This is a genomic window from Nitratireductor sp. CH_MIT9313-5, assembly GCF_037029545.1.
GTDB lineage: Bacteria > Pseudomonadota > Alphaproteobacteria > Rhizobiales > Rhizobiaceae > Chelativorans.
The window spans coordinates 7,390-64,520 of record NZ_JAYMER010000016.1 but is presented as its reverse complement, the minus strand read 5'-3'; the positions used below and the strand labels follow the sequence as shown (position 1 = coordinate 64,520).

52 protein-coding genes and 6 pseudogenes (1 of these 58 running past the window's edge) are annotated in these 57,131 nt (G+C 62.8%); 15 read left to right on the top strand and 43 right to left on the bottom strand.

Annotated elements, in window-relative coordinates; translation table 11 throughout:
• Positions 1-81 carry the end of an FCD domain-containing protein gene (locus tag WA367_RS12895; RefSeq protein WP_336057180.1) on the top strand. The gene continues 228 nt to the left of window position 1, outside the view, so only the last 81 of its 309 coding nucleotides appear in the window; its start codon lies beyond the left edge, outside the window; its stop codon occupies positions 79-81.
• Here WA367_RS12895 and WA367_RS12890 read toward each other — a convergent pair.
• A pseudogene (locus tag WA367_RS12890) lies at positions 48-650 on the bottom strand (IS630 family transposase); the annotation flags it as partial. The gene WA367_RS12895 and the pseudogene WA367_RS12890 sit on opposite strands and share 34 nt — an antisense overlap.
• Positions 651-723: 73 nt before the next feature.
• Here WA367_RS12890 and WA367_RS12885 point away from each other — a divergent pair.
• On the top strand, positions 724-1,758 hold the full coding sequence (locus tag WA367_RS12885; RefSeq protein ID WP_336057179.1) for an IS110 family transposase: 1,035 nt from the start codon (positions 724-726) through the stop codon (positions 1,756-1,758).
• A gap of 192 nt (positions 1,759-1,950) precedes the next feature.
• On the opposite strand, the gene WA367_RS12880 is transcribed toward WA367_RS12885, so the two are convergent.
• Positions 1,951-2,370: a transposase gene (locus WA367_RS12880; RefSeq protein ID WP_336057178.1), complete on the bottom strand. Its 420-nt coding sequence runs from the start codon at positions 2,368-2,370 to the stop codon at positions 1,951-1,953.
• 136 nt (positions 2,371-2,506) lie between these two features.
• Here WA367_RS12880 and WA367_RS12875 point away from each other — a divergent pair.
• A pseudogene (locus tag WA367_RS12875) lies at positions 2,507-3,652 on the top strand (IS701 family transposase).
• 209 nt (positions 3,653-3,861) lie between these two features.
• Here the strand turns inward: WA367_RS12875 and WA367_RS12870 are convergent.
• The 7 genes and pseudogenes from WA367_RS12870 to WA367_RS12840 all read right to left on the bottom strand — a co-directional run.
• A complete protein-coding gene (locus WA367_RS12870) occupies positions 3,862-4,806 on the bottom strand; it encodes a formylglycine-generating enzyme family protein (RefSeq protein WP_336057177.1) in 945 nt (314 codons plus the stop codon).
• A 3-nt stretch (positions 4,807-4,809) separates the two neighbouring features.
• Entirely contained in the window at positions 4,810-6,351 is a 1,542-nt protein-coding gene (locus tag WA367_RS12865) for a sulfatase family protein (RefSeq protein ID WP_336057176.1), read from the bottom strand.
• A 62-nt stretch (positions 6,352-6,413) separates the two neighbouring features.
• Complete coding sequence (locus WA367_RS12860) at positions 6,414-7,370, bottom strand: aliphatic sulfonate ABC transporter substrate-binding protein (protein WP_442935587.1); 957 nt, start codon at positions 7,368-7,370, stop codon at positions 6,414-6,416.
• Positions 7,371-7,399: 29 nt separating this feature from the next.
• Positions 7,400-8,176 carry an ABC transporter ATP-binding protein gene (locus tag WA367_RS12855; protein WP_336057174.1) on the bottom strand — a complete coding sequence of 259 codons (777 nt, stop codon included), beginning with the start codon at positions 8,174-8,176 and terminating at the stop codon, positions 7,400-7,402.
• Positions 8,177-8,180: 4 nt separating this feature from the next.
• A complete protein-coding gene (locus WA367_RS12850; protein ID WP_336057385.1) occupies positions 8,181-8,933 on the bottom strand; it encodes an ABC transporter permease in 753 nt (250 codons plus the stop codon).
• Between the two features lie 61 nt (positions 8,934-8,994).
• Entirely contained in the window at positions 8,995-10,137 is a 1,143-nt protein-coding gene (locus tag WA367_RS12845; RefSeq protein ID WP_336057173.1) for an ROK family transcriptional regulator, read from the bottom strand.
• Between the two features lie 560 nt (positions 10,138-10,697).
• A pseudogene (locus WA367_RS12840) lies at positions 10,698-10,935 on the bottom strand (IS481 family transposase); the annotation flags it as partial.
• Positions 10,936-11,049: 114 nt separating this feature from the next.
• Here WA367_RS12840 and tnpC point away from each other — a divergent pair.
• The 3 genes from tnpC to WA367_RS18190 all read left to right on the top strand — a co-directional run bounded on the left by tnpC (position 11,050) and on the right by WA367_RS18190 (position 13,737).
• Entirely contained in the window at positions 11,050-12,621 is a 1,572-nt protein-coding gene (gene tnpC, locus WA367_RS12835) for an IS66 family transposase (RefSeq protein ID WP_442935580.1), read from the top strand.
• Between the two features lie 166 nt (positions 12,622-12,787).
• Positions 12,788-13,639, top strand: a complete 852-nt coding sequence (locus tag WA367_RS12830; RefSeq protein ID WP_442935579.1) for an IS5 family transposase — start codon at positions 12,788-12,790, stop codon at positions 13,637-13,639.
• A complete protein-coding gene (locus WA367_RS18190) occupies positions 13,561-13,737 on the top strand; it encodes a transposase (protein WP_442935586.1) in 177 nt (58 codons plus the stop codon). Before WA367_RS12830 ends, WA367_RS18190 begins: the two co-directional genes overlap by 79 nt.
• Before the next feature lie 36 nt (positions 13,738-13,773).
• On the opposite strand, the gene WA367_RS12820 is transcribed toward WA367_RS18190, so the two are convergent.
• From WA367_RS12820 to WA367_RS12815, 3 genes and pseudogenes are all read right to left on the bottom strand, one after another.
• Positions 13,774-14,277 carry a transposase gene (locus WA367_RS12820; RefSeq protein ID WP_336057172.1) on the bottom strand — a complete coding sequence of 168 codons (504 nt, stop codon included), beginning with the start codon at positions 14,275-14,277 and terminating at the stop codon, positions 13,774-13,776.
• Positions 14,278-14,281: 4 nt separating this feature from the next.
• Positions 14,282-14,806 (bottom strand): helix-turn-helix domain-containing protein, encoded by a 525-nt coding sequence (locus tag WA367_RS18185; RefSeq protein ID WP_442935578.1) that lies wholly within the window; start codon positions 14,804-14,806, stop codon positions 14,282-14,284.
• A 95-nt stretch (positions 14,807-14,901) separates the two neighbouring features.
• A pseudogene (locus WA367_RS12815) lies at positions 14,902-15,273 on the bottom strand (IS5 family transposase); the annotation flags it as partial.
• 45 nt (positions 15,274-15,318) lie between these two features.
• On the opposite strand from WA367_RS12815, the pseudogene WA367_RS18180 reads away from it, so the two are divergent.
• Positions 15,319-15,783 (top strand): annotated as a pseudogene (locus WA367_RS18180) (IS66 family transposase); the annotation flags it as partial.
• A gap of 132 nt (positions 15,784-15,915) precedes the next feature.
• On the opposite strand, the gene WA367_RS12800 reads toward WA367_RS18180, so the two are convergent.
• The 24 genes and pseudogenes from WA367_RS12800 to WA367_RS18175 all read right to left on the bottom strand — a co-directional run.
• On the bottom strand, positions 15,916-17,103 hold the full coding sequence (locus tag WA367_RS12800) for an acyl-CoA dehydrogenase (RefSeq protein ID WP_336057171.1): 1,188 nt from the start codon (positions 17,101-17,103) through the stop codon (positions 15,916-15,918).
• Between the two features lie 11 nt (positions 17,104-17,114).
• Complete coding sequence (pcaF, locus tag WA367_RS12795) at positions 17,115-18,317, bottom strand: 3-oxoadipyl-CoA thiolase (RefSeq protein ID WP_336057170.1); 1,203 nt, start codon at positions 18,315-18,317, stop codon at positions 17,115-17,117.
• Positions 18,314-20,377 carry a 3-hydroxyacyl-CoA dehydrogenase NAD-binding domain-containing protein gene (locus WA367_RS12790; protein WP_336057169.1) on the bottom strand — a complete coding sequence of 688 codons (2,064 nt, stop codon included), beginning with the start codon at positions 20,375-20,377 and terminating at the stop codon, positions 18,314-18,316. The genes pcaF and WA367_RS12790 overlap by 4 nt, the downstream gene beginning before the upstream one ends.
• Positions 20,374-20,859, bottom strand: a complete 486-nt coding sequence (locus WA367_RS12785) for a PaaI family thioesterase (protein WP_336057168.1) — start codon at positions 20,857-20,859, stop codon at positions 20,374-20,376. Before WA367_RS12785 ends, WA367_RS12790 begins: the two co-directional genes overlap by 4 nt.
• Positions 20,860-21,002: 143 nt before the next feature.
• On the bottom strand, positions 21,003-21,638 hold the full coding sequence (locus WA367_RS12780; RefSeq protein WP_336057167.1) for a TetR/AcrR family transcriptional regulator: 636 nt from the start codon (positions 21,636-21,638) through the stop codon (positions 21,003-21,005).
• A gap of 54 nt (positions 21,639-21,692) precedes the next feature.
• A complete protein-coding gene (locus tag WA367_RS12775) occupies positions 21,693-22,538 on the bottom strand; it encodes an SDR family NAD(P)-dependent oxidoreductase (RefSeq protein ID WP_336057166.1) in 846 nt (281 codons plus the stop codon).
• Positions 22,538-23,323, bottom strand: a complete 786-nt coding sequence (locus WA367_RS12770; RefSeq protein ID WP_336057165.1) for an enoyl-CoA hydratase-related protein — start codon at positions 23,321-23,323, stop codon at positions 22,538-22,540. Before WA367_RS12770 ends, WA367_RS12775 begins: the two co-directional genes overlap by 1 nt.
• Positions 23,324-23,351: 28 nt before the next feature.
• The gene (locus WA367_RS12765) at positions 23,352-25,034 is read right to left on the bottom strand and encodes a CoA-transferase (protein WP_336057164.1); all 1,683 of its coding nucleotides are present in this window, start codon (positions 25,032-25,034) and stop codon (positions 23,352-23,354) included.
• Positions 25,035-25,049: 15 nt separating this feature from the next.
• A complete protein-coding gene (locus WA367_RS12760; RefSeq protein ID WP_336057163.1) occupies positions 25,050-25,784 on the bottom strand; it encodes an SDR family NAD(P)-dependent oxidoreductase in 735 nt (244 codons plus the stop codon).
• Positions 25,785-25,812: 28 nt separating this feature from the next.
• Positions 25,813-26,571 (bottom strand): enoyl-CoA hydratase/isomerase family protein, encoded by a 759-nt coding sequence (locus WA367_RS12755; RefSeq protein ID WP_336057162.1) that lies wholly within the window; start codon positions 26,569-26,571, stop codon positions 25,813-25,815.
• Positions 26,568-28,190 carry an AMP-binding protein gene (locus WA367_RS12750; protein WP_336057161.1) on the bottom strand — a complete coding sequence of 541 codons (1,623 nt, stop codon included), beginning with the start codon at positions 28,188-28,190 and terminating at the stop codon, positions 26,568-26,570. Before WA367_RS12750 ends, WA367_RS12755 begins: the two co-directional genes overlap by 4 nt.
• Complete coding sequence (locus WA367_RS12745) at positions 28,187-28,969, bottom strand: SDR family NAD(P)-dependent oxidoreductase (RefSeq protein WP_336057160.1); 783 nt, start codon at positions 28,967-28,969, stop codon at positions 28,187-28,189. The genes WA367_RS12750 and WA367_RS12745 overlap by 4 nt, the downstream gene beginning before the upstream one ends.
• A 16-nt stretch (positions 28,970-28,985) precedes the next feature.
• Positions 28,986-30,176, bottom strand: coding sequence for an ABC transporter substrate-binding protein (locus WA367_RS12740; protein ID WP_336057159.1), 1,191 nt, complete (start codon positions 30,174-30,176; stop codon positions 28,986-28,988).
• Positions 30,177-30,233: 57 nt separating this feature from the next.
• Positions 30,234-30,935: an ABC transporter ATP-binding protein gene (locus WA367_RS12735; RefSeq protein WP_336057158.1), complete on the bottom strand. Its 702-nt coding sequence runs from the start codon at positions 30,933-30,935 to the stop codon at positions 30,234-30,236.
• Positions 30,932-31,633, bottom strand: coding sequence for an ABC transporter ATP-binding protein (locus tag WA367_RS12730; protein ID WP_336057157.1), 702 nt, complete (start codon positions 31,631-31,633; stop codon positions 30,932-30,934). Before WA367_RS12730 ends, WA367_RS12735 begins: the two co-directional genes overlap by 4 nt.
• Positions 31,630-32,640, bottom strand: coding sequence for a branched-chain amino acid ABC transporter permease (locus WA367_RS12725; protein WP_336057156.1), 1,011 nt, complete (start codon positions 32,638-32,640; stop codon positions 31,630-31,632). The genes WA367_RS12730 and WA367_RS12725 overlap by 4 nt, the downstream gene beginning before the upstream one ends.
• 3 nt (positions 32,641-32,643) lie before the next feature.
• Entirely contained in the window at positions 32,644-33,492 is an 849-nt protein-coding gene (locus WA367_RS12720) for a branched-chain amino acid ABC transporter permease (protein ID WP_336057155.1), read from the bottom strand.
• A 106-nt stretch (positions 33,493-33,598) separates the two neighbouring features.
• Positions 33,599-34,741, bottom strand: coding sequence for an acyl-CoA dehydrogenase family protein (locus WA367_RS12715; protein ID WP_336057154.1), 1,143 nt, complete (start codon positions 34,739-34,741; stop codon positions 33,599-33,601).
• A 303-nt stretch (positions 34,742-35,044) separates the two neighbouring features.
• On the bottom strand, positions 35,045-35,716 hold the full coding sequence (locus WA367_RS12710) for a nitroreductase (protein WP_336057153.1): 672 nt from the start codon (positions 35,714-35,716) through the stop codon (positions 35,045-35,047).
• 50 nt (positions 35,717-35,766) lie between these two features.
• The gene (dctP, locus tag WA367_RS12705; protein ID WP_336057152.1) at positions 35,767-36,825 is read right to left on the bottom strand and encodes a TRAP transporter substrate-binding protein DctP; all 1,059 of its coding nucleotides are present in this window, start codon (positions 36,823-36,825) and stop codon (positions 35,767-35,769) included.
• A gap of 93 nt (positions 36,826-36,918) precedes the next feature.
• Positions 36,919-38,217: a TRAP transporter large permease gene (locus WA367_RS12700; RefSeq protein ID WP_336057151.1), complete on the bottom strand. Its 1,299-nt coding sequence runs from the start codon at positions 38,215-38,217 to the stop codon at positions 36,919-36,921.
• Between the two features lie 2 nt (positions 38,218-38,219).
• Entirely contained in the window at positions 38,220-38,774 is a 555-nt protein-coding gene (locus WA367_RS12695; RefSeq protein WP_336057150.1) for a TRAP transporter small permease subunit, read from the bottom strand.
• Positions 38,775-38,881: 107 nt separating this feature from the next.
• Complete coding sequence (locus WA367_RS12690) at positions 38,882-39,715, bottom strand: hypothetical protein (protein WP_336057149.1); 834 nt, start codon at positions 39,713-39,715, stop codon at positions 38,882-38,884.
• A gap of 2 nt (positions 39,716-39,717) precedes the next feature.
• Positions 39,718-39,816 (bottom strand): annotated as a pseudogene (locus tag WA367_RS18175) (hypothetical protein); the annotation flags it as partial.
• Between the two features lie 311 nt (positions 39,817-40,127).
• Between WA367_RS18175 and WA367_RS12685 the strand changes: the two are divergent.
• Entirely contained in the window at positions 40,128-41,237 is a 1,110-nt protein-coding gene (locus tag WA367_RS12685; RefSeq protein WP_336057148.1) for an ISAs1 family transposase, read from the top strand.
• A gap of 179 nt (positions 41,238-41,416) precedes the next feature.
• On the opposite strand, the gene WA367_RS12680 is transcribed toward WA367_RS12685, so the two are convergent.
• From WA367_RS12680 to WA367_RS12665, 4 genes are all read right to left on the bottom strand, one after another.
• Positions 41,417-42,571: an acyl-CoA dehydrogenase family protein gene (locus tag WA367_RS12680; RefSeq protein WP_336057147.1), complete on the bottom strand. Its 1,155-nt coding sequence runs from the start codon at positions 42,569-42,571 to the stop codon at positions 41,417-41,419.
• 2 nt (positions 42,572-42,573) lie between these two features.
• Complete coding sequence (locus WA367_RS12675; protein WP_336057146.1) at positions 42,574-43,047, bottom strand: MaoC/PaaZ C-terminal domain-containing protein; 474 nt, start codon at positions 43,045-43,047, stop codon at positions 42,574-42,576.
• Between the two features lie 33 nt (positions 43,048-43,080).
• Positions 43,081-44,403 (bottom strand): CaiB/BaiF CoA transferase family protein, encoded by a 1,323-nt coding sequence (locus WA367_RS12670; RefSeq protein ID WP_336057145.1) that lies wholly within the window; start codon positions 44,401-44,403, stop codon positions 43,081-43,083.
• Positions 44,404-44,654: 251 nt separating this feature from the next.
• Complete coding sequence (locus tag WA367_RS12665; RefSeq protein WP_336057144.1) at positions 44,655-46,016, bottom strand: hypothetical protein; 1,362 nt, start codon at positions 46,014-46,016, stop codon at positions 44,655-44,657.
• A gap of 218 nt (positions 46,017-46,234) precedes the next feature.
• On the opposite strand from WA367_RS12665, the gene WA367_RS12660 reads away from it, so the two are divergent.
• Both WA367_RS12660 and WA367_RS12655 read left to right on the top strand, forming a co-directional pair.
• Entirely contained in the window at positions 46,235-47,431 is a 1,197-nt protein-coding gene (locus WA367_RS12660; RefSeq protein ID WP_336057143.1) for a thiolase family protein, read from the top strand.
• A complete protein-coding gene (locus WA367_RS12655) occupies positions 47,428-47,874 on the top strand; it encodes a Zn-ribbon domain-containing OB-fold protein (protein WP_336057142.1) in 447 nt (148 codons plus the stop codon). Before WA367_RS12660 ends, WA367_RS12655 begins: the two co-directional genes overlap by 4 nt.
• Here WA367_RS12655 and WA367_RS12650 read toward each other — a convergent pair.
• Positions 47,849-48,667, bottom strand: coding sequence for an IclR family transcriptional regulator (locus WA367_RS12650; protein WP_336057141.1), 819 nt, complete (start codon positions 48,665-48,667; stop codon positions 47,849-47,851). The two genes, WA367_RS12655 and WA367_RS12650, sit on opposite strands and share 26 nt — an antisense overlap.
• A gap of 418 nt (positions 48,668-49,085) precedes the next feature.
• Between WA367_RS12650 and WA367_RS12645 the strand changes: the two genes are divergently transcribed.
• From WA367_RS12645 to WA367_RS12635, 3 genes are read left to right on the top strand one after another with little or no spacing between them, the layout of a single operon-like run.
• Positions 49,086-49,664, top strand: a complete 579-nt coding sequence (locus WA367_RS12645; RefSeq protein ID WP_336057140.1) for a TetR/AcrR family transcriptional regulator — start codon at positions 49,086-49,088, stop codon at positions 49,662-49,664.
• The gene (locus WA367_RS12640) at positions 49,651-50,793 is read left to right on the top strand and encodes an efflux RND transporter periplasmic adaptor subunit (protein WP_336057139.1); all 1,143 of its coding nucleotides are present in this window, start codon (positions 49,651-49,653) and stop codon (positions 50,791-50,793) included. The genes WA367_RS12645 and WA367_RS12640 overlap by 14 nt, the downstream gene beginning before the upstream one ends.
• A gap of 33 nt (positions 50,794-50,826) precedes the next feature.
• Complete coding sequence (locus WA367_RS12635) at positions 50,827-53,916, top strand: efflux RND transporter permease subunit (protein ID WP_336057138.1); 3,090 nt, start codon at positions 50,827-50,829, stop codon at positions 53,914-53,916.
• Between the two features lie 291 nt (positions 53,917-54,207).
• Here WA367_RS12635 and WA367_RS12630 read toward each other — a convergent pair whose 3' ends face one another.
• Positions 54,208-54,774: an IS630 family transposase gene (locus WA367_RS12630; RefSeq protein ID WP_336057137.1), complete on the bottom strand. Its 567-nt coding sequence runs from the start codon at positions 54,772-54,774 to the stop codon at positions 54,208-54,210.
• Positions 54,735-55,268, bottom strand: coding sequence for a winged helix-turn-helix domain-containing protein (locus WA367_RS12625; protein ID WP_093361832.1), 534 nt, complete (start codon positions 55,266-55,268; stop codon positions 54,735-54,737). The genes WA367_RS12630 and WA367_RS12625 overlap by 40 nt, the downstream gene beginning before the upstream one ends.
• Positions 55,269-55,367: 99 nt before the next feature.
• Between WA367_RS12625 and WA367_RS12620 the strand changes: the two genes are divergently transcribed.
• Positions 55,368-56,579 (top strand): IS256 family transposase, encoded by a 1,212-nt coding sequence (locus WA367_RS12620; protein ID WP_093361833.1) that lies wholly within the window; start codon positions 55,368-55,370, stop codon positions 56,577-56,579.
• Positions 56,580-56,793: 214 nt separating this feature from the next.
• Positions 56,794-57,131, top strand: a 338-nt coding sequence (locus tag WA367_RS12615; RefSeq protein ID WP_336057136.1) for a DUF6538 domain-containing protein, incomplete at its 3' end; no start/stop codon positions are given.

Sequence of the window (57,131 nt, the reverse complement as noted above, 5' to 3'; positions counted from 1 at the left end):
CGTGCTGCCGGACTGATGAGATCACATTTATCTAGAGCAGATTCGACTTATTCCGGGTCATATCCGGCGGCCTCGAAGTAGTGCCGGCATTCCTCAGCGGTGAAGGCTGAGAGGCAATCGGCGACTACCGACCAGAGTTCGTCGATGGTTCGAGCGGCGGCCTTTCTGAGCAGGGCCTTGAGCTTCGAGAAGGCCATCTCGATCGGGTTGAAGTCGGGCGAGTATGGCGGCAGGAACAGGAGCCGCGCCCCGACCTTCTCGATGGCCTCGCGCACTCCGCTGATCCTGTGGCCCGGCAGATTGTCCATGACCACGACATCGCCGGGCCGAAGCTCGGGTGCGAGAACCTGCTCGGCATAGGCCAGGAAGGCCGGCCCGTTCATAGGGCCGTCGAGCAGCATCGGCGCCGCCATGCCGGACAGCCGCAGGCCGGCGGTGAAGGTGGTCGTCTTCCAGTGGCCGTGGGGAACGGCCGCCCTGCATCGCTCGCCGCAAGGCGTTCGCCCTCGCAGCCGGGCCATCTTCGTGGATGCCGCGGTCTCATCGATGAAGATCAGCTTCTCGGGATCGAGATCGAGCTGGCCGTCGAACCAGGCTATGCGGCGGCGAAGGACGTCTGCGCGCTGCTGCTCCGAGGCGTGCGCCGTCTTTTATGGGATGGCCCGCCCCTCCCGCCGGCTCCGAGTTATGGTGCCGGTGTGTTTGAGAGGAAGGAGCGAGCCGATGACTATCGTGACCCTTGGGATTGACCTGGGCAAGAACCTGAACAGCGTGGTGGGCCTGGACGCGGAGGGGCAGGTCGTTCTGCGCCGGCGCGTAAGGCGGGCGACCCTCGCCGAGCTTGCCGGTAGGCTTTCACCCTGCACCGTCGCTATGGAGGCGTGCTGCGGTGCGCATCATGTCGGCCGCCTCTTTGCCGCGAAAGGGCATGAGGTCCGGCTGATGTCGCCCGAGTATGTCCGCCCATACGTCCGCGCACAAAAGAACGACGACAACGATGCGGCGGGGATTGCCGAGGCAGCGACGCGGCCGACCATGCGTTTCGTCGAGCTGAAGAGCCAAGACTGGCTCGACCTGCAGACCCTGCACCGGGCACGCTCTCGTCTGGTGGCAGCGCGCAAGGCGCTCTTGAACCAGTTGCGGGCGATCCTGCTCGAGCGTGGATATACCTTCCGACAGGGGCGCAAGGTTCTTGAACGGGAAATCGATCCGTTCCTCGCCGAGCCGCCTTCAGACCTTTCGACCCGCATCTTGACGCTCATCGGGGACATGCGCGCCGAGTGGCTGTCCCTCGACGAGCGGATCGATGCTTTGAACGGCGATCTGGCCGAGCATGCACATGCCGACGAAGCAGCGAGCCGGCTGACCTCGATACCCGGCATCGGCGCCCTTGGCGCAACCGCGCTGGTTGCGGCCGTCGGAGACGGCGAGGCGTTCCACCGGGCGCGCGACATGCCAGCCTGGCTCGGCCTCGTGCCGAAGCAGATGACGACCGGCGGCAAGCCGCGGCTGCTCAGCATCACCAAGCGCGGGAACACTTACCTCCGCATGTTGTTGATCCATGGGGCGCGTGCGGCGCTGCCGAGCCTCTCCAAACAGGCGACGCCTCTGGGTGAGTGGCTTCGAGGCCTTCTGTCCCGAGCCCATCGCAACGTCGTCATTGTCGCGCTCGCCGCCAAACTCGCCCGCATCGCCTGGGCGAGCCTACGGCGCGGCATCAGCTTCGAACATGGATGGGGACAGGCCGTGGCGGCCTGAAACAAAAGGATCTGCTGCGGCACCAGAAACGGGAGCCGTAGCTAAGCGAGGTTGGCGGAAGGAGGCTGATGGCCGGAAGGGTCGAACACCCGCGTCCCTGGAAACCTGGTTCAAAAAACGGTGCATTGACGCCGGAGCTTTTATGAGGACCAGGACGCGCGGATCTCCATCATGGCGAGGGCCAACGTGCCGCTACGCCGGATACGTTTGTGCACGACCGAACAAAGCCTGACGCAACCGACTTGCCAACGGGGCGGGCCATACGTTTTTGAACGTGATGCCGCGCCGGTCGAGGAACAGCCACACCGTCGAGGGTGCAGCCTCCACGCCGCGCTCGGCGGCAAGGCGCTCCCCGATCTCGGCAAGGGTGATGTCCGGCGCCTCCTCGATCAGGCCGAGGATGAAGGCCTCGTGCGCATCGAGCTTTGAGCGCGACGGCTGGCCCTGCTTGCGAGCTTCCGTCTCGCCGGTCTCCCGATAGCGGCGGTACCAGGCCCCGGCCGTCGAGATTCCGATCCGGAAACGACGCGCCGACTCCCGTGTCGAAACCCCACCCTCTATCGCCGCAATCACCCGACCGCGAAGGTCGCCGCTCAAGCTCCTCGTCATCATCGTCTCCTGCAAATCACCTGCAGTAGTGAATCAGACAACGAACGACCCGGGAATCCTCAAACCGACTCTGCGTTCATCGAAGATGCTCTAGCATTACAGTTGCATTTTCTCTTGGCGTCTGGATCCATGAGTTTCCATGATTCGGAGGTCATGGGATGGCAGGTGCATCGGTCGAGGCGACACTTGAACTTTGGGCGTCTTCGTTGCGGGAAGTGAAGGCGCGGATGCGCCCGTTGTTCACGCAGGAGCGTGTGGCGGCATCAGCGGGACGGTTTTTGGACGGCTTGCTGGGGGAAGAAAGACGCAAGACGGGATGGATGCGTGCGGAAGCGGCAGGCGATCCCGGCCCCTGGCGGCAACAGGCGATCCTGATGCCGTCCTCGTGCTTGATGAAACGGGCTTTCTCAAGCAGGGCAAGGCGTCCTGCGGGGTCGGTCGGCAATACACAGGATCGGCGGGCAAGATTACCAATTGCCAGATTGGCGTGTTCGCGTCCTATGTTTCTCGGCATGGTCATGCCTTCATCGACCGGGCGCTCTATCTGCCGAAGGCCTGGACGGATGACCGAGATCGCTTGGCGGCAGCCCATGTGCCGGAAACCGTCCGCTTTGCCACCAAGCCGGCACTGACGCTCACGATGATTGAGCGGGCGATTGCTTCGAACGTGCCGTTTTCCTGGGTGGCGACCGACAGCGTTTATGGCGTTGGCGACATCGAAATGGCGCTCAAACGAGCAGCCAAGGGCTATGTACTGGGCGTGAACGCCAATCATCCCTTTCGCTCATGGGGCAAACCGCTGGCCGTTGCCGGAACGGCGAATGACATCGCTGAAACCTTACCTGAGAATGCCTGGCGACGGCTATCGGCCGGCGATCGCACCAAAGGCGCGCGACTGCATGATTGGGCCTATCTCAAACTCGCCGATCTTGATGCCGATGATTTCGATGCGGCTTTCGCCGGCATCTGGACGCGCGGGCTGCTGATCCGCCGCAACATCGCCGATGGCGATCCCGCCTTCTTCTCGACCTGGTGTCCGGTTGGCACATCCATGGAAAAGCTGGTGACGGTGGAGGGGCATCGTTGGGCGATCAAAGACAGCTTTGAGACCGCCAGGAACGAGTTTGGCCTCGACCACAACGAAACCCGCTCCTGGCATGGCTGGCATCGCCACGTCTCGCTGGTGATGCTCGCTTTCGCCATGATGGCCGTCATTCGCCATCGTGCCAACGCCATGCCGCCCCCAAAAACGATGCGGCGCGCAAGACGCAAAATCGGCAATTGATCCGCTGGTCGATCCAGGAAATCCGACGCATCGCCACGCGCCTTGCCCGACGACGCATCCAACCCGCCCACATCATCGCATGGTCGCTGTGGCGAAGAGCTCATCAGGCCGCAGCTCGACAAGCCCACCTCAAATCAAAAACGCAACTGTAATGCTAACCCAAGCGAACCTGCGCCCTTGGTGCTGTGGGAGCACCATCTATCGCGCAATCAATGCACGTCGTAAAAGATCCGAAAGCCGGAATTGCAGCCACCGCTGTCTGCGGCGAGTGCCATACGCGCAGCGATTCGATAGCGGTAGCAATAGCTGATGTGGCAGAGGAAACTACCGCCTTTCATGAGCTTTTGGTTTTCAGCGCGCGAAGCGGTGTTTCGCGCTTTTGCCGCCTTGGATGATGAGCGGATGCGGAATGGCTCTGCTGTCCATTCCCAGACATTTCCCGCCATATCAAAAAGCCCGGCCTCATTTGCCGGAAAGAAACCGATGGGCGAGGTCCCCGCCCAACCGTCAGCGGCGGTGTTCTGCATTGGAAATTTACCTTGAAAGATATTCGCAGGCATGAAGTCGGTCTCGTCCGGCTCGGCCTCGCCCCAGGGGAAGCGGCGGTCATCTGATGCGCCGCTGCGTGCTGCGTGCTCCCATTCTGCTTCGGTTGGAAGGCGTCCGCCTGCCCATGTCGCAAAAGCCTTTGCGTCTTCCCATGCAATATGCACCACGGGGTGGTCGGCGCGATGCTCGATAGAGCTCCCGGGCCCTTCGGGCGCAAACCAGCATGCGCCACGGACGATGCCCCACCAAGGCGCCCCACCACCACCCGGCGGTTCGCGTGTCGGATCGTCCAGCAGCCCGCGAAAGACCGTGCCCCAGCCGTGCCGTTCGGCCACGGTGACGTAGCCTGTGGCCGCGACGAAGCCTGCGAAACGGGCGTTGGTCACAGGGGCCGTGTCGACCTCAAAGGGCTTGAGACGGTGGGTGCGGATCAGCCCCTCGCCATCCCCGTGGATCACCGGGTGCGCCGTACCCGTCTGGGCCCTGCCACCCTCAAAGCGTTTACGGGCCGGGGGCGTATTGTCGGCGATTTCAATGATCTCTGCAGGAACCGCGGGCTGGCCAGGCGCGTCAAGCGCCTGCCGCTGAGGGCCGCAGCAGCCCATAGGTCAGGCAGCCTGTTGAAGGCTGGCAATCACCGCCTTGCTGTCGTGGCGCGGAACATCCCCAATCTCGGCCATTTTGGCGTCGAGTTTGCCCAGCATCTCCTCGAAAATCGAAGCATGGGCAGGGTCATGGGCCAGATTTGTCAGCTCATGCGGATCTGCCTCGCAGTCAAAAAGCTCCCATTCGGGCTGCGCATCACCATCATTAGCGCCAATCTGGCCAAGTCCCTCGGCATACCAGTAGATCAGCTTGTAGCGCGCCGAGCGGACGCCGTAATGGGCGTAGGCGTTGTGGATATCGTCCATATTCATCCAGTAGCGGTGATAGGCCACCTCCTGCCAATTCGCGCCGGCGTCGCCTTCGAACAGACTGCGAAGGGACGCGCCCTGCATATAGGTCGGCACCGGCACGCCCGCGTAATCGAGGAAGGTCGGCGCGAAGTCGACGTTACAAGCGATGTCCTTGGACACGGTCCCGGGCCTGATCCCCGCCGGATAGCGCACAAGAAAGGGCATCTGCAGCGACTCTTCATACATGAACCGTTTGTCGAACCAGCCGTGTTCGCCGAGGAAAAAGCCCTGATCGGACGTGTAAATGACGATGGTATCTTCGGCGATGCCTTCGGACTCCAGCCAGTCCAGCATGCGGCCCACATTGTCATCCAGAGCCGCGACCGTGCGCAGGTAGCGCTTGATGTAGCGTTGGTATTTGAAGTGATCGAGCGCTTCTTTGGTCTCAAATGTGTAACGTTCGCCTGTCTTTCGGTCGATCAGCTCAAGGCCCCGGTGATCATGGGGAATCTTGCGCATGTCGCTGCCGGGTTTTTCCTTTTCGCCGATCTCCGCTCCGCCTTCAGGCAAGACAAGGCCAAGGTCTTCATAAGTCATATCCTGGCGCACACGCATCTTGGCGGCGGCGGCCGCTTCGGCGCGGCCTGTGTAGTCGTCATTGTAGGTGTCGGGCACTGGCAGGTCGTCGACATAAAGGTCATCGTAACGAGGATGGGGCACGAAGGGCCGGTGCGGCGCCTTGTGGTGGCACATCATGAAGAACGGACGGTCCTTGTCGCGGGCCTTGAGGAAATCAAGGCACTTGTCGGTGATGATGTCGGTGGCATAGCCCGGCTCGACCCGTTCGCCATCGGGCCCGATCATTGGTGGGTCGAAATATTCGCCCTGGCCCGGCACGACGAGCCAATCGTCAAAGCCGGTAGGCTCATGCGCCGCCCCTTCGCCAAGGTGCCATTTGCCGTAGATCGCGGTTTGATAGCCCGCGGCCTGCAAATGCTTGGCCACGTTGGGCAAACGGTTGTCCAGATGCGTGTCCAGCGTCGTGACAAGGTTCACATGGTTATGCGTGCCCGTCAGGATCGCCGCGCGCGAGGGCGTGCAGATAGAATTCGTAACGTAACAATGATCCAGCCGCATCCCTTCCTGGGCGAGCCGATCAATATTGGGCGTGTGATTCAGCCCCGATCCATAGGCCGAAATGGCGTTCGCCGCATGATCGTCGCACATGATAAAGAGGAAGTTGGGGCGGGTCATCGAAACGTTCCTATGCTGGCACGCCCGTCCCATAAAGGAGTGGAACGGGCGATATCCGGATCTTAGTTGTCAGTGTAGAACTGACCAAGATAGAACTCATCGGCAGGAAGCGGATCTTCGATCTTGCCGAATTGCTCATAGAGGCCGGCAAGGGTGCCGAACCAATTGGCCACCTGACCACCTTCGCTCAGTTCCTCATATTCTGCGCTGCTAGGAAGACGAGCAAGTTTGGATTCCGCCAGGAGCGGCTCTTCCGGTGCGCCAAGGAACGCAGCCGTAATCGCGACAGCCTCTTCCGGATTATCGCGGCGGAAATCGTTGGCTTCTTTGATGACAGCCACAACCTGCCGGATCACCTCTTCGTCGCCTGCGCGATCATCGCTGACGATGAAGGAGGACGGGAATGCGATTTCCGGGAAGAATGCCTCGTTCGAGCTCAGCTCGTTCAGGTCAGGCACGCGCTGTTTGATCACATCAACAAAAGGATACCAAATGCCGGCGGCATCCACCTGCCCGGAGGCGAAGGCACTGACGACGGTGGAAGGATCCATGGAGACGATTTCCACGTCATCCGTACTCATGCCAGCCTCTTCGAGGGCCAGGCGCAGCAGCATATCGCCAGAGGTGCCTTCAGGGACTGCGACCCGGAGGCCAGCAAGGTCTTCGATACTTTCGATGCCCGGCTGAGCGATCACGCGATCAGTGTAGCCCAAAGCGTTCGGTGCAATCACCTTGGCCTGACCGGATGCGGGCAGCCAAAGGGCACCCGGCCCGATATAAGCAAAATCAAGCGAGCCCGCGTTGAGCGCCTGAACCTGAATGGGACCATTGGTAAAGACGGAGAGCTCTGCCTCCAGACCATACTTCTCCCACAGGTCCTGTTCCGTGGCGATGGCCGCGATGGATGCACCGAAATAATCGGCGATGTACCCCATGCGGATTTCCTCCAACTCCTGGGCCGAAAGCGGTGCCGCCAGAACGGCGGCTATTGCAGCACCCATGAGACTTCTCTTGGTAATCATCACAAACTCCTCCTTGAAGTGATGGCTCACGCAGCCCGTTCGGGACGGTGATAGACCGCCCGCCAGACGCGATTTCTGATCTCGGTGAACTCCGGAGACAGACGGATTTCTTCGGTCCGTGGGAACGGCAGGTTCACGTCGATGATTTCTTGCAGACGGCCCGGATTGGCCGCGAGGACGATCACGCGGTGCGCGATATAGACGGCTTCGTCCACGTCATGGGTGATGAACATCACCGTCCGCTTGTCCTTGGACCACGTGTCCAAGAGCTGGTCCTGAAGTCTGACGCGGGTCAGCGCGTCCAACGCGCCGAAGGGCTCATCCATCAGCAGGACGGACGGATTGACCGCATAGGCGCGCGCGATGGCGCAGCGCTGCTTCATGCCACCTGACAAGGTCTTGGGATAGGCATCTGCAAAATCCGCAAGCCCCACAAGACTCAGATAATGCATGGCGGTCTCGTGCCGTTCTTGTGCGTTCTGACCCTGAATTTTCAGCCCGAATTCCACGTTTTCGCGCACGGTCATCCAAGGGAACAGCGCATATTGCTGAAAGATGACACCGCGGTCCGGGCCCGGGCCCGTTACGGGCGTGCCATCCACCAGAACCTCGCCCGCCGAATAGGAAATAAGGCCTGCGACCATGTTCATGGCGGTGGATTTGCCGCAGCCAGAGGGTCCGACCACTGTGACAATCTCACCGTCCGCGATGTCGAGGGTGAGGTCTCCGATCGCGACGAACGCATCGGCATCGGTGCCGAAGACCTTGCGAGTGTTCTTGAACGAGATTTTCGGGGCGGTCATGGTGTCAGACCCTTTCCTGCCAGTGGGTCAGCCGTTCTTCTGCGAAGACAACGACCTTATCCATGAGAAGCCCAAGGATGCCGATCATCACGAGGCTGACGAAAATCGTGGGCAGATCATAGTAAAGCTGTGCCTGCTGCATCCGGAACCCAAGGCCGGATTGCGCAGCGATCAGTTCAGCTGCGACAACCGTGGCCCAGGCCGAGCCCAGCCCGATGCGGAAGCCGACAAGGATGAACGGCGTCGATGCCGGGATGATCACCTTGCGGAAAATCGTGCTGTCACTGGCCCCCAGAACGCGCGCCGCGTTGATGTAGGTGCGATCAACACTGACCACGCCCTGATAGGTCGACACGACAGCGGACAAGAATGCCGCAAGAAAGATCACGAAAATCTTGGGGGTTTCATCAATCCCCATCATCACGATGGCCAGCGGGATGATGGCCAGCGGCGGAATGACGCGAAAGAACTGGATCCAAGGATCGATGATGACCCGCGCAATCCGGTACCAGCCCATCAGGAAGCCCACCGGAACAGCCAGCACCGCGCCGATCGCAAAACCGATCAGAACCCGTTGGAGCGACGCAAGAATATCCACCCAGAGCTGCCCGTCGACGGCCAACTCTATGGTGCGGGACAGGACCGACCAAGGGCTCGGCAGCTCAGAGAGCCCGCCAAGGGTGGCAAGCCACCATAGACCAATGCCCCCCGCAAAAGAGAGCGCGCCCCCAAAAAGCGCCCCGAATGAGCGGTTCAGCTTGCGTGCCTTGTCGGGCGCAGAAGTGTCGGCGACAGCAGTCACAAGATATCCTTACAGGTTAGGCGCGATTTGCGTGGTTTGATGAGCGGCCAAGATGGGCCGGGCCGCTGGAAAAGAAGAACGTATCAAGGGCAATACAGGCAGCCCCCTGAACGCCCGAGGGCGTGGCGAGGCTCGCCCGTTCAATGGCAAGGTTCGCCCGTTGCTGAGGCATGACACGCGGAGGCAGATCCTTGCGCAATTCGGCGACGAAGTGATCCGGCGCTGTCAGAAAATCCCCGCCCAACACGATCGTCTCCGGACCGAGCAAGGTGACGGTCGTGGCCAAGGCCTGCACGAAGTACTCGTATATCTCGGACCAGCCTTCGACCTGCATGGCAGTGGAAATCAGTTGCGATGAGGGAATGTCATCCCGTCCGACCATCTGCCTGAGGGGCGCTTCGGAAAAGTACCGCTCAAGACACCCCGTGCCGCTGCACCTGCACAGTGGCCCGTTGGGGTCGACCACAACATGACCAATTTCCACGATCGACGTCCGCTCGTGAGCGCCGGTTTTGACATAGCCGCCGCCGATCCCCTTCCCCAGCAGAAGATAAAGCAGGCTTTCGCTGCCTTTCCACGCGCCATACCGGGCCTCTGCTATGGCGATTGCCGTTGCATTGTGAGACAGGATGGCAGGCAGACCCAAAGCGGCTTCAAACATCTTGGCGAATGGCACATTGCGCCAACCCGCCAGAACGGAATGCGTGTTGATCCGGCCCTCTTCGTCAACGCTGCCGGGAACACCCACGCCAACCCCAAGCAATTGGTCAAAGGGGATACGGGCGGCCGTGACCACGCCGCGGGCAACGGCGACAGCTCTTTCCACGACGTCAGTCTCCGAAGCAGATGCGCCGTAGTCGACAGTGTCTTCGGACAGCACCTGCATCGCAAGATTGCAGACAGCAACATGTGCTCGGACCGGGCTGAGATGGATGGCGAGCACATAGCCACCCTGAGGGTGAATAGACACTTCCGTGGCGGGACGACCAAGCGCCGTTTCCTTGCTCGCGCTCTCTCGCAGCAGTCCAGCCTCGTCGAGACTGGCACAAATCTTGGTGACGCCAGCAGACGAAAGTCCCGTCTCTCGTGCAAGATTGGCCCGGGATGTCGGGCCGAAGTCGCGCAGGTGCGTTAGAATTCTGCCGATACCGACGCTCATCAAATGATCGACTCTTTTATTTACTCGGTGAGTAAAATTATGGGTGCGGTTGTGACGAGCTGTCAAGAGAAATGATTTTTCCGGATTACCGTGCAGGTGTCGAAAGGCGGTCTCTCTCGAGAAAACTCCTTAATGCATGCATTTAGGGGACTGCTGAAGCGGTCTATCTAGGCCAGAATGGCGACGAAAAGCTGGTCAATTCCGCTGCTTTGGTCGAGTGCCGACAAGTCCTACTGATGAAGAACTATTGATGACCGACTCAAACACTTAAGAACCGTCCATCAGCTTTCTATATCGGTAGTTGCAGCTTTAGTGGCCGCGCACGCTTCAAACGAAGCAGTAGGGTGAGGTGCTCAATGCCTCCTTTAGGCGTCCTCACAAGGACCAAGGTCGGCTTTCTGGCACCAAACAGCTATTCGCGAATAGTGCAGTATTTGGGAGGTATGATGAAGGTTTTTCGATGCGGGCCATGGCGCGGATGTGCGTGTGAGCGGGATCTTGGCCCGCGTTGGAAAACCTCGCAAGGTGGAAGCCGCGGGGAGCTTGGCGCGGTCTATGCTATAGCGCTTTGTGTGGATCTTTCGCATCCGTGTGCCGCGCGGCAACTGGTTCAGCCCATTGCGTCGCAGAATGCGATAGACGTTGGCATCCGATATCCAGATGTCGGGATAGCGCTTGAAGGTACCAGACGATCCGCACCGGCCCCAGATGGTAGGTCCGCCGCAGGTGCAGCACCTTCTTCTCGATCTCCGGTGCCGTCTTGTTGGCTGGCTTTTTTGGGATCGGGCGCTGTTTGACGGGCTCGACTGGCGCAAGGTCAGGGCGCTGGAGGCGCGCAGGCCAGCTGCGGCAGAATGAATCAGGGCATCGAAAAGGCGCGCATTTACAGGCGCTTCAGGGTATATTGGGAGCATGACTACCGCTGCTGCCAAAGACCTCGACCTCTCCGTTTTGCCGCCCGATTACCGCGCGGCATTCGAGGCCTTGCAGGCGACAGCCGCGCGTGTGGCTGAGCTTGAAGAGATCAACAAACGCCTTGAGTATCTGGTGGCGGAGCTGAACCATGTGGTGCATGGCAAGAAGTCCGAGAAGCTGAGCGAAGATGAGCGGCAGCTGGCGTTCGAGGACCTCACCATTGCCGTCTCCGAGACCGAGGAACAAAAGCGCCAGCAAACGCCCAACACCGATAAGCCCAAGCGCAAACGGGTCGCCAAACGCAATCGCGGCAACCTGCCTGAAAACCTGCCGCGCATCGAGCAGATCGTTGAGCCCGACAGCCTGGAATGCCCCTGTGGCTGCGGGCAGATGCACAAGATCGGCGAGGATCGCGCCGAGCGGCTGGACATCGTGCCGGCGCAGCTGCGCGTGATCGTCACCGTGCGCCCGAAATATGCCTGCCGCGCCTGCACCGATGGCGTCACCCAGGCACCGGCGGTCCCGTATCTGATCGAGGGCGGCCTGCCGACCGAGGGTGCCATCGCCCATGTGCTGGTCAGCAAATACGCCGACCATCTTCCGCTATATCGGCAAAGCCAGATCCTCGCCCGCTCGGGTATCAATATCCATCGCGGCACGCTGGCGGATTGGGTCGGTGTTGCCGCGTTCCACCTCAGGCCCGTGGTGGATCGGCTGGCCGAGCATCTGAAGACGTCCACCAAGCTGTTCATGGACGAGACCACGGCGCCGGTGCTCGATCCGGGGCGCGGCCGCACCAAGACCGGGTATCTCTGGGCATTGGCCCGCGACGACCGCAGATGGGGCGGTGACGATCCGCCGGGGGTGGTCTATTTTTACGCCCCCGGACGCGGCGGTGAAAATGCCGAGCGCTTCCTCACCGGCTTTGACGGAATCCTGCAGCTCGACGGCTACCAGGGTTACAACCGCCTGACCAAACCCTCGCGAAAGGGCGGCGCGCCTATTCGCGTGGCCCATTGCTGGGCCCATGCAAGGCGCAAGCTGAAAGAGGTCTTTGACCGCGACAGCTCTGAAATCGCCGCCGAGGGGCTGCGCCGCATTGCCGAGTTCTATGCCGTTGAAGCCGACATTCGTGGCATCGACGCTGGACACCGGCTCTCCGCCCGGCAGGTGCGAACCGCGCCCCTGGTCGCCGCGTTCGGCGACTGGCTGCAGCAGCAGCGCCTGCGCGTCTCGGCGAAATCAAGGCTGGGCGAGAAGCTCTCCTACATTCATAACCAATGGGACGGGCTGCAGACCTTCCTGCATGATGGCCGCGTCGAGATCGACTCCAACAATGTCGAGAATCTGATCCGCCCGATTGCGTTGAACAGAAAAAACGCGCTCTTCGCCGGGCACGACGAGGGCGGCAAGGCATGGGGCCGGATCGCCTCGTTGATCGAGACCGCGAAGATCAACGGTATCGAACCCTTCGCCTATCTCACGGCCACGCTCGAAGCCATCGCACGCGGTCATCCGCAAAGCCGCATCGACGACCTGATGCCGTGGAACTTCAAGCTGTCAAGCTGAAACCGAAGTGCCGTCCAGCTTGCGCTTACGATGGTTTCGATGTCGTTGAGTTCAGGAACGTCTGAAAAACCTCCCGATTTTCGCCTGATCTGGTAGACTTAGGCATCCTTTCAAGGAGCCCCACCAGATGCCGAAACAGCCCGCCTTTCCCGGTCTTCGCGACGCGATGAAGAAGAAGCAGACGCGGCGGGAACTGTTCTTGGCTGAGATGGATGCGGTGGTTCCCTGGGGTCGGCTGATTGCGCTGATCGTGCCGCACTATCCCAAGGCCGGGCCAAAGGGCGGCCGCCCACCGATGCCTCTGGAGATGATGCTGCGGGTGTATTTTCTGCAGAACTGGTATGCGCTGAGCGACCCGATGGCAGAAGAGACGCTGTATGACAGCGAAGCAATGCGCCGCTTTGCCGGCATCGAGTTGGGCGATGACCGGATCCCTGACGAGACCACCATCCTCAACTTCCGCCATCTGCTGGAGCGGCACGGGCTGACGCAAGCGATCTTTGCGGACGTGAATGCGCATCTGTCCGACAAGGGCATCACCCTGCGCTCGGGCACCCTGGTGGATGCGACGATCATCGACGCGCCGTCCTCGACCAAGAACAAGGCCAAGGCGCGCGCCCCCGAGATGTCATCCACGAAAAAGGGCAACGACTGGTATTTCGGCATGAAGGCGCACATCGGCGTGGATGCCGACAGCGGCGTGACCCACAGCCTCGAGACCTCGACCGCCAAGCTTCACGACAGTCAGGTATGGGACGAACTGCTGCACGGCGAGGAGACGTCGGTCTGGGCCGACAAGGGCTATGTCAGCGCCGAACGCGAGGCGGCGTTCAAGGTGTCAAGAGACACCCAGTCTTACGATCTAAGGCGCCGGGCAAGGTCTGGGGGGTCATGCGCAAGGCGCCAAAGGGCGGCGAACTGCATCCCGTCGATGCGCAGATCAACCGTGTCATCGCCATGGTCCGCGCCAAGGTCGAGCACCCCTTCCGCGTCATCAAACGCCAGTTCGGCCTTGTGAAGACCCGCTACCGGGGACTTGCCAAAAACCGCGCCCAGCTCTTCACCCTGTTCGCGCTCGGCAACCTCTTCTTGGTGCGACGGAGGCTGATGGCATGAGGACGAGAGTCTGCCCGACAACCGCCAAACCGCCGCTCAGGCGGGCCTGAAACGGAGCAATTCGGGTGAAAAAACTGATTGGCCCCCTGCCATGGCGCTCAGGCCACCATCTCGGCGCAGCCGAACGCGTTGATCAGGCGCTCCTTCAGGTGCGTATTCGGGCAGCCACTTGACACTCAACCAATGGGCGCGCGCCGCGAGCGCGGCCTTGGTCGCCTTGCTGGTATGGATCGGTCCGTTGCCCGGCACGATGACGACGGGCCTTTGGCATTGGCCGGGTTTGGGCCCGGGTCTTGGGCCATGGCGATGATCGGGTTCTTCCAGAAAGGCTGCGAAGTCGGCGCTGCGCCTGGTTCTGGCGGTGGCGACGATCAGCCGGCGGTCGCGCCAGTCGAGCGCGCCCATCATCGCGACCTTTTTGGCCTGACCGGGTGCCTCTACGCGCAGGTCTGCGCCGCGTTTGGCCCAGGCTCGGGCGAGACAGGCGCTGGCGAGATGGGGATGGGTCAGCGCCTCGCTTTCGTCGGCAAACAGCAGCACGATGTCACCGGTTGCGGCCTGCGCCTTGCGCAGGGCAAGCCTCAGGCCGACACGACCCGACCTCGTCCGCGCATTGACGGCCTTTCAGCCTGTGCCGGGGCCGCCGGAAGCTGAACCCCCCTTTTTGCGCAGCACCTTTGAGAGCTGCGAGCGTGAAATGCTGAGGCCTTCGGATCGCGCAATCTCGCCTGCGAGGCGTGCCAACGTCCGGTTTCGGCGATCCTCCACCGGTGCCGACAGGAGCGGAGCGGCGCCCCTGAGAGCGGCCTTGGGCCTTCAGTGGCACAGGCCCAGGCGCGATGCGCGCCCTCAGGGCATCGACCCCGCCCCGAACAAGATCGCTGCGCCATAACCGAACCGTATCCTCGCGCACCCCGAAGGCTTGCGCGATCCGCGCGCTCGTCCAGCCGTCCAGCGTCAGAAGCAGCGCACGCGCACGATCCGCCTCGGCTCGATCCGCGCCCTGCGCCAAAGCCTTCAACGCTGTCTTCTGATCTTCAGTCGCCGTTACAGGGGATCTTCCAGCCATGACAAGCCTCCGCCAAACCAGGCGAAAACTGAATCACAACCGTAATCCATTGGCCAGCCCGCGCGAACCTGCTTAGGCTCCAGACTCATTGATGATCAAAGCCAGAAGAGGACGGTTGCGGCTAGGTCGACAGCGGAGAGGAAGACCTTCGGGCATCTGTCGTAGCGCGTGGCGACCCTGCGCCAGTCCTTGAGCCTCCCGAACATGATCTCGATCCTGTTGCGGCGTTTGTATCGGCGCGTGTCGTATTTGACGGGCGTCGCGCGCGACTTCCGGCCAGGGATGCACGGTGTTATCCCCTTGTTTGGCAATTATTTTCTGAGCCAGTCGGCGTCATGACCCCGGTCTGCCAGCAACCATGTTGCCGCTGGCAAGCCACCCGGCAGGGCTGCGGCTCCGGTATGGTCACTGACTGGCCCGGCGGTCATGAAGAACCGGATGGGTCGCCCGTTCTCGTCGGTAACAGCGGGACTATCCTGAATTTTGTGCTCTGACGTGGTAACTGCTCTCAGGTCGAGAAATCCGTGCGCGGGAGGGATGCGGACGTGCGGTTGGCCGCCCGGCGCGAACACGCAGCCCCGATCATCGCCGCACTCACGCCCTGGCTCGAGGCCCAGATCTCGCGCATTCCGCAGAAATCCCAGCTGGCCGAGGACATCCGCTACACCCTCGCGCACTGGCCCGGCCTGATCCGCTTCCTCGACGATGGCAGCCTCGAGCGGGACACCAATCCGGTCGAAAATCAGATCAGACCGATTGCCCTGACGCGGAAGAACGCGCTCTTCGCGGGCAATGAGGTCGGCGCCGAAAACTGAGCCACGCCCGCCTCGCTGGTCGCCACCTGCAAGATGTCCGGCGTCAACCCGGTCGACTACCTCGACGCCACCCTCCGCGCCATCCTCGACGGCCACCCGCAAAGCGGCATCGAAGACCTGATGCCGTGGTGTTACGCGCCGCCGTCAAGCCTCATCGCATAGGGTAGCGCCGTAGCGCTTACGAAGTTCCGCACGGTCAGCGGGGTTCAAATACAAACAAATGTCATCGCGTCTCATAGCCAGACAGTGACACACCTGATCAAAAAAGGGGAATCCTTCGTCAGGTGGGGAACACTAGAAGAAGGCCTGCAGACCTGTCTGGGCCCGACCGATGATCAGGGCATGCACGTCGTGCGTGCCTTCATAGGTATTGACCGTCTCAAGATTCACCATGTGGCGGATCACACCGAACTCGGCCGAGATGCCGTTGCCTCCGTGCATGTCGCGGGCGTGTCGGGCGATGTCCAGCGCCTTGCCGCAGTTGTTGCGCTTGATGACCGAGATCATCTCGGGTGCCATGCGCCCCTCTTCGAACAGCCGTCCGACCCGCAAGCAGGCCTGAAGCCCGAGCGAAATCTCGGTCAGCATATCGGCCAGCTTCTTCTGATAAAGCTGCGTCTGCGCCAGCGGCCTGCCGAACTGCTTGCGATCGAGCCCGTAGCTGCGGGCGGCGTGCCAGCAGGCCTCGGCAGCTCCCATGACGCCCCATGCAATGCCATAGCGCGCACGATTCAGGCAGCCGAACGGACCGGACAGGCCCTCGACATCGGGCAGCAAGGCCTCTTCACCGACCTCGACACCTTCCATCACGATTTCACCCGTGATCGATGTCCGCAAGCTGACCTTCTTGCCGATCTTCGGCGCAGACAGGCCCTTCATTCCCTTCTCGAGCACGAAGCCTCGAATCCTGCCACCATGGGCGTCGGACTTTGCCCAGACGACAAAGACATCCGCGATCGGGCTGTTCGAGATCCACATCTTGGTGCCTGTCAGCCTGTAGCCACCGTCGATCTTCTCGGCACGGGTCTTCATCGAACCGGGGTCGGACCCGGCATCGGGTTCGGTGAGGCCGAAACAGCCGATATACTCGCCGCGCGCGAGCTTGGGCAGGTATTTCCTGCGCTGTTCCTCGGAGCCGTAGGCGAAAATCGGATACATCACGAGGCTCGACTGCACCGACATCATCGAGCGATAGCCACTGTCAACACGCTCCACCTCACGGGCGGCGAGGCCATAGCTCACATAGCCCGCGCCGATCCCGCCATATTCTTCAGGCACCGTCACGCCAAGCAGCCCGAGTTCGCCCATCTCGCGGAAAATCTCGGGGTCGGTTTCCTCGGCAAGGAAGGCGTTCTCGACGCGCGGTTGCAGCTTTTCCTGCGCATAGGCAAAGGTGCTGTCGCGGATCATCCGCTCTTCCTCGGTCAACTGGTCGTTCATCAGGAACGGATCGTTCCAGGTGAATGCTTTCGTGTCCGTCATGTGCCTACCTTTCAGACCCGTTCCAGAAGCAGCGCCGCGCCCTGCCCGACGCCGACACACATCGTGGCCAGCGCATAACGCGCGGTGCCGCGCGCCAACTCCAGCGCAGCCGTTCCGGCGATCCGCGCCCCTGACATGCCCAGCGGATGACCAAGGGAGATCGCCCCGCCATTGGGGTTGATCCGCGCGTCGTCATCGGCAAGCCCCAGCGCGCGGGTCACGGCCAGCGCCTGCGCGGCAAAGGCCTCGTTCAGCTCGATCACGCCGAGCGCGTCAAGCTCGATTCCAGCGCGGGCCAGCAGTTTGCGCACCGCGGGCACCGGCCCGTAGCCCATGACCCGCGGCGCGACCCCCGCCGATGCCGCCCCTCCGATACGCGCAAGCGGGGTCAGCCCGTGGCGCCGCGCCGCCGCCTCGGACGCCACGATCAGCGCCGCGGCCCCGTCGTTGACGCCCGAGGCATTGCCCGCCGTGATCGAGCCATCGGGCCGGGTGATCGGCTTGAGCCGCGCGAGATCTTCCAGCGAGGTTGCGCGCGGATGTTCATCGACGCTGACTTCGGCGGTCTTGCCGCGCCCGAGCGGCACGCTCAGCGAGACGATCTCGGCCGCAAGCCGCCCGTTCGCCTGCGCCGCCACCGTCCGCCCTTGCGAGCGGAGCGCGAACGCATCCTGATCCTCGCGCGAGATGGCATGTTCGTCGGCAAGGTTCTGCGCCGTCTCGGGCATGCTGTCGGTGCCGTAGGCGGCCTTCATCTTCGGGTTGACGAAGCGCCAGCCGATGGTCGTGTCATGGATCTCGGCCGCGCGGCCCCAGGCATTGGCCGATTTCGGCATCACGAAAGGCGCCCGCGTCATGCTTTCGACGCCCGCCGCGATGGCCAGTTCGATGTCGCCGGCCTGCACCGCGCGGGCCGCCGCCGCCACGGCTTCGAGCCCCGAGCCACACAGCCGGTTGACGGTGACGCCCGGCACCGTTTCGGGCAGGCCGGCCAGCAACAGGGCCATGCGGGCGACATTGCGGTTGTCCTCGCCCGCCTGATTGGCACAACCCATCCAGACCTCTTCGACGGCAGACGGGGCAAGCCCAGGGTTGCGCGACAGCAGGGCGGCCAGCGGAATGGCGGCCAGATCATCGGTGCGCAGCGGTGCCAGCGCGCCGCCATAGCGGCCGATCGGGGTGCGGATGTAATCGCAGATGAACGCGTCGGTCATTCGGTCCTCGCAAGTTCGGTCAGGCTGCGCCCTTCGGTGACGGCGCGGCGCAGGATTTCGGGGATCGGCCAGGATAACGGGTCTTCGACGGCAAGCCGTTCAAGGCGGGCCAGAAGGGCGGCCAGGCCCGCGCGTTCGGCCATATGCATCGGGCCGCCGCGCCAGCGCGGAAAGCCGTAGCCATGGATCAGCACAAGGTCGATGTCGGCGGGGCTGTCGGCGATACCCTCTTGCAGGATGGCCAGCCCCTCGGATGCCATCGCGGCCATGGCGCGCGCGACGATCTCATCGGGCCCGAAACTGCGGCGCGTGATGCCCGCGCGGCCGCTTTCGGCCTCCACAAGCGCGTTGATCCGGGCCGAAGGGGTCTGGCCGGACGACCCGTAATCATACCAGCCCGCGCCGGTCTTGCGGCCAAGCCGCCCGGTTTCCTCGACGATGCGGTCGGCGGTCGGGATGTAGCGGATCGCGGGATTGTCGCGCCATCCCAGCCGTTTGCGATTGGCATAGGCGATGTCGAGGCCGGACAGATCCTGCACCTCATAGGGGCCCATTGCCATGCCAAACTCGCGCAGCGCCGCGTCCACCTGATCGGGCAGGGCGCCCTCGATCAGCATCACGTCGCAGGCCTGCCGATACCGGGTCAGGATGCGGTTGCCGATGAACCCGTCGCAAACCCCGGCCAGCACCGGCAGCTTGCCCAGCCGCGTGGCCAACTCCAGCACGCGGGCCAGCGTCTCGGGCGCGGTGGCCCGGGCGCGGATCACCTCGACCAGTTTCATCACATGGGCCGGGCTGAAGAAATGCAGCCCGACGAACCGCTGCGGCGCGCGCAGGCCCTCGTTGAGGCGGTTTGGATCGAGATAAGAGGTGTTGGTGGCGAGAATGGTGGTTTCCGGCAAGGCGGCATCGAGCGCGGCAAAGACCTGCCGCTTGACCGCCAGATCCTCGAACACCGCCTCGATGGCGATGTCCGCCGCGGGCAGGCCATCATAGCCGACAACAACCGGGATACGGGCCTCGCCCGCCGAAGCCGCGCGCGCCTTGCCGCGTTTCACAGCGTCATCGAACAGCCGGATGACATTGGCACGCGTGCGTGCGGCGGCGGCGTCATCCACTTCGACGAGCGTTACCCTGATGCCGATCGTATCGAGGGCATAGGCAATGCCCGCACCCATCGTGCCGCCGCCCACGACCACTGCCGTCGCCAAGGGTCCGGATGCAGCCCCGAGCCCCCTGCTGCGCGCATTGGCCGCGCGTTCCGCGCAAAAGACATGCTGAAGCGCCAGGTTCTGTTCCGATCCACGCAGTTCCAGGAACGCCGCCCGCTCCGCCGCGAGCCCCTCGGCCATCGAAAGCCGGGCGCTGTCGGCCACAAGGGCGATGGCACGCGCCGGGGCCACTTGTCCGCGCTGCTTTCTGGAAGCGGTCGCAACGGCGCTCGAGACCGCATCATCGTCGGCAGCAGGCGCCGGGCGCGCCGAAACGGCCGGATATTCAGACAGGGCCGACGGCGCAATCGTTCGGGCCGCGGCCACCGGGTCGGCCTCCACGGCGTCGACAAGACCGAGTTTGATCGCGGCGTCAGAGCCGATAGTCCGCCCCTGCGCAATCAGTTCCAGAGCCGGGCCGATCCCGATCAGGCGGGGAAGCCGCTGAGTGCCCCCGGCGCCCGGCACCAAGCCCAGCGAGACCGCGGGAAATGCAAACGTGGCATCCGGCGTGGCGATACGCATGCGGCAGCCAAGCGCAAGTTCCAGCCCCTCACCCAGGGCCACGCCGTTGATCGCGGCGATGACCGGCACCGGAAAACCTTCGATCCGCGCGATTATCTCAGGCATACTTGGAACATCGGGCGGCGCGTCGCCCTCTTTCACATCCGCGCCGGCAACGAAGGTTCCGCCCGATCCGGTCAGGATAACTCGTTGCACCGCCGCAGCCTCGACCGCATCCAGGGCCGCTACAAGATCCTTGCGCAGCGTGATGTTCATGGTGTCGAGTGGCGGATTGTCGATCGTGATCAGTGCAACATCGCCGGAGATCTCGGTTCTTGCGCTCATCCGTGCGCTCCGCTCTGACTTGAGTCGAAAGGCGAATGGGCGGCCGGTCGCCTTTGCGGCAATCCCGTCCAGCGTCCCGCAAACTGGCCGATCGCGAAAATTTCCGCTTCGTCGTCGAGATTCGCGCCCATAACGATGTGAAATACGCCACTTTTGCCGCGACGGGATACCTGATTGGCGCGTGCGAAAAGTCGGCTTCCGCCGGGGGTCGCCCGCAGAAACGACAGGTTCGATTCCGTCGTTATGATGGGGCCATCGTAGTAGCCTGCCGCGCCGAAAGCCATGTCGGCCAGCGTCCAGACGGCCCCGCCGTGGGCACTGCCATGACAGTTCATCGCCCGCGGCGATACCGGCATGGACACGAGCGAACACCCGGGCTGCAATTCATGCAGCCTGATATTGAGGGCAGCGGAAAATGTATCGTCTCGCAGGAGCGTTTCGACACGCCGGGCAAGGATGTCGTGATTGGTGGGGTTTTCCATCCTTCGGCAGTTCCTATCCTTCCCTAAGGGCAATCGCATTTGACCTTGGCGCGGTCTTCGACGTGAACATATAGCGAACGACATGTGCGTTGTCGTCGCGTTCGTTGCTCCCGAAGGACGTCGAAACACCTCGGGGCGACGTGTCAGAGCCATATGCGATTCCCCTGTCCTTCCCTTGACGCAGCATCCCGGCTGCGCTGGCCCGCTTCGGTCAATATCCCGGAGAGCACATTGTCGACGTTGTGATTGATGTATTCGTCCAGTGTCAACCGGGATTTGTAAAACCAGCTTTTCAGCGCCCAGCCATGCGCAATAAGCACGAGTTGATAGGTCAGGACATCGACGTTCACGGGGCGGATCAACTTCTGGCTGATACACGCTTTCAGCGCATCCGAGATGATCGAGTTGGTTTCGATCTCTCGCTCTTGTATTAGAAGCTGTCGCTCTGACGACAATGATTTTGTGGAGCGATAGGCAAGCACCGTGGCAGAACGGTGCTGGTCCACGACCCGGCAATAGGCATCTACAGCGCGGATCAGGCGCTCGAGCGGATCGGTTATCCCTTCGATTGCTTTCGGAATTTCGAGGGCGTAGCCCTCCAGAACCTGCAAAAGCACCAGAAGAAGGACATCTTCCTTCTCGCGGACATAGAGGTAGACGAGGCCCGGACTGACGCCCGCCAGCTTGGCGATTTCCTTGATCTTGGTGCGATAGAAGCCCTGATCGGAAAACAGCTTGGTCGCCGCTGCGACGATCTGCTTGCGCCGACGATCGACCAACTCGGGGTTCTCTACATGTGATGTGATATTTGTCTTGTCGATTTCGGTTGTCCCTTACTTCCCTTGACGCATTTCAAGGCTGTCATCCTGGTCGAATCCCGACCCGAGTTCGGCGGTCTCGAAAGGTGCCCCGAACGCGAGGTAACCGCCGTCAACGGGAATTACGGTACCGGTCATGAACGACGCGTGCGGCCCCGCGAGGAAAGCGATCACGTCAGCTATTTCATCCGGACGAGCAAGGCGGCGCATCGGTGTGCGTGAAACGATACCCTCCTCGTCGAGCTTTCCGCTGCGGATCAGACCGTCGACAAGATCCGTGCGCACGTAACCCGGCGCGACCGCGTTCACGCGAATACCCGAGGTGGCCCATTCGCAGGCCAGCACCTTGGTCATCATGTTTATCGCGCCCTTCGCCGCTGCATAGCCTATGCGGTTCGGCGTGGCGACGTGCCCGGCGACCGAGGACAGGTTGATGATGGCGCCGCCTCGAGAGGCAGAGTGCGGCGCGATCATCGCCCTGGCCGCCGCCCGGGACATCAGGAAACCGCCCTCCACATGCACCGAAAGGGTGTGGCGGAATCGTTCGGCCGTCTGATCCAGTGCCGGCACGGCGCCGTCGCCGCTTCCGGCGTTGTTGACCAGAACGTCCAGCCGCCCGCAGCGCGCAACCACATCGGCAACCATCGCATCGGCCAGTCGCTCCGATGCGACATCGCCGGGAACCGCCGCATGATCTGGACCGAGGCGCCGGGCCGTCCGATCCGCCGCTTCCGGGTCGAGATCATTGACAGCCACAAGGTAGCCATCGGCCGCGAGCCGGGTCGCGGCGGCCAGGCCAATGCCCGCCCCCGCCCCCGTGACCAGCGCGACGCGTCGGCTATCGCTGGCGGTCGCCGTCATCAGCGGAAGCGACCAAAGTCGGGCTTGCGCTTTTCGAGGAAGGCGTTGCGCCCTTCCGCAGCCTCTTCCGAGTTGACGAAGCTCGCCAGCCCGTCCGCCGCCATTTTGACCTGCCCGAAAATATGGGCGCTATCGGCGTTGAAGGCATGCTTGAGAAACTTGATCGCCGTGGGACTTAACGCGACCGCCTGCGCGGCCATTGCGCGCGCCTCTTCCATCAGCTTGTCGGACGGCACCACCTTGTTGACGAGGCCCCATTGCAGGGCGGTCTGAGCGTCGTATTGCTGGCAGAAGAACCAGATCTCGCGCGCGCGCTTTTCGCCCACCGTGCGGGCCAGATAGGCCGAGCCCCAGCCGGCATCGAAGGAGCCTACGCGCGGGCCCGCCTGTCCGAACCTGGCGTGATCGGCCGCGATCGTGACATCGCAGATGACATGGATCACATGGCCACCACCGATCGCATAGCCGTTCACCGCACAGATCACCGGCTTGGGAATATTGCGGATGACCATGTGCAGATCGTCGATTTCCCACAGCCCGTTTTCCGAAGTGCCGTAGGTTCCCTTTTCGGCCATTTCCTTCTGGTCGCCGCCGACGCAGAAGGCCTTGGTCCCGGCGGCGGTCAGGATCACGGCCCCTGCGCCCTTGTCCGCCCAGGCACGCTTGAAGGCATGAATCAGTTCTTCGATCGTGCGGCCGCGGAAACAGTTCAGCCGGTCGGCGCGGTTGATGGTGATCGTGGCGATGCCCTCGCTCACCTCGTAAAGGACGTCGGTGTAGTCCATGGGTCGTTCTCTCCTTCGTATTTTGTGTTCAACCGAGAATGACACGCGCCGGGTCGAACCCGCGCAGCAGCCCAATTTCCTCGGGTATGGGGGGGGCGTGTCGGATCAGGTCGGGGCGGTAACGCAGCTTGCCCCCGGTGGCGGCATCAATGGCTGCGCGCGCCTCGGCCTCTGCATCGGGCGTGGCCATGATGCCCGCAACCTCGAGCCTGCCGTCCTCGCCCCGTTCCAGCCAGCCAAGATCGGTCGCAACCCCGGCCAGGGTGCGGATCGGCGACGTGGTAAAGGGTAGCCGATCAACATAGCGGCCGGGTTTCAGCGGCATGACGATCATGACCTCGGACGCCCCTCCGGCAAGGTCGTTCGCCCCACCCGAGCCGACGATCAGTCGGCCATCGCCGGTGCGGGACGAGTTGATGAAGCCCCTGCTGTCGATCTGCCCGGCCGCGAGCAACGACAGGCAGCGCTTGGCCCGCGGCCCAGCCAGGACGCCGAGCGTCTTCAGGAACGAGGCATGAAAACGCGACGATGCCGCGTTCGGACGGTTGAACAGATAGGGATCGCCGGTCACGGGGCGAAAGCCGACCATGCCGGTCTCGGCGATCAGCGCGACGTCGAGGCCGCGTTCCCGGCAGAGGCGTTCGGCGCCCCAGGCAGCCAGATGTGACAGGCCAATGCCGGCGAAGAAGCTTTCCGCACGGCCGTCGACGGCACGGGCCTCGGCCATGCGCATTGCCAGAACCGCAGCGCGTTCTTCGGCCGAGGCGGGCGCATCGGCATCGCGCGGCGTGGCCGAGACCGGCAAAATCGCGGCTTCTCGCAGGCTTTCCAGCCGCTCTGCTCCCAGTCGGGACAGATAGGACGCATGATCACCATTGAAGACCCAGTCTTCGATCCAGCCGCGCAGCGCCTCAGGATCGCGCGACAGTTTCCGAAGGTTCTGGCGGAAATCATAGTCCTCTGCATAGGACGGGACTCCCTCCTCTTCGGTCCAGACAAACTGGCCCTGTGGATGCGCACCGAAGGGTGCCTCGACCACGGCGGCGACGAGGTGGCCTGGAATACCCTGCCGGGGACCAAGCGCGCGCAACTGGTCCGGGCTGACCACGCGCTCGGCGGTGACGATCACCTTGCGCGCAGCAAAGGCGGCCCAGCTTTCCTCGGCATCGGGGCCGTGGATTACGGCGTTGCCCCCGGTATCGGCAATCGGGGCATGCAGGAACGCCACGTCCGGCACCAGTGCGGGAATGACGGCCTGTTCGTTGCCACCAAATGGGTCCCTGACGAAGGCCCGCCCCTCGGGCCGCCAGAGATCGGACCCCGCCAGACTGTTGACCGGCACGAAGGGCCAGCCCATGGCCCCGGCCATCAACCGGAGCGTCATCGTCAGGTTGGTCCAATCCGGATCGCTCTCGGGGTGGGCGGAATAGGCGTCTTGCAGCACGCGCGAGGGGGACGGTGACGGATACGTATTGCCGGCGAACGCGCTTTCGAGCTTTGCGACCACGCCCGCAGAGACCAGAACAGACGCATATTCCAGAAGTCCCGTCGCCACGAGTGTCAACGATCTGGTGTCGCGGAACTGGCGCGCGACCTCGTAGACCGCGGCATGGCTGCGGTTGTGAGTGAACCCGAAGCAGAGCGTGTCGCCCGCGCACACATGCGCCGAGATAGCGGCTTTCAGGGTCGTGGTCTTGTCCTGCCGTGCCATGCTGCGAGCCCCGCCTTAGTCGACCATGGTCAGGCCGCCGGAAACCGACAACACCTGCCCGGTGACAAAGCTTGAACGATCCGAGGCGAAGAAGAGAACGCCGTCGGCGACCTCGGACGGCTTGGCCACCCGCTTCATCGGGATCGCGTTCTTCAGCGCCTCCTGCATCTTTTCGCTCTGCGACGCGAACAGCGGCGTGTCGGTCGGGCCGGGGCAGATGCAGTTCACGCGGATGTTCTTGCGGGTCATTTCGCGCGCAAGGCTTTTGGTGAAGGCGATGATGCCGCCTTTGGCGCCCGCATAGACCGTCTCGCCGAACGAACCGACGCGACCGGCATCTGACGACACGTTCACGATCCGGCCCGAGCCGCTTTCGATCAGCAGCGGCAGCAGCGCGCGTGTAAGTTGAACCGGACCCATGAAGTTGATCGCCATGATCTTGGCCCAGTATTCAGGCGTGTTATCCATAAACGGCTGGATGATGTCCCAGCCGGCGGCGTTCACGAGGATGTCGAGGCGGCCGAATTCCTGTTCGATGCGACCCGCGAGCGACTCGCAATCCTCGCGCGAGGTCACGTCGAGCTTCATGAAATGCGCGTTCATCAGCGCCTTGGCGGCCGCCTCACCGCCGGCTTCGTTGATGTCCGTCAGGATGACCGTGCCGCCGGCCTCGACGAAAGCGGCCGCGCAGGCATTGCCGATGCCCGATGCGGCGCCCGTGACGAGGATGGTCTTGCCCTTGAAGTTCATGGATATCTCCGTTGTAGGGTCGCGAGCCTCAGCCCGCCTTGCGTTGAAAGAACCCGCGCACGCGGCTGCGCGCTTCCTCGGTGGGAATGAGAATTCCTGGTGCGTCGAGTTCACGTGCAAAGCCGTCGCGCGTCGGGTCGCTATAGGCCGCGATGCAGTCCTTCGACAGCAGGAGCGCCTGCCGCGAGAGACCCGCAATCCGCCCGGTGATCGTCGCGATTTCACCGTCGAGCGCCTCGGGCGCACAGCTCCACTGGACGATACCCAGGCGCGCGGCCTCGGCCCCGTCCACGATCTCGCAGCCAAGGATGATGCGTGCCGAAACCCCCGGTCCGCAGATCCGTGTAAGGCGCTGCGTCCCGCCCGCCCCGGGGATCATGCCGACGCGCGCCTCGGGAAGGCCCAGCCTAGCCCGGGTCGTCGCGAGGCGCAGATCGCAAGCCAGCGCCATTTCAAGCCCACCCCCCAGCGCGGGGCCGTCGATCGCCGCGAGGGTGATGGCTGGGAAGGCCTCCAGCCGGTCAAAGATCGCGTGCAGCGACTTGACATAGGCCCTCATCGCCTCGACGCCGTCCGGGGCGTCGAAATATCTGGCGATCTGCGCGAGGTCCGCACCGGCGCAGAAGCACTTCTGGTCCGAACGGATCACGAGAACGGTAACGGCCTCGGCCTCGGCCCGGTCCAGCGCCTCGCGGAAGGCCGCCACGAACGCGGCGTCGATCGCGTTCACCGGCGGTCGCGACAGCGTAAGCGTCGCAACGCCATTGGCAGCGGAATAGCCGATCATGGCTGCGTCCCTTCGTCTTGCTCCGCTAGCCGCTGGCGGATGATGAATTTCTGGATTTTCCCCGACGGATTCATCGGCAGTTCGGGCCAGATCTCCAGCCGCTCGGGAAGCTTGAACTTCGCCACGCCCTTGGCGACCAGGTAATCGGCCATGTCGGCAAGAGTGACGATTGCACCGGGCCGGGTCACGACCACGGCGCACCCCGTCTCGCCCAGTCGGGGATGCGGAATTCCGACAACTGCGGCCTGGCGAATGGCCGGATGCGCGACGAGGTAATCCTCGACTTCGCGGACCGAGATGTTCTGGCCGCCGCGCACGATGATTTCCTTGAGCCGCCCGGTGATGCGAAGCGAGCCATCCGGCAGAAGACGCGCCAGATCGCCGGAATGGACCCAACCATCCGCATCCAGCGCGCGGGCCGTCAGTGCGGGCTCGCCGAGATAGCCGATGAACGTGTTGGGACCGCGCGACCATTCCTCGCCGATCTCACCCACGGGACAGTCGCGCCCGTCGTCGCCCACGATGCGAACCTCGATGCCCGGGAAGGGGCGCCCGTCCGTAGTCCAGGCGTTTTCGATCGGATCGTCCGGGAATACCATCGTATGGGGGGGGCTTTCCGTCGCGCCATAGATCGAAAGGATTCTGAAGCCTGCATCGGTCGCGGCACGGGCCAGGGCCTCGGGGATTGGCGCGCCGCCGCAAAGAAAGTAGCGAAACGCCGGCAGAGCGATAGCATCCTGGCGAACAGCATCCGCGATATCTGCGAGGAACGGCGTTGCCCCCATCGTCCATGTGGCACCGTGATCCGCCATCTGGCGGGCCGCAACACCACCCTTGAAGACGTCGAGGAGCGAAAGCGTGCCGCCTGTCATCAGCGTCATGACGACACCGTGCATGAAGCCGGTCGTGTGCGAGATCGGCGATGCCATGAAGGAGACATCGTCCGGACCGGCGTCGAGCGCCGAGGCCAGAGAGCGCTCTCCGAAAAGAATCGTGTTGTGGGTATGGACAGCGCCCTTGGCGCGCGACTCGGTGCCAGATGTGAACAACACCGCAGCGGGTGCGTCGGCATCAACCTGTGCGTCCGGGACCGGCGATGAGGCCAGCGCCGCCTTCCAGCCGATCGTGCCGGGCGCGGGGGCGTCGCCCAGCATCAGGACGGCGCGCCCCCGCATCTGCTCTGCCGGCATTTCGGCGAGGACAGCGCGGAAGTCGGTGCTGCGGAAACTGTCTGTCAGGATCACCGCGCGGCTGTCGCAGGTTGCGATCGCGTGGATCAGATCGGCACGGCCATAGGTAACGGGCACGGGGTTCACGACAGCGCCGAGCCGAAGCACGGCGAGAAAGACCGTGACGGTCTGACACCAGTTCGGAAGGCAGACGGTCACGACATCGCCCTGTTCGACACCCAGGACCGCGAGCGCACCCGCAACACGCGCGGACTGCTCGGCAAGATCGCCGTAGCGCAGGACGGCACCCGATGCGTCCCGGACTGCGATCTTCTCCGGGTGGCGCGCCGCGGCGGCCAGGATCAGGCCGGGGATTGTGTCGTCACGCCAGTCGCCGCGGGCACGATAAAGCGCGGCACGGGTGGGATTGGGTGTGGGGAATATGATCATCTGATGTTCCCCGATTGCGGACGTCCGGCAATATGGGCATGGATCGAGCCGATCAGCCCACCGTCGACGAGCACGTTCTGCCCGGTGATGTATCCGGCCTCGTGAGAGATCATGAACTCCACCAGCCCCGCGAGGTCGCGCGCCGGATCACCGATGCGACGCATCGGAACCAGTGCCTCCCGCGCCGCCTTCTTTTCGGGGTCGGCGTAGATCGGTGCGGTCATGGCCGACAGGAACAGCCCCGGCGACACGCAGTTGGCCCGCACGCCGGACTCGGCCCATTCCAGGGCCAGTGTCCGCACCATCATGATCAGCGCCGCTTTCGAGGCGCTGTAGGGACCCGTGCCCGGATAGGGCTCAATTCCCGACATCGAAGCGACAGCCAGAAAGCTGCCCTGCGATGCGAGAAGATGGGGGTGGGCGGCGCGCGCCAAAAGCCACGCGCCGCGCACATTGACGTCAAAGACCCGGTCCCAATCGGCCTCGGCGCTGTCCGTCAACCGGCCGGCGATCGAGATGCCGGCGTTCGATATGACAGCGTCGAGACCGCCCAGGGCATCGTGCGCTTCCGCAACGATGCGCTGCGCCGTACCCGACTCGCCAAGATCACCGCTCAATCCGACCGCCTCGGCCCCCGCGGTGCGGGAGGCCGTGACAACGTCGTCCAACTCCGATGAGGGCCGCGATGCGCAGAGCGCAAGCGCGTTGCCCTTGCGGGCAAGCCTGTCGGCGATGGCGCGACCGATGCCGCGGCTGGATCCGGTGAGCAGGATACGCATGGGACGAGAAACTCTCCTAGAGTTTACAGGCCGGGTCGGGTGCGGGCACCGCTACGTCGGGACCGTAGGCCTTCACCACCTCGATCACGGGGCCGTCGTCCGTTGCGACCGCGCGGCCGAGATAATTGGGCAGGAGCAGCTGGTGATCCTCGGCGCGCATCGTCACCTCGCCGAAGACGGTATCGACGCTGATACCCGGAAAGGCTGCGGCGATATCGCTCGGCGCAACGCTGCCCGATTGTTCGACCGCCCCGAAAATGGCCTGCATGCCAGCGTAGGTCTCACCCTCGTAGTTGGAGGGCGGGGCGCCGTACTTGGCAGTCCAGGCCTCGACGAAGGCCTTGTTCTCGGGTGTGTCGATGGTGGCCGTGTAGTTCACGTTACCCCAGATGCCGATGCCGTCTTCCCCGATCGTCTCAAGTATCTGGTCCACGACGAAGTTGTGGCCAAACATCGTAACCTGATCGGTCAGGCCAAACTGCTTGGCCTGTTTGGCGAAGTTGATCGCATCGGCACCCGACAGCGCGACCCAGATTCCCTCCGCGCCGCTGTCGCGCAACTGGGTGATGTAGGGCGCGAAGTCGGTGGTGCCCAACGGGGGGAACACCTCGACCTTGATATTCTTGCCAAGCTCTGTCGCGACCTCCTTGAATGCCTCGGCCGAGCCACGGCCCCAGACATAATCTGCGCCGATGATCGACCAGTCCGCCTCGGCCTGTTCGCTCAGCCAGGGCCGCACGATGGCAAGATCCATCCCGTCCGAATGGTTGGCGCGGAACATGCGGGGATGGCAGCTGTCGCCAGTGAGCTTGGGGCTCTTGTTCACGACCGAGACATACACCGCGTCCCACCGATCGAGCTGCGACGCAAGCGCCAGGCCCACCGCCGATGAGATCGGGCCTGTGAGGATGCGGTAGCCACTGAGAGCCAGCTTTTCTGCGGCGCGACGCCCGGCATCGGGGGTGCCTTCGGTGTCCCCGACCATCATTTCGACCGGATGGCCCGCGATGCCGCCATTGGCATTGGCTTCTTCGACCGCGAATTCAACCGCACGCACGACCTGGTCGCCAAGGATCGTGTAGGGGCCGGTACGCGAGGTAGGCACGCCGATCTTCAGCGCTTCCTCCTGGGCCATGGCACCGCCCGCAAGCGTGAGTGCCAGGGCCAACGCGGTTCCGCTGGTCAATATTGTCCGTCTATTGAACATGGTCTTCCTCCTTCTTCGGTGAATGCCTTGGTTCGCCCTCCTCCTGGCGAAGCCGGGCTACTGCATGATGCGGGCCTGCAAGGTTTCCCGGTCCACATCCTTCATCAGCCCTGTTTCCGAGACGTGTCCCTTGGACAGGACGTAGAATCGTTCCGCGAGGTCGAGCACGAGGCGCAGGTGCTGTTCGATGAGAAGGATCGCGACGCCGGTCTTGGCGAGATCCCGCAAGAGTTTTTCCATATCATCGACGATCACCGGCGCGAGGCCCTCGGAGGGTTCGTCGAGGATCAGCAGGTCGGGGTTGGCCATCAGAGCGCGGCCGATCGCGAGCATCTGCTGCTGCCCGCCGGAAAGGGTCGTCCCTGGCGAGCGGCGGCGTTCGGCCAGCATCGGGAAGAGGCCGTAAACCCGGTCGAGCGTCCATTCCCCCGGCCGCCGAAGCGCCGCGCCGAGCTTGAGATTCTCCTCGATCGAGAGATTCGGCAGGATCATCCGCCCCTGAGGCACCACCGCGATGCCGTGCATCGCGCCCGTATGCCCGGCGAGCTTCAGCAGCGGCTCTCCACGCATGTGTACCGAACCACCGCGCAGCGCGGCGATGCCCAGAAGGGTGTTGACGATGGTTGTCTTGCCGACGCCGTTGCGTCCGACGACCGCGACGCGCTCTCCGGAACGAACCGACAGATCCACGCCCTGCAGAATATGGGCTGATCCGTAGTAGGCGTTAACGCCCTTGAACTCGAGAAGGGGCGCGGTCATGCCGTGCTCCCGAAATAGGCCTCGATCACGGCCGGATTGTTCCTGATATCGGCGGGGGGGCCTTGAACCAGGAAACGGCCTGAGGCGAGCACGGTCAGCACCTTGCAGACGCGGAAGATCACATCCATGTCGTGCTCGACCAGAAGCACCGCGACGTTCCAGCGTTCGGCGATCTCTTCGAGATGGCCGGAAAGCACGGCGGATTCCGCCGCGGAAAGGCCGGCGGCGGGTTCGTCGAGCAGCAGGACGCGCGGATTGCCTACGAGTGCAAGCGCAAGGTCGACGAGGCGTTGCTGGCCATAACTGATCTGCTCCGCCTCAGTGTCGAGGACAGCTCCGAGGCCGAGCATTTCCACCAGTTCGCCCGTATTGCCTCCGCCGGCGCCATGGTTGGCCAGCTCGATCTGCTCGCGCACCGTCAGGGCCGGAAATATCGAGGTGCGCTGGAAGCTGCGCGAGATCCCTGCCCGGCGCATCGCGGAAGGGCTGATCCCGGTGATTTCGCGATCCTCGAAGAATACACGGCCAAGCCCCGGCGTCCGGCCCGAGACGACATCGATGAAGGTGGACTTGCCCGCCCCATTTGGTCCGATCAACCCGTGCACCTGGCCGCTTTCGAGAGTGAGGCTCACGTCCTTCAACGCGACGACTCCGCCATAGGTCTTGCCGATGTTTTCGCAGCGGAAAAGAAAGCTCATTTCCCGCCCCCGTTGCGCTCGCGTCCGGAGATCCGGGCGCGCAAGACCTTCGCCACACCCGTAATGCCGCCCGGCCAGGCCACGGTGACGGCGATCAGGATCACGCCGAGAACCGCGAGCCAGTGCTCGGTCAGGTCCGACAGCCACTCCCGCAGAAAGAAAAAGACCAGCGCGCCCGCGACCGGCCCCCAGACCGCGAGCGATCCGCCGAGGATCACCATGATGAGCGCGTTGCCGGAGAAGGACCAATGCACGATTTCGGGCGAGACGAAGCCCTGGTAGAGCGCGAAGAGCACTCCCGACACACCCGCGATCGTCGCGGATGTCGCGAACACTGCGGCCTTGAGGATTTTCGTCCGGTAGCCGAGGAACAGCACCCGTTCTTCGTTTTCCCGCACGCCGATCGCCAGACGCCCGGTCCGGCTGGCCTCGAAGAGATAGATCAGGATTACCAGCGCAGCGAGGATAACCGACGCAATGATAAACATCCCGTCGGGCGTCTGGTAGGTGCGGCCTGGCAGCCCGAAGAGCGATCTTGGCAGGGATACGGTCAAGCCGTCGGCGCCCGAGGTGATCGCGCGCAGTTTCGAGATCGCGACATAGAAGAACTGGCCGAGCGCCAGTGTCAGCATTGAAAAGGCGATGCCGTTGAGTTTCCCGACCACCAGTCCGATCACGAAAAACAGCGCGAACACCGCTACGAGCACCAGCCATATGCCGACCTCTGCCGGAATGCCGTGTTGAAATAGCAGTGCCGTTCCGTAGGCGCCGAGCCCGAAGGGCGCGGCATGGCCGAAGCTGATCAGATCGGCCGTGCGGGCCAGAAAGCCGACCGACAGCGCCAGGATCGAGATGATCGCGGCCTGAGCAAGAAGGCTGAGTGTGATCCGCGAACCGGTCGCGGTCAGGATTACGACAGTTGCTGTCAGAATCGCGAGAACGATCAGGCCGGACGGCCGCAGGATCGGGCTTTCGCGGAAGGAATGGGCAAGGGTCTGGTTCGCCATTGCTCACACCTTGTTGCCAAGAATGCCCTGAGGGCGAACCACCAGAACGAGCGCCATCAGCAGGAATGGGAACAGCGCCGCAATCTCGGGCAGATAGACGACACCGAATGCCTGAATCTGACCAAGGATCATCGCCGAGATGAAAGCACCGCCAAAGCTGCCCAGCCCTCCGATCACCGAGACGACGAAGGACATGACAAGAATTTCCGCACCCATCGACGGATTCAGCGACAGGAAGGGTGCGGCAACAATCCCGGCGACCCCCGCGAAGGCGGCGCCCAGCCCCACGACAAGCGGCCCAAGAACGTTCGTTCGCACACCGCACATGGCCGCAACCACCGGAGAATGACTTGCAGCGCGCACCCAAAGGCCGGAACGGCTGTAACGAAGCCAGATCACCATACCGCCCGCCATCACGGCACTCGCGAGCACAATGAACAGCCGGTAGATCGGAAACGGCGCACCTGCGATCTGGACCACACCCGAAAGCAACGCGGGCGGGTCGATCGCATAGTTCCTGGTTCCCCATACGGTCCGCACGAAATCTTCCAGAATCAGCATGACCCCAAACGTGACCAGCACGGTCACCAGCGGATCCCGGTCAGCGAGCTTGCGAAATACGACCAGGTCGAGAGCGACGCCCACCGCGATCAAGGCCGCCGCCGCCGCAACGATTCCGGGAAGGAAACCGGCATGGATCGCAACGCTGTAGCCGATATATGCGCCCAGCATGTAGAAGGCGCCATGCGCAAAGTTCACGACGCGCCGCAACCCGTAAACCAGCACGAGTCCCGAAGCGAGAACGAACAGAAGGCTGCCGTAGACCAGCCCGTTGAGCGCGTTGATGATCATCCGGCGCTCCCCGGTCTCGATATCGGCTTCGTTAAAGTATCCATCTCCTCCCCCCGGCTTCTGAATGCCTGTTCATTCATGTAATCCGCAACAGGACACGGCCCGCCTAGAGCCTGCGTGCGATGAGTTCGCGCATGATCTCGTTCGAACCGCCATAGATGCGATGCACGCGTGCATCCGCCCAGGCCCGGGCGATCGGGTATTCCCAGATATATCCATACCCACCATGCAGTTGCAGGCACTGGTCCAGAACCCGCCCCATCAACTCCGTGCACCAGTACTTTGCCATCGCGGCGACGGCGACATCCAATCGCTCCTCGTTCACCTCGCTCAGGCAGCGGTCGATGAAAACCTGCGCGATCTCGATTTCGGTCTTGATCTCGGCAAGCCGAAACCGGGTGTTCTGAAAGTCGGCGATCGGTGTTCCGAACGCCTTCCGTTCGCGCGCATATTCCTTGGTCCACTCCAAAGCCGCAGCCGAGGTCGCAACCGCCCCGATGGCGATCTGCAGACGCTCCCAGGCGAGTTCCTTCGACAGGAGCGGGAATCCCCGGCCCTCTTCGCCAAGAATGTTCGAGGCCGACAGCCGAACGTCGTCGAAGAACAGCTCGCAGGTGTCCTGCGCCTTCATGCCGATCTTGTGGAAATTCTGCCCCCGGCTGACGCCGGCCCGGTCGGCCTCGACCACGACCAATGTCAGATCCTTTGTCGCGGCCGGGTCGCCCGACTTTGCCGCCACGACCAGAAGGTCGGCGCACTGCCCGTTCGTGATGAACGTCTTTTGCCCGTTCAGAACAAGTTCGTCACCGTCGCGACGAAGATGCGTCCGGATCGACCTCAGGTCCGATCCGGCCCCCGGCTCGGTCAGGACGATCGCGCCGATCAGATCACCGGCCACCATGCCTGGAAGCCATTGGTCCTTCTGCGCCTCGGTGCCGTAGTACAGAATATAGGGCGCCACGATGTCGGAATGTGTCGAGAACCCCGGCCCCGACAGGCCAAGACGCGCCTGCTCCTCGATCAGGATCGCCGATGCGATCCGGTCGACACCTGCTGCGCCGTATTTCTCTGGGAGCGTTACGCAAAGCAGGCCAGTCTCGCCCGCCCTCTTCCAGACCGATCGAGGCGCAACACCGGATTTTTCCCAATCGGAATGATACGGCGCGACTTCGGTTTCGAAGAACCGCCGCGCCGTGTCACGGAGCATGTGATGATGCCCCGCAAAAATCTGACGCTCAAGAATGGTCAAGTCGGTCTCCTCCGCCTCATCCTAATCTCCAGATTTGGCACCCCATAAATGAATGATGGTTCATTCAGAGTGTCGAGGCAACCCCCTATCTCGGATGAATGCCAATGAAATGGCCCGGCCGCACAGGTGATCCGAGTGGCAACGTCGTGGGGACTGACGGATTTAACCGAAGCGTTCAAGCGGTGATGGCGTGTCGCCCATGCCTGCGCCCCATGCCGCTGCGTGCTTGATCGAGCATCTGGAATCCGCCGCACTGTCAGGCACACGCAACTTTCCCCAGGGGGATGGACGAATAACGTGGCGTCAGTCCAGAAAAGACACCACTGACGGCACCCCAGCCCGGCTGGTTCGGAACCCGTTGACCGGATGCGAGGTGTCGGCATATCCGAAGGACACGACACAGACGATCAGCCTGTCGCCCGACAGTCCGATCGCATCGGCGACGTAGTGGCCGTATCTGGCCGGCGCCGCCTGTGGAATCGATGCAATCCCGAGGCTCGTTGCCGCGTTCAGCAGGTTGGACACATAGCCGCCGCAGTCGACGGCGCCGTAAGTACCGAGGTTGCGGGCAGTCGAAATGACTGCGACATGCGGCGCGCCGAACAGCCGGAAATTGTCCATGTGCTGTTCCCGCCGGCGTTCCATGTCATCCCGCGCGATGCCGACGCTTTGATACAAGGCCAGTCCGCATTCGCGCCGGCGCTCTGCATAGACCCCGTCGTAGCTGGCCGGGAAATCGATGTGAGGCTCGCTGCCCCCCTGCTCTGCCATTTCGACAAGGCCCGAGCGGAACCGCTCGAGGGCGTCTCCGGACAGCAGGGCCACGTGCCACGGCTGGGCGTTGCACCACGACGCTGTGCGCTGAGCAATTCCGAACATGGCCTCGAACTGCGCGCGCGGCACCGGGTCCGGGCGGAACGCGCGGCAGCTATAACGCTGCTCCAGAATGTCGGAGAGCACCTCGAACCGGTTCACGACAGCGTCCACCCCATCGCATTGACCGGGCGCAGCAGGCCATGTCATCATTACTCGGCTGCGGCAGCGGACTCGAGGATCGATTCCAGCAGGTCCTGCGCCGGCAGGCCCTCCTCGGTCGCGCTTGCAACCCAGGCGATCCAGCTAGGCTCCGCGGCGGCTTCAATGACGGCGCGGACCTCGTCGGTCAGCGGAACCCGGGTCAGGCCGGCCTCCTCGAACGCAGCCTCGTTTTCGATGTCCACCTCGCGGTATTTCTCGATCTGATGCTCGTAACCCGCAGCGATACCTTCCCTCAGCAACTCCTTGTACTGATCGGGAAGCGCTTCATAGGCATCCTTGTTGACAGCAGAATGACAGACGGTGGCACCGAGGCCCCAATTGTCCGTCACCCAGTCCGCGATTTCGTGCAGGCGATAGGACGCAAAGGCGTAGGTGTAGGGGAAGGTCGCGGCATCGATAAGGCCGCGTTCCATCGACTGGAACATGTCCGGCGCGGTCACGACCGTGATGCTTGCGCCGAGCGCGGACATCAGCTGGCCGACACCCCCGACCGAGCTGATGCGAACGCCCTTCCATTCGCCCAGCGTATCCGGCGGCTCACCGGTACCCATGGCTTCGTAGCTGGGCATCAGGATGCCCATCAGCGGGACTGTGTTCCATTTCCCGAATTCTTCCTGAACGACGGGCAACTGGTAGTAGTCTTCGACAACCCTGGCCCGCGCTTCCAGCGACGCGATCGGCAGGAAGGCGAGGTCGAGGCCGCCGAGGGCCGGTGTCTTGTCGGGATGGTAGGAGGCGCAGAACGCGCCTGCCTCGAAGGCCCCGATATGCAGCCCGTCGAGGTTTTCCCGCGAAGAGGACAGAACCTCGCCGTACTGGAGGGACATCTCGAAATTGCCGTCGGTCTTGTCCGAGACGTATTGCGCGAGCCCCTCGATTCCTTCCGTAAAGCCGCGCCGCGCACCCCAGAGCGAAACCAGCCACTTGACCTCGGGGCCATCAACTTCCGCCGCCTGCGCCGGGGCCGCCGGTATCGTGGTCAGCAAGCCGGTACTGGCGGCGAGCACGGCAGCAAGTCCGATCTTGGTGATAGCCTTGGATTGCATCAGGTCGTCCTCCCTTTTTCTACGCACATTGAGCAACAAAGGTAGCGAGATTGCAATAAAAAATCTCATAAAGTGAAACGTTTTCCTTACCGATCACTTTATCATGTTCGGCAGGAACAGGATCAGGTCGGGGAACAGGATGATGATGGCTATGATGACGATCTCGCCGACGAGGAACGGCGCCACACCCTTGAAAACCTTGTCCAAAGGAATGTCTGGCCGGATGCCGTTCACGACGTAGCAGTTCAACCCGACCGGCGGTGTGACGACGCCGACCTCGATCAGTTTGACCAGCAGGACACCGAACCAGATCGGATCGTATCCAAGCCCGACAATGGCCGGGTAGACCACCGGCAACGTCAGCATCATCATGCCCATACCATCCAGCACCATGCCCATCAGCAGGTAGAGGATGACAACGGCCAGCAGGATGACCCAACGGGGCACATCCAGGCCGACGACGGAATCGGTAATGATCCCGGGCAGCCCGGTAAAGGCGAGGAACCGCACGAAAACCAGCACCCCCCAGATCACCATGAAGATCATCACCGTGGTCTTCACCGTGTCCAGCAGTCCGAGGCGCAGGTCGGCAAAGCTGATCTTCTTTGCCAGCGCCATGACGAACATGATGGCCGTGGCGACTGCGGCGGATTCCGTCGGTGTCATGATGCCGAAGTAGATCCCGACAAGAATGACACCCACGACCAGCATGATCCCTGCAAGCTGCGGGATTGTCTTGATCTTTTCCATCATCGTCGTCCGCTCGAGCCTGGGCGCGAGACTTGGTTTGACGGTGACTACGATCGTGATCACCAGCAGGTAGACCACAATGGAAATCAGACCTGGCACGAACCCGGCCAGCAACAGCGCGCCGATCGATTCCTCCACGAGGATGCCATAGATCACCAGAATGGCACTTGGCGGGATCAGCGCGGCCAGTGTGCCGCCGACGGCCACGACGCCCGTCGCCAATGCCTGATCGTATCCGCGTTTTTCCATCTCGGGCAGGGCAAGCCGGGTGAAGACGGCCGTGCTGGCCGTGCTGGCGCCCGACACGGCGGCGAACCCGGCGCTGGCGAAAATGGTGGCGGTCGCCAGCCCGCCCGGCGCACGACCAACCCAGACCCGAGCGGCATTGTAGGCCGATGTCGTGATCCCTGCATGCATCGCGAGAAACCCGATGGCGATAAACAGGGGCAACACGCTCAGCGAGTAATGGGCGGATTCCGAATAGGGGATGATGCCGGCCAGGCCGACGGCCACGTCGAACCCGCGGATCATGATCAGGCCGCAGATGCCGGTGAAGGCGGTCGCGAAGGCCACCGGAACGCCAAGGACGATAAGCGTGATGACAAGGGCTATGCCGATATAACCGAGTGTGACGGGATCCATGTTCAGCCCTCCTGCGGGGTTTCGTGCGACTGCGTCTGCAGCACGTCCGATGTGTCGCCGGGAACGGTGAACAGCCGCAGCGCCTCCAGCGTCTGGAGGGCCAGACGCGCCAGAAGCAGACCCAGCGCGACCGTCACGCAGGCTATGCCGATCCACAGGGGGATGCCGATCTCCCCCGTATCGCCGCCGAGGGTCAGGGATCGCTGAAGGTTCATGTAGCTTCCCTTCAGGTAGACAAAGACGACGAACATGCTCACCGCGTAGGACAACGCCTCGACCAGCCACTTGGTGCGGCCGCGCATGTCCCGAGTCAGCAGCGTCATGCGCACGTTGCCGAACTTGCTCTGGCAATAGGCAATCCCGAAGGCGGCGATCGGCGCCATGAGCTGTTCGACGATATCGAGGTTGCCATGAATGGGATTGTTGAAGACAGACCGCCCGACAACCTCCACCACCCCGAGGACCATGAGGACGAGGACCAGCACACCGGCGGCATAGGCAATCAACGCTTCGAACGGCCTCAGAAGCCTGTCGGCAAGGCCGGTTACAGATTTCATCGAGGATCCTCCCTTTTCTCGGTCCCACCCGGTGCGGCATGGATGAGATCGTTCCATCCGGCCGTTCAGGCGGCGTGCGTAGTCCTCATGGCCACGGGGCCGGCCCTTCACCCGGGGACAGGTTCCGCCTCGGCGATCGGCCTGGCGCCGCCGAAATCGTCTTGCCGGTGTTCCGGCGGGCCTTTGCGCAGGTGGTTCTCCAGCAGAACCGGCGCGGGTCTGGCACAGCCAGGGCCATGGCGCCGAATGGTCGCGCGGCTGCAGATCAGCCAGGCGTTGGCCGTGCCACTGCCCGAATTGGTTTCCCTCATCAAGGCACCGACATCATGGCGGGAGTTCGATCTGTTGTCGAACATGATCCGCTTGCGCTGCCCGTCTTCGCACCGCAGTTGGAGTGCGGGCCAATCGCTCAGGATCGGCACACCCGGTTCCAGCGCAAACTGCGCCCGCCGTGAGGCCAGCGCATTACGGCTTGTAACCTGCACGCCCCGGCCGAAGCGCAGCACTTCAGTCGCGTGGCGGGCCAGCTTCTTGGCGGCGCGGGCCAGGGATTTCAGAGACCTGGTCGCATTGAACAAGTGCTTGATGTCGGTATTGGAACAATTGAACATCATCCCCATGAAGGGGATTGTCTGCAACGGTGGGCGCAACCGCTTGATGTGCCTGCTTGTTTGCGGGGAGTCGCAGGTCGTGGCCAGGAACGGCCGACCGATATCGACACCGCCGCCATACTGCGGACGGTAGCCGGGATGGAGCGTCGGGACGAGTTTCACCTCCGTCTCGCGTTCCAGGAAGTCGACCGCCTCGGGCCCGGTGTCCGGATAGGTATCGACCGCCTGCGAATCGAATGGTTGCCCGCTTCCACCTGCGGACAGGTGGGCGCCACCTCGACCGTGTCGGAGGCGTTCTGATCCCTGCGGCACTTGTTTCCCCGAACCCATTGGACACCGCCCGAAAAAACCTTCGCAGCACCGAAGACGGGAGCCTTTTCGACGACGATGACGTTCGGCCCCGCGCGAGAACGGGTGATCGCCGTCGTCACGCCGCCGGCGCCAGATCCGATCACCGGAACGTCACATGTTCTGTCATTGGTTACGATAGCCGTCTCCCCCCCGTCCTGTGCAGGATACCGGTATGTTACCCAGCACCTCTCGCCCTGGAAGACTCCATTGCGATAAACAATCTCATTTTGCAGGATAATTACCGAATATTGCAGGTGCGTCAAGCGCCGGAAAGCGCGGGTGGGCTGCAGGGGACTCGCGTTTGGAACTGGGGCCGTGAACGGTTGAACTTGCGTCTGACGGAGCGATGGATTCTGAGGCTTGGGTGTCAGTTCACGGAGCCCTTGCCACCATGCAGATTTTCCTGTCCGCCTTCGATGACGTTTTCGATGACGTTCCAGATCCACGCGCCAGCAACGCGCGGCATGACCTTGGCGAATTGCTCGTCATCGCCTTCGTGTCGGTGCTGTGCGGGTCGAGTTCCTGTGCCGAGATGGCTGCGTTCGGCCGCGCAAAGGAGAGCCTTTTCAGGGACTTCCTGAAGCTCAGGCATGCCATCCCGTCGCATGATACCTTCTCGGAGGTCTTCAGGATGATCGACCCGAAGGCACTCGATGCCGCCTTCGGCAAGGTGCTTGCCGATATCGCCGCGCTTCTCGGGGACGGCGATGTGATCGCCATCGACGGCAAGGCGTTGCGCGGCGCGCGCGACAGGACCGAGAGCGCGCGGACGCGGATGATGGTCTCGGCCTACGCGGCCCGGCTGCGCCTGACGCTGGCGACGGTGCCCGCCGACCGGGGCACGGAACTCGATGCGGCGATCGAGGCGCTGGGGCTGATCGCGCTCCGGGGCAAGGTGGTCACCGGCGACGCGCTGCACTGCAATCGCCGAACGGTTGCAGCCATCAACGCCGGCGGCGGCGACTGGTGCCTCGCTCTGAAAGGCAATCAGGAGTCGCTCCTGTCCGACGCTCGCGGCTGTTTCACCGGCCTCGAGGCGGCCCATCCCGAAGCGGTCACCGCGGAGGCCGGACACGGCCGCAAGGAGACCCGAAAAGCCCTCGTGGTGTCGGCCAGGGCATTGGGAGATTACCATGAATTTCCGGGCCTCAAGGGGTTCGGCCGGATCGAGGCGACCCGGGAAACGGACGGCAAGGTGACCTCCGAAACCCGGTTCTTCGCCCTGTCCTGGATGCCTGCGCCCGAGGTCCTGCTGTCCACGGTCCGCGATCACTGGGCCATCGAGAACGCCCTGCACTGGCAACTCGACGTGTCGTTCAGAGAGGATGCCGCGCGCAGCCGGAAGGACAACGGCCCGGGCAACCTTGCCGTCTTGCGCCGCCGCGCGCTCGACGTCGTCAGACGGGGCACTTCGAAAGGCTCGCTCTCCATCAAGCTCAAGAAAGCTGGTTGGAGCGACGACTACTTACGGAGCATCCTCAACGGCTTGGCCGCTCCGTGAGGCAAACGCGATTGCCCTGAGGTGGGCTGGGGCACGGCTTCGTGAGACAGTCCCGAGCGCCGCACGACAAGTGTCGCCGGGGACAGGGGCATCGCGGCGAGTAGTGGATCTGCGCAACCGCGCCGAAGGGAGGCGGGCCGGATCGGCCCGCCTTTCACGGCAAGCCGCCTGCCGGTCGCTCAGAGTTGCATCTGCTTGGCGATGATGTTGCGCTGGATCTCGTTCGATCCGCCGCCGATCGGTCCGACCCGGCAATCGCGATAGTACATCTCCATCATGTATTCCGACGAATACCCCGCGCCACCCATGACCTGCAGCCCGATATCCGCGCACTTCACGTTCGCCTCCGAGGTCACGATCTTGGCGATCGACGTCTCGCGGATCGGGTTCTCCCCCTGATCCATCAGCGACGCGACCCGCCATGTGACCTGCCGGGCGGTTTCCGACGCGATCAGCATGTCGACCAGTTTGTGCTGGATGACCTGGAATTGCGAAATCGGCTGTCCGAACTGGATCCGGTCGCGCGCGTAAGCCGTCGCGTAATCGGTGATGCGGAAGCAGTGGCCGGCGGAAATGGCCGACAGGCAAAGACGTTCCACATTCAGGCATTTCATGAGGCTCTTCCACGCGCCGCCTTCCTCGCCGATCAGATTCTCTGCCGGAACCTTCACATCGGTGAAGAACACCTCGTTGGCATGGGTGGTGCGCCGTCCCATCATCTTGAGCGGCCGGATCTCGACCCCCGGAAGCGACGTGTCGACCAGCAGGGTGCTCATGCCCTTGTGGCGGCCCGCATTCGGGTCGGTCTTGCACACGACCACGAGCTTGTCGGCCACATGCGCGCAGGTGATCCAGATCTTGTTGCCGTTCAGCACATAGTGATCGCCCTGCCGGATGGCGGAGGTCTTGATCCCCGCCACATCCGAGCCCGTGCCAGGTTCGGACATCGCCAGGGCCAGCTTTGTCTTGCCGCTGATGATATCGGGGATCTCCCGCTTTTTCATCGCGTCGCTGCCGCTGTTGACGATGTGCATCCCGGCATAGATCACCGTGGTCATGTAGGCTTGGGCGATCCCGGTGTAGTAATATCCGAGCGCCTCGACCAGGGCCGTCAGGTCGGAGTGGCTGCACCCGGAACCGCCGTATTCCTCGGGATAGAACAGCCCGGTGAAGCCGGCCTCCGCGAGGGCATTGTACGCGGCATGGGGAAATTCGCGGTCGTCGTCCATCTGGCGGATCGACTCGAACGGGAGATGCTTGCTCAGAAGATCCAGCGTCGTTTCCCGGATCATCTTCTGATCGTCGGTCAGACCGGCGGTGTTGATGAATTCCATTGTCATTGTTCCTTGTCCTTGCCGTAGACCGCGCGCGCCCGCACCATGGTCTTCATGAGTCCGCTCTGGACGATGTCGCCACGCTGGTTCTTCAACTCCATGCGGCGGATCAGGATGCCCCGGTCTGGCTTGGATGAACTGACCCGTGCGCTGACGACTGTGGCGTGAAGCGTCACCGTGTCGCCGATGAAGATCGGCTTCAGGAACGTCCAGTCGTCGACGCCGATCGCCGCGATCGCGGTGCCGATCAGCCCGCCGATCTGGGCGCTCAGGCCCGTGGCGATCGACATACCCAGCGTGCCGTGGGCGATCCGTGCGCCGATGGGCGACTTGGCCGCGTATTGCGCATCCGTGTGCATCGGATTCACGTCACCCGACACCCATGAATAGGCGACAACATCCGTCTCCGTGACAGTGCGGCCCGGGCTGATGTCGACCCTGCCCTCTTCAAAATCCTCGATGAACATGCCTTTCATCGCATCTCCTCCACTTCGATGTCCTGAGGTCGCTCACTTCGGCTCGAACGGGCCGAAAGCACCGGCTTTTCGCAGTTCGGCGATCCCGTCCGCGTCGTATCCCATCTCCTCCAGCACGCTCCGGGTGTGCTGCCCGAGGATCGGCGCGGCGACCGGATCGACGACGGGAGAATCCGACAGATGGATGGGCAGTGCGATGTTGGGAACGAAACCGGCGGTCGGATGGGGCACACGCGTCACCAGATTGGCCGCACGCGTTTCATCGGAATGCAGGGCTGCGGCCAGCGTGCGCATCTCGCCGGCGGGCACGTTCGCCTCGCGCAGCTTGGGCTCCCAGTAGGCCCAGGGCTTCCTGGCAAACGCCTCCGCGAGGATTTCACGCATCCACTCGCGGCGCTTCAAACGCTCCATCCGATCCTGGAGCGCGGGGTCGTCGGCCACGTCGTCCCGGCCGATCAGGCGGAAGATGCGCTGGAAGATCGCTGTGTTGGACGACGAAACAAAAAATGCCGAGTCGCTGGTGTGGAACACACCCGTCGGTGCGGTGTCGTTACTGGAATTGCCGATCCGGGATGGCTCGACCCCATTCATCAGATACTGCATCGCCCCGTAACCGACCATGATCATCGACGTCTCGTAGAGCGAAACCTCGACTCGCTGCCCACCGCCTTCGCGCTCACGCCGGAAGAGGGCGGCAAGGATGCCGTTCGCGGCCATCATCGCGGTGGAACTGTCCATGATCACGGGCTGCACCCGGATGCCGTCGCGATCGGGGAAACCGTTGAACGACATGAAACCGCTTTCGGCCTGCACCACGGTATCGAACCCGAGGCGGTCGGCGTAGGGCCCCGAACGGCCGTAGGCCGAAACCGAGGTGTAGATGAGGTCGGGATTGACCGTCTTCAGGTCTTCGTATCCCAGTCCGAACCGCTCCATCACGCCGCTCGAGAAGTTCTCGACCAGCACATCGGCCTTGGCGACCATCTGGCGCACGATCTCCTGCGCCTCCCTAGTCTTGAGGTTCAGCACAACGCTCTTCTTGTTCCGGTTGGTCCAGAGAAAGGGCGACCCTTCGCCGCCAAGCGCGGGATCGGCAGGTGGAAACTGACGGAAATCCTCGCCTTTCGGCGATTCGATCTTGATCACCTCCGCGCCCAGATCGGCCAGCATCATCGTCCCGAGCGGACCGGCGATGAAATGGGTGAAGTCGATCACGCGGATGCCTGTCAGCGGACCCGGCTTCTTTGCGCCGGAGGCGGGATGCACGGGGAAATCGTACATCGGGCGGCGCTTGGCTTCGCCAGGTTCGTGCGCAGCTTCGGGGATGCTTTTCGATTGTGCCGGTTCGGCGGGCATCGCGCTACCTCCTCCAGGTCTCATTGGGTATATTTCCCATCATGCGAGATTATTCAACGACCCGCAATGACCTCAGGCTGATTGAGGGCTTTTTCTCACGGCATGCCCCGGCGGGGGTGCATGAGGAAACCGCACGCAGAACCTCCGACGCAGCGCGGCGCGCGGCCTCTTGCACCACCCGCCGGGGAAACTGCGTCCCTCAAACCCGTTCTTGCCATGAACAACACCGATCGCCGAGGGGGCTTACGCGATCATCTGGGATGGGACACATGGATGGCAAGAAGTGCGAGGGTCAGGCTCAGAACCATGAACGGCCCGTTACGAACGAAAACCAGTCTCTCGGGCGACACGTTGAACATGCGGCTAACGATGGTCGCCGTTCCCGTGTAGGGCGAAAACTGCGCCGCGAGCGCCCATGCGGGCAGAATGACGGTGATGATCATCAGAGGTGTCAATCCGAAATTGCCCGGATCACCCAGCACCGCAATGGCGAGGGTCGACGTCAGCACGGGATTGAGGCCGATCATGGCCAGAGCGATGATGCCCAGGAAAATCAGCGACAGCAGCCAGGCCCCCGACAAGTGCGCCCCTATCACCACCTGCGCCGCCTCCTCCATCGGGAACAGCGCGATGAGCACGGGGCCGAGAAAGGCCGCGGAGACGATGACGCTCGTTTCAGCCGCCTGAATGGGCAAGCGGTGGAAAACCATGTTTTGCAAGGGGCCTTCGACCAGCGAACCAAACGTGTGCCCCTGCCCGACAGTCAGCCAGAGGCACGACGTGACGGGAATGATGACCAGGACGGCGGCGGAGGTCGACATCTCGAGCCGGTGCGCAGAAAGATAGATCGCCGCGAAGATCGCGCTCAATAGCAGAGTGAGTCTTGCGATGCTTCGCCCGGGAAGGGGTACAGCCTCTGCATCGGGAGCATGGTTTTTGCGAGCGATTGCCGCCGCCTGCCAAAAAGTGAAGAGGCAGCTGACCGCAAGGATCGCGACGGAAATCACGACGCCAACCATCATGGTTTCAGCCAGAGACACCTCGGGATAAAGCGACGACAGGAAGACTGGCGGCAAGGCCAGCGGCGACCATGTGGCCGTGGGTGAGAAGCCGCGGAGTGCTGCGACCGCCGTCATCCATCCGCGTTCAGTCGCCCCGGAGTCGCCGGTGTCGTCGTTGACCATGCGATCCCGGGCCAGCGTTCCGATCATGACAAGCGACCCCATGTTCATCATCAGGGCCATGAGATTGGTGCCCAGCAGGGTAAGGATCGATTGTTTCCGAAGTGGCTGAGAGATCAGGAAAAGGCCGACGCGGTTGATGGTCGAAGACCGGGATGCGGCTTCCTGAAGCGTGAAGACGGCGGTCAGGAACGCCTGGAAGAAGGCCGCCCGGGTCAGCGCTTCCGTCAGGACTTCGGGTGCGTTTTCCAGCCTGATCAAGGCCAGTCCCGCCGACAGGACCGAAAGCATCACGAAGAGACGGCCGACCTTCCCGCCGCGCAACAGAAGATAGGGAACGAGCGCCACCATGATGCACAGGCTCGGGAAACCCAGGGTAGAGACATGCAGCCATCTGTCGATTCCCTGAAAAATCATCAGGCCGATCAGCATCAGGCCGATCAGCTCCGACCAGCCAGGCAGCCCGTTCATGCGTCGGGAAATCGGGCTTGGATTGGTGGCAACCGTGGGCATGTCAGTCGGTCTCCGGCGGCGTCAAACAGCCCGCACAACTAAAATTCCCACAGTGCGAGACTATTTGCAAGCATGACCAGAAGGCGATATGAGTTGTTCCGCGCCGCGGGCGCGGATGGCGAACGGGAGGGAGTTTGATGTACGCAGGCAATGTTTCCATTCTGGGTGGTGCGGCGCTGCCGGTCGGGAAGTTGCAGGGACTGAGCGAGGCAGGCACCCAGAACTTGGAGCACGAGGTTCTCGCCAGCCTGATCGTCGAGGCGCTTGCCGATGCGGGCCTAGAGAAGGAAAATGTCGGCTCGATGATCTTCACCCTGCCTCGGCCCTATACGCAGCAGAAATATTTCGCAACGTTCATGGCGAATTACATGCGCCTGCCCTGCGACGGGCTGGTGATGGAGGTGATGGGTAATGGCATGACTCCGGCGCTGACCTTCCAGGTCGCCGTCGATCAGGTTCGGCTGGGGCGCACCCGGGTCGCGCTCGCGCTCGGCATCAATTTCGAGACGGGCACCGCCGCGCCCGAGCACATGATGTCGTCCATGCGGGCCACGGGGGATGTGGATTTCCACGCCCCGTTCGGATTCACGCCGATCTCGTGGTATGCCATGGATGCGGTGCGCTACATCCACGAGCACAATTCTTCGCGCGAGGATCTGGCGATGGTGGCGGTGAAGAACCGCCGTCACGCCATGGACAACCCGGTTGCCCAGTTCCGCAAGCCGATGACGCTGGACGACGTTCTTGCCCAAAGGCCGATCGTCGAGCCCCTGGGGCTGTTCGAGGTGCCGGGGCGCGGCGATGGCGCGGTCTGTCTCGTCGTCGCGCAGGAGGATGTCGCCAAGGGTACCGGCAGGCCATACGTCAACATCAGGGGCGAAGGTTTCTACCACGAAGGCGCGCACCAGATCAGCGAAGTTCCCAATGACATGATCGCGTTTCTGGCCGCGCAACGTGCCGGCGCCAAGGCATTTGCCGATGCCGGCATCGGAGCGGCGGATATCGACCTTGCGGAAGTGTATGCGCCCTGCACGATCGTCGAGGTGCTGGTGGCCGAGGCGCTTGGCCTGTGTCCCGTCGGCCAGGGGGCCCGGCAGGCTGCAAGCGGGGAAACGGCGCTCGGCGGGCGCATTCCGATCTGCACCTCGGGTGGCCTTCTGTCGCGCGGGCATCCGGCCTATGTCACGGCACTTTACAGCTACTACGAACTGCTCGAGCAACTGCGCGGGCGCGGCGGTGCCCGTCAGGTGCGGAACGCCGAACTGGGGCTCGCCTGCACCGAACTGGGCAATTACAACGCCGCGATGGTTCACGTTCTGGAGGCAGTGGCATGACCCGACCCATCATCCCGACCGACGGCGCACGCGCCTACCCGCCCCGCATGAGCGATTTCACCAAGCTCTTCTGGGATGCCGTCAACAAGGGTGTCTTCCGCACGACCCATTGCGACGACTGCGACCGGTCGAGCTTTCCGCCGAAACCGATCTGCCCGCACTGCTGGTCGGACCGGGTGTCGTGGACCGAGCTGTCGGGCAGAGGCCGGCTTTACTCCGCGACAACGGTGCATGCCGGACCCGCCGTCTTTGCCGCGGACCTGCCTTATCGGGTCGGGATCGTGGACCTCGACGAAGGACTGCGCATGGCGACCCGTGTGCTGGACGACACGCCGCTGGACCAGCCGGTCGAACTGGTCGTGCTGGCCTATGAGGACGGTCCGCTTTACGCGGCGCGCGGGATCGCCGGCAAGGCCGTCAAACCGACATCCGAGGGGTCGTGAAGACGGGGCCGCGCGTTCCGCGTTCCGGCCGATAGGACAATAGCTGCTTGGAAATTCGGTCGGCTGCGGCCACGACGAGCTCGGCGAGTTCCGCTTTCTGCGCGTCGGAGGTTATCTCGAGGCGGCGCACATAGCTCAGACTGGCCGAGACGGCGGACTTGTCGTGAAAGATCGGCGCCGAGATCCCGACAACAGTGGGGTTTATCTCGCTGCCAATGCAGTATCCCTGCTTGCGGAGACGTTGCATCGAGGTGCGGAAATCCTCCCATGTCTCGCCAAGATGCGCACAGGCGATATCTTCGGCATTGGCAATGTAGAAATTCTTCATCTGATAGGGAGGCAAATGGGCCAGGATGATCCGGGAAGGCGCCCCGTAGACCAGCGGAAACACCCGGCCCCGCTGCATGGTCAGAAAAATGTCGGGATCGCACTTTTCGACATAGACCGACAGCACCTGATCTCCATAGAGGCTCGAGATGCTCTTGGAGCCGATGAGGGGCGATTTTTCCTCTTCGAGCATCGGCAGGGCGATCTGCAGCAACGGATCCGACCGCTGGATCTGGCGATCGAGCTGGATGATGCGGGGGCCGAGCACATAACTGCTTCCCGCTCCCGTCGCCAGCAGTCCGGCATCGTATAGCACCTTGACGTACCGATACGTGGTGGCCCGCGTTGCATCCAGTTCCTTCATCAGCATCTCGACCGTCCAAGCCGGAAAATCTTCCGTGAAAAGATCAAGAACCTTCAGCGCCTTGTCGGCGCTGCTTTGCTTGTGCTCCGGTTTCCTTGCCATCGAGAGGTTTCCTCCTGGATCGTGGATTGCTGCGAAAGCCCGTCAACGACAATCCTCGGGAATCTCACTTATTGAGATCGACACCCTTTGGCAACTTCGGTGACGTGCTCCGTGCAGAAGGCCGGGGTGGGGGAATGTCCCGCTCGATGTTGAAAAGCGCGACGGGCGGCGGTGCGAATTGGATGATTATGCGGCCTCTGCCATCGGGTCAACCGGACGACCTGCAAGCCGACCTCGACGACTGGATCAGGAGCCACACAGGGCAATCGCGTTTGCCTCACGGAGCGGCCAAGCCGTTGAGGATGCTCCGTAAGTAGTCGTCGCTCCAACCAGCTTTCTTGAGCTTGATGGAGAGCGAGCCTTTCGATTCGATTGAACGCTTGACCTTGATGGAACCCCAGACTACCTGAAAGTCAACGTGAACCGACCGGACGGTACAGTTTTGAGTGAGCACATGCCCCTTGCAGAATCCAGAAATGCGTCCCGCAGGATACTTTCTGCGGCGCGTGCGATAGCCGCGCGTGAGGGAGCGGGAAGGATCACGATCGACGCGGTCGCAAAAGAGTCAGGCCTCAGCAAGGGTGGCTTGCTTTACAATTTCCCGACGAAGAAAGCCCTGCTTTCCGGGCTGTTGGATCAGATGTTGGCCGAACATCGGGATCTGCTGGGAAGTGTGCCGGAGCAGCACCCGCTACGCACTTTACGTGGTCATCTCGAAACGGCACTGCAGTCCGAAGGCGTTACCGATGACCTGTCTATGGCCATTCTTGCGGCTGCCGCATTGGACCCGCCGTTGCTCGATCCGCTACGAGTTGAACTGGCCGACGACCTTGAACGTATCGTGTCCGAGACGCAAGACGCTCCGGGTGCTATGGTCGCTGTCCTGGCAATCCAGGGACTGCGGTTCCAGAAACTCCTGAATCTTCCCGACGGCGGCGCAGATCTCAGAGATCGCGCCATCGAACGCTTGAGGACCATGATCGATGAACTCGAATAGAAAGCGAAGTTGGAAACGGGTCGCTTCCGTGCTTGCGGGCGCAGTCGCGGCGGCTCTGGCCATTCCGTTCCTTCCGGCGCCTCTGAGCGATGTGTTGGCCCAAGCGAGGAAAGATACCAATGAAACTGCCGAAGCGGCGGTCGCGCCCGAACTCGACCAACCGGTCGTGGTAGAGGTAACCCGAGCACTCACCCGGGCTGTCAATCGGTCCCGCACTGTTGCCGGCCGCGTCGAGCCCGCCCGCACGGTGGATATTGCGTTTCAGGTGCCGGGACAGATTATTCAACTTCACGTCGAACCGGGCGACAGGATACGCGAGGGCGAGGTGATCGCCAAGCTCGATCAGGTCGATTTCGAACTCACGGTCGTTCGGACTCAGGCGTCCTTCGAGCTTGCGGAGTCCGAATTCGAACGCGCGTCGAGTCTCGCCGAACGGGGAGTCGCGGCCGACGCCCGTCTCGACACTGCACGCGCTCAGTTGGCACAGGCAGACGCTGCGCTTCGCGAGGCCGAGCGGCGCCTCGAACAAACCGAGCTCGTCGCGCCCTTCGATGCGATCGTCGCACGCGCCTTCATCGAAGAGTATGTCAACGTCACCTCGGCCGCGCCGGTCGTGCGGCTCCAGGATATCAGCGAGATGCGGATCGTGATCTCGCTGCCCGAGGAACTGGCCGCCATCGCGCGGGCGTCCCCCGACGCCTTCGACGTTGTTGCGACTTTCCCGGCGGTGCCGGGCTACACGGCGCCGCTGGTGCTGCGGTCCTTCGCCACGGATGTGGATCCCATGGCGCAGACCTACGACGTGGAATTCGCAATCACGGGCAAGATCGACCCACGCCTGCTTCCGGGAATGACGGCGGATGTGCGCATCTCGATCGCGGCGGAGGAAGATCGCCCGCACTCCGTCATCGTTCCGGTATCGGCGGTGGACACGACGAGCCGGACCGAGCCGTCCATTTGGATCTACGAGGAAGCGTCTGGCCAGGTCGCCCGCAAAACGGTTCGTCTGGGCCTTCCGATGGACGACGAGATCGCCATTCTGAAAGGCCTCCAAGGTGACGAAGTGGTCGTATCCGGCGGCTGGTGGCGGCTTAGAGAAAACCAGACGGTGGCAGTCTCGGGACTCTGACCCCGTGCTCCTGGGATAGGCGGAAAAGGATCTATGGCACTCAGCATATCGCGCGCAAGCATCCGGCGTCCGGTGGCGGTTTGGCTCGCCATCATCTTCTGCCTCGTTGGCGGCTATTGGGGCCTCAATACGGTCGGCCGCCTCGAAGACCCCAGCTTCACCCTCAAGACGGCGCTTGTCTTCGTGGCCTATCCCGGCGCTACGGCCGTAGAGGTTGAAGAGGAGGTCGCCGACGTCGTTGAGAATGCGTTGCAGCAGATGAAGCAGCTTGACCGGGTGGAGTCCAAGTCCATGCCGGGCATGGCCCAGATCACTGTCGAGATCGAGATGACCTATGGGCCGGACGAAATCCCGCAGGTCTGGGACGAGATGCGCCGCCGCATCCGCGACGTGGAGGGGGACTTGCCCGCGGGCGCCCGCCCGCCGATCATCAACGACGATTTTGGCGACGTCTATGGCATGTTCTATGCGGTGACGACGGAAGGTTTGAGCCCGAAGGAACAGCGCGACCTGGCCAAGACCCTGCGGCTCGGGCTGGTCACTGTCGATGGCGTCGCGAATGTCGAGGTTCAGGGCCTTGCCGAAGAGGTGATCAACATCTCGATCCCGTCCGCACGGCTCACCGAACTGGGCCTTCCGCCGAACCAAATCCTGGGTATTCTGGCGGACGAGAACCAGGTGTTCTTGAACGGCGAGATCACCGAGGGCCCCGCCCGAATCGGCCTATCGGTTCCGCCAGGCTATGTAAGTCCCGAAGGTATAGAGTCGCTGCGGCTGGGCACGGCCGGAAACGTCGGCCAGGTCGCGGTCCATGACATCGCCCGCGTGACCCGTGAGTCGGCCGAACAGCCCAGCCAGATCATCCGGCAAAACGGCGCCCCAGCCTTCACCCTCGGCGTTTCGGCGTTAACGGACCGGAACGTGGTCGAAGTCGGCGAGGCGGTGTCGGCACGGCTGGAGCGCCTCGAGGCGGAGCTTCCGGAAGGCGCTGAGATCATTCCGATCTACGAACAGCACGTCGTCGTGGATGAAGCGGTTTCAAGCTTTCTCGTCAGCCTCGGACAATCGGTCACCATCGTCATCGCGGCGCTGATGCTGACCATGGGCTGGCGCGCAGGGCTCGTGGTTGGCGCGACGCTCGGGCTGACCGTCTTCTCGACGCTGTTCTTCATGTCGATCTTCGGGATCGCGATGGAACGGATCAGCCTCGGTGCGCTGATCATCGCGATGGGAATGCTCGTCGACAACGCCATCGTCATTACCGAAGGGATGGTGATCGGCATGGCGCGCGGCAAATCCGCAGAGGAGGCGGCGGCAGAAACGGAAAGCGCGACGTCGATCCCGCTGCTCGGTGCGACCGTGATCGGGATCATGGCCTTTTCCGGAATTGGCCTGTCGCCGGATGCGACGGGCGAGTTTCTGTTCTCGCTCTTTGCGGTGATTGCGATCTCGCTGCTGATGAGCTGGGCGCTTGCCGTTACGGTTACGCCCTACCTCGGCAAGCTGCTGCTCCGAGCGCCGAAGGACACGTCGACCGATCCTTACAAGGGCGCATTCTACGGGCTTTACCGCGCGTTTCTGTGGCTGGCGCTGCGAAACCGTGTGCTGGTCGTCCTGACGATTGTGGGGGTGACCGTCTGGTCCGTCATGGCCTTCGGGCAGGTCAAGCAGGCCTTCTTTCCCGCTTCGAACACGCCGATCTTCTATGTCGAGTTCCAGATGCCGCAAGGAACCGACATCAACGTCACCGACACTGAAATGCGGCGGCTGGAGCAGATGCTTCTGGACGAGGACGGCGTGACGGACCTGACCGCCCTCGTCGGGAGAGGGGCGAGCCGCTTCATGCTGACCTATAATCCCGAGCAGTCGGATCCGAGCTACGGTCAGCTTATCGTTCGAGTTGCCGACGCCGAGGCTATCACGTCCATCGCGAGGCGGCTCAACCGGGATCTGCCCGCCGAATTCCCCCACGCCTTGGTCCGCGTCGAAGAAATCGTGTTCGGTCCGCCCGCCGGCGCCGATGTGGCAGTCCGCTTTTCGGGACCAGATCCTGTCATCCTGCGCCAGCTCGCGGACGATGCCACCAGGATTTTCGAGAAAGCAGGGACAATCACCAATCCGCGTACCGATTGGCGACAGCGAGAGATCCTTGTCGAACCCATTGTTGACGAGTCACGCATGCGCATTGCTGGCGCGACACGAAGCGCGATCGCGGATACCATTCGCTACGGAACGTCCGGCCTGCGTGTAGGCGAGCTGCGCGAGGACGACACGGTCATCCCAATCCATCTCCGTCTTCCCGAGAGTGACCGCGACGGTGTCGACCGTCTTCTTGACCTGTCGGTTTGGTCCGATGGGGCAGGATCATACGTTCCGATGGCCAACCTTGCCGAGCGGTTCGAGCCACGACTCGTCGAGGCACTCATTCACCGGCGCAACCGCGAACGAACGATCACCGCCCTCGGCGGCGCACGCGGCGACCTGACCGCCGACGAAGCCTTCCGAAGTGTCCGGACACAAATCGAGGCCCTCCCGCTTCCCGATGATTATTCGATGGAATGGGGCGGCGAGTACGAAAGCGCCAAGGATGCTCAGGCAAGCCTTGGCAAACAGCTTCCCTTGGGCTTTCTCGTCATGCTGACAATCTCGATTTTGATGTTCAACAAAGTTCGCCAGCCGCTCATACTGTGGCTCGTCGTGCCTATGTCCGTGACGGGCATGGTCTTGGGGCTCCTGTTCACCGGACTGCCCTTCACCTTCACCGCCCTGCTCGGCTTCCTGTCGCTTTCGGGCATGCTGATGAAAAACGCCATCGTTCTGGTCGAAGAGATCGACCTGCAACGTGCAGATGGTGTTGCGGACTACGAGGCCGTGATGAATGGATCGGTCAGCCGTCTGCGCCCAGTGGTGCTCGCGGCCGGCACGACGATTTTCGGCATGGTTCCGCTCCTGCCGGATGCCTTCTTCGCCTCGATGGCTGTGACCATCATGGGCGGCCTTGCCTTTGCTTCGGTCTTGACGTTGGTGGCCGTGCCCGTGCTTTTCGCGCTCCTCTTTCGGATTCGTCCACCGAAGCGGGAGAGCGAGCCGACCGGACCACAAACCGATCTGGCCTCGGTTTAACCATATGTTCCGGTTCGACGTGCCCGTCCGGCGTGCAGACACCTGACGGGCAAATCCTAAGTCGTGCCCCGAAGGCGTTCAGAAGCTGCCTTCCGTTGTGACCGGCAATCACTCTTCAATATTTCATGGCTTGATGTTAGTCCGCCATTGCGCTAGCAATCTAACAAGTGTTAGAATTAGAGCGCGGCGAACCGATGGCCAGTCGATAACGTACAGAGTCTTTCGCACATTTGATTTGGATGGCGGTTCCTTTCAGACTGGCTGAGAGGAGCTGATACCGGTTCCGGTTGATCAGTTCGGGGCAACGCGGTCGGGCCACCAGTGAAAGCCGGCTTGGCTTCGGATGAGATTGCGGTTGGCGGCAAGGCTCACGCAGCGATCGGCGACGATGGCATCCAGGTCTTCGAGGGTGTCGATGTGCCTGTTGACGATCGGCTCGTCCACGTGGACCCAGAGTGTCTCGGCCGGCTGCAGTTCGGGGGTGTATGGCGGCAGAAAGACGAGGCGGATGCCTTCTGGCACCTCGAGCGGCGCGGTGTGCCAGCCGGCCCCGTCGAGCACGAGGATAATGATCCGGTCGCGTCCGGCCCCGGCCTCGCGGGCGAAGAGCCGGAGAGTGTCCTCGAACAGCGCCTTGTCGACGCCGGTCGCGAGATACCAGAAGCTCTCGCCGGTGGCCGGCGAGACGAAGGCGGTGACGTAGAGCCATTCGAAGCGATGGTGGCCCCGTGCCACCGGCCGTTCGCCGCAGGATGCCCAGACCCGGCGCAGGATCGGCTTCAGCCCGATGCGATGCTCGTCGGTGGCGAAGACCTCGATCACCGCGCCGGGATGGCGCTCCGCTTCCTCGACGACCACCCCCGCGAGCTTTTTTTAAACGCTTCCTGCTCCTCGGCCGTCGCCGCCTGCGCATGCTGCGGCCGTGGACGCTGGACGGTCCAGCCGATCGCCTTGAGAGCCTCCCAGCCGCGCTGCTCGGCGACCCGCGTGAGCCCAAGTTCGGCCGCGATCACCGCCGCCACCTTCTTCGCGGTCCAGACCCCACCGTCGTCGGGCGGGGCCTTCACCCGCTCGCGCAGCATCGCCAGAACCTGCGGCGTCAGAATCCGTGGCTTCGCGCCGTTCCGCCGGCGCCGGTCGCCGAGCGAGGCCGGCCCGAAGCGGTTGTAGCGCACCAGCAACTCCTCGACCCAGCGCCGAACAAACCCGGTCAGCTGTGCAGTTTCGGCAACCGTGTGCCCCCGCGCCAGCAGCCAGATCACCTGAAAATGGCGCGCCAGTGTCGCATCCTTGCTGCCGCGATATCCCGCCTGCAACTCGGCGACGCTCAGATGAGCCGCAACCTGTACCATGCCTGCCCCCTTCGTTGTCGTTGGGAAGGAGTCTAAAGCGTTTCATTCCAGCAGGGAATCCCACGCACCGCGAGTCAATCAGGCGGAGGCCGTATGAGAATGGACGAGAACGAGAAGCCCAATGCGATGGGGCAAGTGATACAGATCGACGAGGCGCGCATTCGCGACCACCTTGGCGAGATGGTGCGTGGCACGGTGGAGGAAGCGCTGAATGCGATGCTCGATGCCGAGGCGGACCGGCTGTGCGGGGCCGGCCGGTATGAGCGGAGCGAAGGCCGCAAGGACACGCGGGCGGGCAGTTACGAGCGTTCGCTGGAGACGAAGGCCGGATCGGTGAAGCTCAAGGTGCCGAAGCTGCGCCGGCAGACCTTCGAGACGGCGATCATCGAGCGCTACCAGCGCCGGGAAAGCTCGGTCGAGGAGGCGCTGATCGAGATGTATCTGGCGGGCGTCTCGGTGCGCCGAGTGGAAGACATCACCGAGGCGCTCTGGGGCACGCGGGTGAGCCCCGGCACGGTCTCGAACCTGAACAAGAAGATCTACGCCAAGATCGACGACTGGCGGCACCGGAAAATCGAGGGCGACCACCCGTATGTCTTCCTCGATGGCATTGTCATGAAGCGCAGTTGGGCCGGTGAGGTGCGCAACGTGTCGCTGCTGGTGGCCATCGGCGTCACCGCCGACGGTTACCGAGAGATCCTGGGCATCATGGAAGGCCCCAAGGAGGACAAGTCCGGCTGGTCGGCCTTCCTGCGCCATCTGGTGGATCGCGGGCTCTCGGGCGTGCAGCTGATCGTATCCGACGCCTGCCGGGGGCTGGTGGAGAGCGCCACCGAGGTCCTGCCGGACACCCAATGGCAGCGCTGTGTCGTTCATTTCTACCGCAACGTCTTCAGCCTGGTGCCGTCGGGCAAGGTCCGGGATATCAGCAAAATGCTGAAGGCGATCCACGCCCAGGAGGACCGCAAGGCGGCAGCCGAGAAGATGCAGGCGGTGATCGCCGATTTGCGCGCCATGAGATTGGTGAAAGCGGCAGAGCTGTTGGAAGAGAGCGGCCACGAGACGCTGACCTATTACGGCTTTCCAGACAGCCACTGGATCAAGCTAAGAACCAACAACCCGCTGGAACGGATCATGCGCGAGATCAGGCGGCGCACGAAAGTCGTCGGCGCCTTCCCGGACGGTAAATCCTGCCTGAACCTCGCCGCCGCCCGTCTGCGTCACATCGCTGGAACCCAGTGGTCGACACGGAAGTACATGAACATGACCCCGCTATTCGCGGAGCAAACCCAAGGAGCCGTCGTCGCATGATGAAAGTGCGAAAGACTCTGGACACTACCTCAGCAGCCTGTTAGACAAGAACATCCAGGAGTAGACTAAACCTAAGCGGTGCTTTTCCATTGTGGAGAACGTTTGACTCCGGTCCTGCTCCCTCCGCCATGAAGCTCCCAAACGCCTGTAAACGCTCAACTCTTTGAGTTTAAGGGATCTGCAACCGTCCTACTGGTACACAAAGGCGGTACACATGGTCCTCAAAATGAATCGTCCATCCAAACGTCCTGAATCGTCTTTTCTGCAGTTTCGCAAGCGCGTGCCCAAGGACCTGCGTTCCATCATTGGCAAGACCGAGATCAAGATCAGCCTGGGAACGCGCGACCCCATCGCTGCAAAGCAGCGCCATGCCGAACTTGCGGCCGAGATCGAAGCGCAATGGATGGAGCTGCGTAAGGGTGTGCGCACGGTCAGTCAAAAAGAAGCCAGCGCGATGGCTGGAGAGATCTACCGTGAGAAAGTGGCCGCGCATGAGGAAAATCCTGGCAAACCGTTGGACTGGGCAGCCAGACTCATGATCGATCATTCGTC

Coding starts and splice junctions, on each gene's coding strand:
- WA367_RS12775 (WP_336057166.1), bottom strand. CDS start 22,538: ATGACGGCGACCGCCAGCGATAGCCGACGCGTCGCGCTGGTCACGGGG.
- WA367_RS12665 (WP_336057144.1), bottom strand. CDS start 46,016: ATGCTGATCGGCCTGATGATTTTTCAGGGAATCGACAGATGGCTGCAT.
- WA367_RS12845 (WP_336057173.1), bottom strand. CDS start 10,137: ATGAGCGTCGGTATCGGCAGAATTCTAACGCACCTGCGCGACTTCGGC.
- WA367_RS12870 (WP_336057177.1), bottom strand. CDS start 4,806: ATGGGCTGCTGCGGCCCTCAGCGGCAGGCGCTTGACGCGCCTGGCCAG.
- tnpC (WP_442935580.1), top strand. CDS start 11,050: ATGACTACCGCTGCTGCCAAAGACCTCGACCTCTCCGTTTTGCCGCCC.
- WA367_RS12690 (WP_336057149.1), bottom strand. CDS start 39,715: ATGGGTTCGGGGAAACAAGTGCCGCAGGGATCAGAACGCCTCCGACAC.
- WA367_RS12725 (WP_336057156.1), bottom strand. CDS start 32,640: ATGGCGAACCAGACCCTTGCCCATTCCTTCCGCGAAAGCCCGATCCTG.
- WA367_RS12675 (WP_336057146.1), bottom strand. CDS start 43,047: ATGAAAGGCATGTTCATCGAGGATTTTGAAGAGGGCAGGGTCGACATC.
- WA367_RS12800 (WP_336057171.1), bottom strand. CDS start 17,103: ATGACGGACACGAAAGCATTCACCTGGAACGATCCGTTCCTGATGAAC.
- WA367_RS12625 (WP_093361832.1), bottom strand. CDS start 55,268: ATGGTACAGGTTGCGGCTCATCTGAGCGTCGCCGAGTTGCAGGCGGGA.
- WA367_RS12660 (WP_336057143.1), top strand. CDS start 46,235: ATGTACGCAGGCAATGTTTCCATTCTGGGTGGTGCGGCGCTGCCGGTC.
- WA367_RS12720 (WP_336057155.1), bottom strand. CDS start 33,492: ATGATCATCAACGCGCTCAACGGGCTGGTCTACGGCAGCCTTCTGTTC.
- WA367_RS12885 (WP_336057179.1), top strand. CDS start 724: ATGACTATCGTGACCCTTGGGATTGACCTGGGCAAGAACCTGAACAGC.
- WA367_RS12785 (WP_336057168.1), bottom strand. CDS start 20,859: ATGGAAAACCCCACCAATCACGACATCCTTGCCCGGCGTGTCGAAACG.
- WA367_RS12750 (WP_336057161.1), bottom strand. CDS start 28,190: ATGATCATATTCCCCACACCCAATCCCACCCGTGCCGCGCTTTATCGT.
- WA367_RS12735 (WP_336057158.1), bottom strand. CDS start 30,935: ATGACCGCGCCCCTTCTCGAGTTCAAGGGCGTTAACGCCTACTACGGA.
- WA367_RS12620 (WP_093361833.1), top strand. CDS start 55,368: ATGGACGAGAACGAGAAGCCCAATGCGATGGGGCAAGTGATACAGATC.
- WA367_RS12640 (WP_336057139.1), top strand. CDS start 49,651: ATGAACTCGAATAGAAAGCGAAGTTGGAAACGGGTCGCTTCCGTGCTT.
- WA367_RS12760 (WP_336057163.1), bottom strand. CDS start 25,784: ATGAACTTCAAGGGCAAGACCATCCTCGTCACGGGCGCCGCATCGGGC.
- WA367_RS12695 (WP_336057150.1), bottom strand. CDS start 38,774: ATGAAATCTGTAACCGGCCTTGCCGACAGGCTTCTGAGGCCGTTCGAA.
- WA367_RS12765 (WP_336057164.1), bottom strand. CDS start 25,034: ATGGCACGGCAGGACAAGACCACGACCCTGAAAGCCGCTATCTCGGCG.
- WA367_RS12880 (WP_336057178.1), bottom strand. CDS start 2,370: ATGATGACGAGGAGCTTGAGCGGCGACCTTCGCGGTCGGGTGATTGCG.
- dctP (WP_336057152.1), bottom strand. CDS start 36,825: ATGCAATCCAAGGCTATCACCAAGATCGGACTTGCTGCCGTGCTCGCC.
- WA367_RS12730 (WP_336057157.1), bottom strand. CDS start 31,633: ATGAGCTTTCTTTTCCGCTGCGAAAACATCGGCAAGACCTATGGCGGA.
- WA367_RS12770 (WP_336057165.1), bottom strand. CDS start 23,323: ATGGACTACACCGACGTCCTTTACGAGGTGAGCGAGGGCATCGCCACG.
- WA367_RS12650 (WP_336057141.1), bottom strand. CDS start 48,667: ATGGCAAGGAAACCGGAGCACAAGCAAAGCAGCGCCGACAAGGCGCTG.
- WA367_RS12740 (WP_336057159.1), bottom strand. CDS start 30,176: ATGTTCAATAGACGGACAATATTGACCAGCGGAACCGCGTTGGCCCTG.
- WA367_RS18185 (WP_442935578.1), bottom strand. CDS start 14,806: ATGGCTGGAAGATCCCCTGTAACGGCGACTGAAGATCAGAAGACAGCG.
- WA367_RS12670 (WP_336057145.1), bottom strand. CDS start 44,403: ATGCCCGCCGAACCGGCACAATCGAAAAGCATCCCCGAAGCTGCGCAC.
- WA367_RS12685 (WP_336057148.1), top strand. CDS start 40,128: ATGCAGATTTTCCTGTCCGCCTTCGATGACGTTTTCGATGACGTTCCA.
- WA367_RS12790 (WP_336057169.1), bottom strand. CDS start 20,377: ATGAGCGCAAGAACCGAGATCTCCGGCGATGTTGCACTGATCACGATC.
- WA367_RS12700 (WP_336057151.1), bottom strand. CDS start 38,217: ATGGATCCCGTCACACTCGGTTATATCGGCATAGCCCTTGTCATCACG.
- WA367_RS12745 (WP_336057160.1), bottom strand. CDS start 28,969: ATGCGTATCCTGCTCACCGGATCCAGCCGCGGCATCGGTCGCGCCATC.
- WA367_RS12655 (WP_336057142.1), top strand. CDS start 47,428: ATGACCCGACCCATCATCCCGACCGACGGCGCACGCGCCTACCCGCCC.
- WA367_RS12680 (WP_336057147.1), bottom strand. CDS start 42,571: ATGGAATTCATCAACACCGCCGGTCTGACCGACGATCAGAAGATGATC.
- pcaF (WP_336057170.1), bottom strand. CDS start 18,317: ATGACCGACGCGTTCATCTGCGATTACATCCGCACCCCGATCGGCCGC.
- WA367_RS12635 (WP_336057138.1), top strand. CDS start 50,827: ATGGCACTCAGCATATCGCGCGCAAGCATCCGGCGTCCGGTGGCGGTT.
- WA367_RS12830 (WP_442935579.1), top strand. CDS start 12,788: ATGAAGAAGAAGCAGACGCGGCGGGAACTGTTCTTGGCTGAGATGGAT.
- WA367_RS12865 (WP_336057176.1), bottom strand. CDS start 6,351: ATGACCCGCCCCAACTTCCTCTTTATCATGTGCGACGATCATGCGGCG.
- WA367_RS12755 (WP_336057162.1), bottom strand. CDS start 26,571: ATGATCGGCTATTCCGCTGCCAATGGCGTTGCGACGCTTACGCTGTCG.
- WA367_RS12855 (WP_336057174.1), bottom strand. CDS start 8,176: ATGACCGCCCCGAAAATCTCGTTCAAGAACACTCGCAAGGTCTTCGGC.